The following is a 57671-nucleotide window of genomic DNA, read 5'->3' as shown; positions in this document are numbered from 1 at the left end:
CCGGCTCCGCCGCCCCACGGGCGGCGGGCACCCCGGCCCCATCTCGGACCGCCCTAACGCAGCCAACCGCGGCATGACGAGGTAGATGTGCGAAAGTTCAGCTTGCCCAACGGTCTCCGGGTCCTGCTCGACCCGCTTCCTGGCATGCCCGTGATGGGCATCGGCGTCCACTACCACGCCGGCTTCCGCGCGGACCCGGACGGGCGCAGCGGCCTGGCGCACCTCGTCGAACACCTCATGTTCCAGGGCGGCGCCGGCCTGCCGCACGCCGGATACTTCACGCGGGTCGCGGAGGTCGGCGGCAGCGCGACCGCGTCCACCTACCAGGACTTCACCCAGTACTGCCAGGTGGTCCCGCCGGACGGCGCGGACAGGGTGCTGGCGCTCGAAGCGGAGCGGATGGGCGGGCTCGACATCACCGAGACCGCGTTCAGGACCCAGCTCGACGTGGTGCGCGACGAGATCCGCATGAAGACGAGCCGCCCGTACGGTGGATTCCCCTGGACGGTCCTCCCGCGGCTGCTGTTCCGGACCTTCCCCAACGCGCACAACGGCTACGGGACCCCCGAGGACCTGGACCGGATCACCATCGACGAGTGCGCGCGCTTCCACGAGACCTCGTACGTGCCGGCCAACGCGCTCCTGACGGTCACCGGCGGCTTCGAGCCCGACCGGATCATCGAGCTGGTCGAGCGGCACTTCGGCGCGCTCCCGGCGCGAGCCGTCCCCGCACCCGCGAGCCTCGCGGAGCCGCACCGCACGGACGAGACGCGCGGGGAGCACCGCGACCCGAACGCCCCCCTGCCCGCGGTGGCGGTCGGCTACCGGCTGCCCGATCCGCGCGCGGCCATGCAGGACTACCTCGCGCACATGGTGCTGTCCGGGCTGCTCGCCTCCGGCGCCACGCCGTGGCTGCGGCAGCCGCCCGGCCACGAGTTCGCGCCGAAGGTCAGCACGTCCTGCGGGTTCTTCGGGCCGCTGCTCGCCCGCGAGCCGGACACCGGCCTGGTGGTCGTCACGCATCCGGGCGGCCTCCGCGCGGACGACATCCTGGCGGATCTCGACGCGGCCTTACGCCTCCTCTCCGACACGGGCCCGGACGCCGCCGACGTCGAGCGCGTCGCCGCCCGTCTGGCGATGTCCCATCACCGTTCCTGCGACGCCCTCGCCACGCGCACCGCGAGGGCGGGCGGTTACGAGCTGCTCCACGGAACGGGAGAGCTCGTCGACGACCTCCCACGGTTGTTGCACTCGGTCACCCCCACGGGGGTGTCCCATGCGGCCAAGTCCGTCCTGTCCGACGCCCGTGCCGTCGTGACCCTGACCCCGGGAGAGAACGATGACGTTTCCTGAGGTGAACGAGCAGGTCCTGCCCTGCGGGCTCCGCGTGCTCTCCACGCATTCGCCGTCCGCGTCGATGGCCGAGGTCCGGCTCGCGATCCCCATGCCGTCCACCGCCGTCGACCTGGCCGCCGCGCTGGTGATGGTGGACAGCCTCCCCGGGGGCGGCGGCCGGGCCGACGAGGCCGAGAACGTGCTCGGGCCCGGCGCGCTGGTGCAGACCACGTACGACCACCGCTGGCTGCGCATCGGCGCCTCCGTGCCCGCCACGAAGCTGCCGGAGCTCATCGCCCTCGTCTTCGGGGCGCTCGCGACGCCGCGCTACAGCGCGGACACCTGCCGCGGCGCCACGCGGCGGATCATCCAGCGCAACATCATGGCGCGGTCCCACCCCCAGATCATCGCGCGCACGGCGCTGGGCAGGCACTGCTACGGCGACGACTTCCCCGCGGTGCTGCCCGAACCGTCCGCGCTGTCGGCGGTCACCCCCGAGGACGTCACGCGGCTGCACCGGGACCACCTGGTTCCGGACCGGGCCCTGCTCGTGGTGACGGGGGGAGCCGACCAGGGCAGGACCTCGAAGGCCCTCGCCGAGGCGACCTCCTCATGGTCCGCGGACCCCGGCCGCGAGGCCCCCGCGCGCGGGCCCGAACTGAAGGACGCGGGCATCACCCTGGCCGAACGGCAGTCCACCGGGCAGTCCGACATCACCCTGATCGCCCGCAGCCTGCCCAGGACGGACCCCCGCTTCCCCGCGCTCAGCATCGCCAACTGCGTGTTCGGCGGCTACCCCGCCTCGCGGCTCGTCGCCCGGCTGCGCGAGGAGAAGGGGCTCGTCTACGCCGTCGAATGCGCCCTGGACGAGCTGCTCGAGGACGAGCTCATCATGATCCACGCCGGGATGGACCCGTACGACGCCCCCGTCGTGCTCCGGGAGATCCAGTCCGAGCTGGCGAGGTTCGCGGCCGAGCCACCGACGGCCGCGGAGATCGCCACGGCCCGCGAATACATGCTCGGCATGCTCTACCAGAGCGCCGCCTCCCAGGCCGGCCTCGCCGAGCTGCTCTTCAGCGTCGCGCCGCTCGGCGTCGGCCTGGACTGGCTGCTGTCCCTGCCCCAGGTGCTGCACGACGTCACCACCGACCAGGTGGCCGAGATCGCGCGCGAGCTCTACCCGCCGGACCGCTTCTCCGGGGTCGTGGTGGGCGAGCGGGGCGTCCTCGGCGCCCAGGAGTTCGACGTGCCGCAGGGGGCGGCGCGGTGACCCGGAAAGCCAACTCCGCAGTTCATTTCAGATGTCAACACATCACCACGGGAGGATGAATGAGTACATCAAGTCAGCTGATGGCGGGTTACGCCGCCTACACGACCCCATCTGAGGTCGCCGCGTCGGCGACGACCGAAGCGCCGGCCATCTCGCCGGTTTCCGTAGCGATCTCGGCGTTCGCCACCGCCTCCTCCGTGGAGTGCGCGGTCTTCTCCGTCGGCCTCGTCGCCAGCGGTGTCTCCGGATGGACCATCGGCGCCGGCTGCTGAGCTCGAAAGGGACCGGCGGCCCCCCGCTCCACGAGCGGAGGGCCGCCGGTCCTCGCTTTTCCCCGGCGGCCCATGACGGTGGGTCCCCGGTCCTCGCGCTACCCCCGATGGCCTATGACGGTGGGTCGCCGGTGCCGGGGCGCACCTCCACGAGACCCATGAGCGCGATCCCGGCGCCCCTGGCGATCTCGCCGAGCTGGACCGAGGTCAGCCCGCTGATCTCCATCCGCCGCCCCTGCGTGCCGAGCACCTCACCACCCGCCTCGATCACGGCGGCGCACAGCGGGCGAGGCCGGTCCGACAGCACGCTGATCGTCTCCAGCCGGAAGCGGTCGACGAACGCGGTGGCCGACCCGCTCCCGACGATCCGGCCGCGCGAGATCACCACCAGGTCGTCCACCAGGTCCTCCAGCCCGGCCAGCAGGCGGCTGGTGAGCAGCACCGTGCGGCCCTGGCCGCGCAGCCGGCGCAGCAGCTCCTTCAGCCAGGCGATCTCCTGGGGGTCGAGCCCGTCCAGCGGCTCGTCGAGCAGGACGGTCTCGGGGTCGCCGGCCAGCGCGGTCGCCAGAGCGAGGCGCCGCCGCGGGGCGGCGGGCAGCCTCCGCACCCGCTGACCGGCCACCGCGCCGAGCCCGACCAGGTCGAGGACGGTCTCGGCCCGGGACCTCGGCATGCCGGCCAGCCGGGCCGCCCAGCGCACGCTGTCGATCACCCGGCGGGAGGGGTGCGCGCTCCGGACGTCCATGACGGCGCCCACCTTGCGGGCGGGAGCGGGCCACTCGTGGATGGGCCGGCCGTCGATGAGGGCGGAGCCCGACGTCGGGCGTACGAGACCCAGGAAGAGGCGGAGAGTCGTGGACTTGCCGGCACCGTCGGCCCCCAGGAGACCGGTGATGGCACCGGGCCTGACGGCGAAGCGGGCGTCGCTGAGCGCCACGACCGGGCCGAACCGTTTCGTCAGGGTCTTCGCGTCCAGCATCGGCATCATCCCGTTTCACCGCGATCATTGACCTTGCGTCGTGAAATGAGGAGCGCTCCGCCCTGGCAATGCTAGCCATCAAGGGGATGGCATTCGTCTTTTGCTCATTTAGCTACGGCTCGGATTCGGGCGCCGCCGTGAGGACGCGGCGGAGGAACTCCTCGACGGCGGCCACCGCCGTGTCGTGGTCGCCGCCCCTGGCCACCAGCAGCGCGCTCTCGTTGACCGCCGCCAGCAGCATGTGCGCGTGCAGGTCGAGGAACTCGGCCGGCACCGCCCCCGTGGCCTCCAGCGCGCCCTTGAGCATCCCGAACGAGTAGCGCTCCTCCATGGCCCGCCACCGCTCCCAGCCCATCACCGACGGCGCGTCGATGAGCACGATGCGCTTGATGACCGGGTCGCCGGCCAGCGAGATCCAGGCGAGGACCCCGGCGCGCAGGGCGGCCACCGGGTCGGAGATGCCGCGGACCGCCTCGAGGAGCTTGCCGCCGACGGCCGACTCCGTGGCCTCCAGCACCGCCTCGAACAGGGCGTCCTTGCCCGCGTAGTGGTGGTAGAGCGCCCCCCTGCTCAGCCCCGACTCCTGCAGCACCGCCTCGATCGAGGTGTCGTCGTAGCCCCGCTCGGCGAACAGCCGCGTGGCGATCGCGAGGACCCTGTCGCGGGTGGCCGCTCCGCGCTCCGCCTTGAGGTTCATGGCACCACTCTAGACATACCGACCGTCAGTCGGTAATTTCATAGACCGACAGTCGGTCTGTAAACGAGGAGCATCCATGAACGGCATCCACTACGTCGACGTCGGCGACGGGCCCGTCAGCCTGTTCGTGCACGGCGTGGGCACCAGCTCGTACCTGTGGCGGCACGTCATCGACGCCTTCCGGGGCGAGCGCCGCTGCGTGGCCATCGACCTGCCGCTGCACGGCGGCAGCGCGCCGCGCGACGACCTGTCGATCCCCGCGATGGCCGAGGCCGTAGAGGAGCTGTGCGACGGGCTCGGGCTCGCCGAGGTGGACCTCGTCGCCAACGACACCGGCGGCGCCGTGGCCCAGGTCTTCGCCGTACGCCACCGCGAACGGCTGCGCACGCTCACCCTCACCAACTGCGACGTGCACACCAACACGCCGCCCGAGGCGTTCAGGTCCACGGTGGAGCTGGCCGCCAGGGGCGAGCTGGCCGCGCTGACCGCGGCCGTGCTGGAGCGGCCGGAGCTGCTGGCGAGGACCGCGTTCGGCGAGGGCTACGAGCGGATCGGCGACCCGGCGGAGCTGGTGGACGCGTACCTGCGGCCGATCCTCGACAAGCCCGGCGGCGGCCGGGCGCTGGAGCGCATGCTGACCGCCATCGACGCCAAGCACCTGGTCGCCATCGAGCCGCAGCTGACCGTGCTGACCGTGCCGACGCTGGTGGTCTGGGGCACCGGGGACGTCTTCTTCGACGTGCGGTGGGCCCGGTGGCTGCGCGACACGATCCCCGGCGTCAAGGAGGTCGTCGAGATCGAGGGCGGCCGGCTGTTCTTCCCCGACGAGCGGGCCGGCGAGCTGGTGCCGCACCTGCGGCGCTTCTGGGGCCGCCCGTAAGGCCCCGCTCCCGTGGAACCGAAAATCCGTAGGATCGGGCGTATGCACGTGGAGACTTTGCGCCGCTATCCCGTCAAGTCGATGCTGGGGGAGGAGCTCCCCGAGAGCGACGTGAGCGAGCGCGGCCTCGCCGGAGACCGGGCGCGGGCGGTGCTGGACATCGCGACCGGGAAGATCGCCAGCGCGAAGAACCCCCGCCTCTGGCGGGGCCTGCTGGCGATCGAGGGCGCGAAGGCCCCGGACGACGAGGAGCTGTCGCGGCTGCTCGGGCGGGATGTCAGGCTGATCGACGTGCCGCCGGAGAACGCCCGTTTCGAGCGCTCGGTGCCGGAGCAGGTGCTGGCCGCGGGCATCGAGGCGGTGGTGCCCTACACCGTCGGCACGCTCGGCGGCGCCTCCCCTGAGGGCACGTTCTTCGACTTCGCGCCCATCCACCTGATCACCACCGCCACCGTCGAGCGGATCGGCTCGCTCGGCCCGCGCGGGCACGTCGAGGCGCTGCGCTACCGGCCCAACCTGGTCATCCGCACGGAGGAGGAGGGCTTCCCCGAGAACGCGTGGGTGGGCCGCGAGCTGCACGTGGGCGACGAGGTGGTGCTGGAGGTCATCGTGACCAGCCCGCGCTGCGCCGTGCCGACCCTGGCGCACGGGCCGCTGGGGCGCGACACCGACGCGCTGCGCACGGTGGCCCGGCACAACCGGGTGCCGGTGCTCGACCAGGGGCCGCAGCCGTGCGCGGGGGTGTACGCGCGGGTGGTGCGGCCCGGGCGGATCAGGAAGGGCGACGGGGTACGCCTCACGCCAGCGGCGTGAGGTACTTGTCCAGGTCGTCGAGGATCTTGCCGGCGGCCGTGACGCCGATGCCGGTCATCCAGATCTCGTCGTCCACGTTGTGGGCGTTGCCCGACTCGACCGCCTTCAGGTTCTTCCACAGCGGCCCGGCCGTCACCTCGGCCTGCGACTTGGCGGCGGCGTCGCCGTACGCGCTGTAGAAGACGGCGTCGGCGTCGGCCTTGGCGATGTTCTCCTGGCTCACCTTGCCGAAGCGCCTGTCCTGCTGGTCGGCCAGCTGCTGCGCCTCCGGCCGGGGGATGCCCGCGTCGCCCAGCACGATGCCGCTGAACGAATCGGGCCCGTACAGGCGGATCTCGGTGGGCATGAACCGCACGATGCCGACCTGCACCTTCGAGAACTTGGCGCCGACCTCCTTGGCCCGCGACTCGTACGCCGACATCAGCTGCTGCGCCTGCTCCTTCTTGCCCAGCGCCTCGGCGTCGAGCAGGAAGTTCTCCTTCCAGGTGATGCCGACCCGGTCGGTGAACACGGTGGGCGCGATCTTGCTGAGCTTGTCGTAGAGGGGCTCCTGCCGGAATTTGCTGCCCAGGATGAGGTCGGGCTTGAGCGCGATGATGGCCTCCAGGTTGGGCGCTTGGGTCGTACCGACGGCCTTGGTGGCCGACAGGGCCGAGCCCAGGTACGCGGGCCACTTCTGGCTCTGCGAGGCCTGCGCCGCGCCGACGGGCGCCATGCCGAGCGAGACCATCGAGTCGAGCTTGTCCGTGTCGAGCACCACGACCCGCTTGGGGGTCATCGGGACCTTCGTCTCGCCCATGGCGTGCTTGACGGTCCTGGTGGGGCCGGAGTCCTCGGAGGCGCCGGACGAGCCGCAGGCGGTGAGGGCGAGGAGAGGCAGCATGGCGACGGCGGCCAGGCGGAGGCGCATGGGCATTCCTTGATCGTTAGGTTAGGCAAGCCTAAGTATCGCACGTCCGATTTATCCACGCCGAAACCGAGTCAGTGAGAAACCCGAAACGTCGGCGAAACACCGGACCGGCGAGATTCACCAATGCGAAACACGGCTGGTCGAGCCACGAAACCCCAGGCGAACACGCTGTGGCCACACGTCACACGTAAGGAGGGTCGCGTCGTGAAGATCGATAGCGGCACCACAGCCTGGATGCTCGCGGCCACCGCGCTGGTGTTGCTGATGACTCCCGGCCTCGCTTTCTTCTACGGGGGCATGACCAGGGCCAAGAGCGTCCTGAACATGATGATGATGTCGTTCGGCGCCATCGTCACGGTGACCGTCGCCTGGGTGCTGTTCGGGCACTCGCTGGCCTTCACCGACAACCCCAGCTCGGCGATCAACAACGTCGTCGGCGGCTTCGACGCGCTGGGCCTGCAGAGCCTGGTCGGCACCGCCACGGAGAACGACGGCACCGGCATGCCGAGCCTGGTCTTCTCCGCCTTCCAGCTGACGTTCGCCATCATCACCGTCGCCCTGATCAGCGGCGCGATCGCGGACCGGGCGAAGTTCGGCGCGTGGATCCTCTTCAGCATCCTGTGGGCGACGATCGTCTACTTCCCCGTCGCGCACTGGGTGTGGGGCACCGGCTGGCTCAACACGATGGGCATCGAGGACTTCGCGGGCGGCACGGTGGTGCACATCAACGCGGGAGCCGCGGGCCTGGCGCTCTGTTTCGTGCTGGGCAAGCGCCACGGCTGGCGCAAGGAGCCGATGCGGCCGCACAACCTCCCCTTCGTCCTGCTCGGCGCGGGCCTGCTGTGGTTCGGCTGGTTCGGCTTCAACGCCGGCTCGGAGCTGGCCGTGGACGGCACGACCGGGCTGGCGTTCATGAACACCCAGATCGCCACCGCGGTCGCCGCGGGCGCCTGGCTGGTCGTGGAGAAGATGCGCGACGGCCACGCCACGAGCCTCGGCGTCGCCTCCGGCGCGGTCGCCGGCCTCGTCGCCATCACCCCCGCCTGCGGCTTCGTGGACCCGTGGGCCGCGATCGTCATCGGCCTGCTGGCGGGCGTCATCTGCGCCTACGCCGTCGGCCTCAAATACCGGCTCGGCTTCGACGACTCCCTCGACGTGGTGGGCGTGCACCTGGTGGGCGGCGTCATCGGCGCCGTCTCGCTCGGCTTCCTGGCCGCCTACCCCTTCCTCGACCAGCAGAGCGAGGGCCTGTTCTACGGCGGCGGCGTCGGCCAGCTGGGCCTGCAGGTGCTCGGCCCGGTCGCGGTCGGCGGCTACTCCTTCGTCGTCACCTGGGTCCTCGGTAAGATCATCGACAGGACGATGGGCTTCCGCATCTCCACCGAGGAGGAGATGACCGGCATCGACGTCACCACGCACGCCGAGACCGGCTACGACCTCGGCACCGTCTACGCCTCCGGCGTGACCTCACCCAACGGGGGCGCCGCCGCCCCGGCCGCTAAGAAGGTGGACGCATGAGGCTCATCACCGCGATCATCAAGCCCTTCAAGCTCGACGACGTGAAGGCCGCGCTGGAACAGTTCGGCATCAAGGGGATGACGGTCAGCGAGGCGAGCGGCTACGGCCGCCAGCGCGGCCACACCGAGGTCTACCGCGGCGCCGAGTACCAGGTCGACCTGGTGCCGAAGGTGCGCCTGGAGGTCCTCGCCGAGGAGGACGACGCCGAGGACGTGATCGACGTCATCGTCAAGGCCGCCCACACCGGCAAGATCGGCGACGGCAAGGTCTGGTCCGTCCCCGTCGACACCGTCATCCGGGTGCGTACGGGAGAGCGGGGTCCGGAAGCCCTGTGATGCGGGGAGAGGCCCGTTCGTACGCCGCGGCCCGCAAGGAGCGGGCCGCGGACACCGACCGCTGGCTCAAGGACCTGTTCCGTACGGCGAGCGACGGCGACCACGTCTCCCTGGTCGCCGTCGGCAGCTTGGGGAGGGGCGAGCTGGCGCCGGGCAGCGACCTCGACCTGGTCCTGCTGCACAACGGCCGGGCGGACGTCAGCATGGTCGCCGACCGGATCTGGTATCCGATCTGGGACTCCGCGGTCGGCCTCGACCACTCGGTGCGCACGGTCGAGGAGGCGGTGTCGGTCGCCCGGCAGGACCTCAAGGCCGTGCTCGGCCTCATCCAGGCCAGGCACGTGGCGGGCGACCCCGAGCTCACCAGGAGGGCCAGGGAGTCGGTGCTGGCCGAGTGGCGCACCGACTCCCGCCGCCGGCTCGCCGAGCTGCGCGAGGCGTCCGACCAGCGGGCCCAGACCAGCGGCGAGCTGGCCTTCCTGCTGGAGCCCGACCTCAAGGACGGCCGCGGCGGGCTGCGCGACGTCCAGGCCATGCAGGCGGTGGCCGCCGCCTGGGTGGCGTCCGCGCCCGGCCCCAGGGCGCGCGAGGCGTACGAGTTCATCCTCGACGTGCGGCACGCGCTGCACGTCGTCACCGCCCGCGGCACCGACCGGCTGGTGCTGCAGGAGCAGGACGCCGTGGCCGGGCTGCTCGGCCTGCTCGACGCGGAGGCGCTCATGCGCAGGCTCGCCGAGGCGGGCCGGACCATCTCCCACGCCTTCGACGGCACCTGGCGCACCGTTGACAGGCTGCTGTCAGGCCCCGCCCCCCGAGGCCGCCGCCCGCTGGCCGACGGCGTGGTCGAGCACGGCGGCGAGGTGGTGCTCGCCAGGGGCGCCAACCCGCGCAAGGACCCCGTGCTGGTGCTGCGCGCCGCCGCGGCGGCGGCTGACTCCGGGCTGCCGCTGGCTCCCGCCACGGTGTCCGTGCTCGCAGCTCAGTCGGCCCCCATGCTGGTGCCGTGGCCGGAGGAGGCCCGCGACGCGCTGGTGTCGATCCTCGGCGCGGGTCGCGCCGCCGTGCCCGTGTGGGAGGAGCTGGACCAGGCGGGCATCCTTGTCAAACTGCTTCCTGACTGGGAGCGCGTACGCCACCGGCCGCAGCGCAACCCGATCCACCGGTTCACGGTCGACCGGCACCTCATCGAGGCCGCCGCGAACGCCGCCAGCCACACCCGCGAGGTCTCCCGCCCCGACCTGCTGCTGATCGGGGCGCTCCTGCACGACATCGGCAAGGGCTGGCCGGGCGACCACTCCGCCACCGGCGAGGTCGTCGTCCGCGACATCGCGACCCGCATCGGCCTGCCCGCGCACGACGTCGAGACCCTCGCCACCGTCGTACGCCACCACCTGCTGCTGCCCGAGACCGCCACCCGCCGCGACCTCGACGACCCGGTCACCATCGAGAAGGTCGCCGCCACCGTCGGCTCCCGGGAGGTCCTCGATCTGCTGGCCGCGCTGGCGATCGCCGACGGCCACGCGACGGGCCCGGCCGCCTGGAACGGCTGGAAGGCCGGGCTGGTGGCCGACCTCGTGCGCCGCGTCAGGTCCGTGCTGGCCGGCTCGCCGCCGCCCAGGCCGCCCACGCTCTCGGCCGAGCAGGCCGCGCTGGCCCGGCACGGCGGCGGCGCGGTGCGCGTCAACGGCGGCGACGTCACGGTCGTCGCCCCCGACCGGCTGGGCCTCCTGTGGAGCGCCGCCGGCGTGCTGTCCGCGCACCGGCTCATCGTGCGCTCCGCCTCGTCCGCGTCCGCGGGCTCCACGGCGGTCATCGAGTTCTCGGTCATCCCCGAGTACGGCAGCCCGCCCGACCCCGCCATGCTGGAATCGGACCTGCGTCTGGTCCTTGCTGGCCGCCTTGACATCGAACAGAGATTGGCCCGCCGCGCCCGGTCCATGAGGCCGCCCCGCGTACCTGTGGCTCCACCCCGGGTGACGTTGGTGGACGACGCCTCCGCGACGGCCACGGTGGTGGAAGTCAGGGCCCATGACAGGCCGGGGCTTCTGTGGCGTATAGGACGGGCGTTCGGGGAGTGCGGTCTTGACGTGAGAGCCGCTCGCGTGGAGACTCTCGGCGCGGAGGCGGTGGACGTCTTCTATGTCGTGGATCGCGCTGGTCGCCCCCTCAGCGACGCCGCGCAGCGAGCTCAAGTCCGCGATCAGGTGCTTGCCGCACTGCGATAACCAACAGCACACGACAACCGGTCACCTTTGTAACAATTGTGTCCGAAATGCCGGTTAAGTCGGAGGCTGCGGATAGCTTGTGGACGGCTTGAAGGCCCGGTCGTGGACGGGACGATTGAGGGGTACGTGTAGCAGTGACGACGGGGAACTCCGAAGGCGGCCTCGCCGCGAGGCGGGACCGCGGGAAGCGGTCACTGCCACGTTTCGGCCTGCGCAACTGGCGGGTGAGATGGCGACTCACCGCACTGATCCTGGTGCCCACGATCGCCGCCGTCGTGCTCGGGGGAGCGCGCGTGGTCGGCTCGATCCAGACCATCGGCGACTACGAGCGCACCGCCACCGGGGCCGAGCAGGCGGGTCGCATCCGCGACCTGCTGCAGGCCCTCGGCGAGGAGCGTGACACCAGCGGCTGGATCGGCGCCAGCCGCACCGTCCGCAAGAAGCTCGCCCCCGACCTCGCCGAGCGCAAGGCCGCGGTCGACACGCTGGTCAAGACCGTGAAGGCGGACCTCGACACGATCGACGAATCGTTCGGCCCGCGCATGTTCAAGGCCGCGCAGCAGGCCAGGTACGACCTGGACGGGCTGTCCAAGGTCAGGGCCGAGGGCCAGGCCGAGCCGTTCCGCTACAACTTCCTCGCCGACACCCTGCTCAAGCTGCACGACGAGATGAGCCTGCTGTCGGAGGACTCGCAGATCCTCGGCCAGTTCCGCGCGCTGAACGCGCTGGCCGCGGCCAAGGAGGAGGTCTCCCGCCAGCGCATCCAGCTGCTCCAGGCGTCCTACGACGCCGCCAGCGTGGACGCCCAGGAGGTCGAGCAGTTCATCGCCTCCAACGCCCGCCAGCTGAGCGACATCTCCGACGTCGGCGCGGAGGCGGGCGCGGACGTCGGGCTCCGGCTGTCCAGGGCGCTCACCACCGAGCCCAAGTACGTCAACGTGCAGCTCACCAAGTCCCGCGCGATCACGCTGGCCAGCGGCCGGGCGCCGGGCGCGCGGATCACCGACAACCTGATCTCCGCCAACGGCAGCCGCGAGCAGTGGTACAAGGACAACGCCGCCACCATCGGCGTGCTGCACGGCATCGAGAAGCAGCTGGCCGGCGAGGTGAGCCTGCGCGGCAAGGAGCTGCGCGAGGCCGAGGTCCGCAACGCCATCGTCGCGGGCGCCCTGATCGTGGCGCTGCTGCTGCTCGTCCTGCTGCTCACCGTGGCCATCGCCCGCTCCATGGTCGGCCCGCTGCGCCGGCTGCGCACCGAGGCGCTGGAGGTGGCCGGCTTCCGCCTGCCCGACGTGGTGCACCGGCTGCGGGTCAGCGGCGACTCCACCGTCGGCGACGTGCGGCCCATCGAGGTCGAGGGCAACGACGAGATCGGCGAGGTCGCGAGGGCCTTCGACCAGGTGCACCGCCAGGCCGTGCGGCTGGCGGGCGAGGAGGCCGAGCTGCGCGGCAACATCAGCTCGATGTTCGTCAACCTCTCGCGCCGCACCCAGACGCTGGTCGAGCGGCAGATCTCGCTCATCGACGGCCTGGAGAAGGGCGAGCAGGACGGCGGCCGGCTGGCCGACCTGTTCAAGCTCGACCACCTGGCCACCCGCATGCGCCGCAACTCCGAGAACCTCCTGGTTCTCGCCGGCCACGAGGCCACCCGCCGGCGCAGCCAGCCGGCCAAGCTGGTCGACGTCGTACGCGCCGCGCTGTCCGAGGTCGAGGGCTACGAGCGCGTCCAGGTCAAGGTCCACCGGGGCACCTCCGTGGTCGGCAGCGCCGCCAACGACCTGGTCCACCTGGTCGCCGAGCTGGTCGAGAACGCCATCCAGTTCTCCCCGAGCAACTCCCAGGTCATGGTCACCAGCAGCGTCGTCGAGGGCGGCGGCGCGCTGGTGTCGGTGAGCGACTCCGGCATCAGCATGACGGAGGACGAGCTGGCCGAGGCCAACCGGCGCCTGGCCGAGCCGCCCGTCGTGGACGTGTCGGTCTCGCGGCGCATGGGCCTGTTCGTGGTCGGCCGCCTGGCGCTGCGCCACGGCATCAGGGTGCAGCTCAGGAAGGGCGAGGGCGCCGGCCTGACCGCCATGGTGCTGCTGCCGCCCACGGTGGTGGCGGACGGCACGCAGCAGCAGCCGCTGCCGCAGCGGCCCGCCTTCGGCGGCGGCACCGTGCCGGCCGCGGCGGCTCCGCCGGTGGGACCGGCCCCGCAGGCGCAGAACGGCGCGTTCAGGTCGTTCGGCAGCTTCGACTCCTTCGACAGCGGCCCCCGGCCGGGCGGTCCCGTACCCCGCCACCGCACACGGCCGCCGCAGGGCGCGCCGGGAACCCGCTCGTTCGACAGCGCCCAGGGACCGCGCTCGTACGACAGCCCGCAGGGGCCCCGCTCGTACGACAGCGCGCCTTACCACTCCGACCCCGGCAGGTCGGGGGTCAACGGCTTCACCGCCGACACCGACGGCGGCTCCTACCGCAGGCAGCCCGCCTCGTACGACTCGGGCACCTACCCGTCGTACCCCGACGCGGGTTCGGGCTCGTACCCATCTGGTAATGGCGCGTTCCAGACGCCCCCGCCCACGCGCGGGTTCCCCACGAACGACGTGCGCCGGCCCGAGCCGCCTCCCTCCGTGGAGGTGTCTCCCATGGAGCCTGAGCAGGAGGAATTCCTGCCGATCTTCGCGTCGGTGGAGTCCGCCTGGTTCCGCCGGCCGCCCGGCGAGCCGGCGCGGGACGCGGCGCAATCGACGGGGGCGAGTGGGGACAGTGCCCCGCAAGCCGTACAGTCTGGGGAGGAAGCGTGGCGAACGGCGGCCGACGCCGGTTGGCGCGCGGCGGCCGCTGCCGCCGAGCCCAGCCTTGGCGGCATCACCGCCGCCGGGCTACCGAAGCGCACCCCCAAGGCCAACCTGGTTCCCGGAACGGCGAGCCAGCCGGCGCAGCAGCCGCAGCAACAGCAGCGGCCCGCCCCGACGCCGCCGATCTCGGCGGACCGGATGCGTAGCCGGATGGCCGGTTTCCAGCAGGGTGTGCGACGGGGCCGCCAGGAACTTCGTGGACAGGAGAACAGAGTGAGTGAGCGTCCCGCCGGGGAGGATGCGTGACAACCCTTAGCCATGAGGCGAACAGGTTCGACTGGCTGATCACCGACTTCGTGCGTAACACGCCTGGAGTCGCGCACGCCGTCGTGGTATCGGCCGACGGCCTGTGCCTGGCCGCCTCCGAAGGCTTCCCGCCAGATCGGGCCGACCAGCTCGCCGCGGTGTCGGCGGGCCTGCTGAGCCTGACCGTGGGGGCCTCCAGGGTGTTCGAGGGCGGCGCGGTGACGCAGACCGTCGTCGAGATGCAGCGTGGTCTGCTCCTGGTCATGGCGATCAGTGACGGCTCGGTGCTCACGGTCCTGGCGGCACCGGACTGTGACATGGGTTTGGTGGCGTACCAGATGACGTTGCTGGTAGACAGGGCGGGACAGGCGCTCACGCCGGCCCTGCGGGCCGAGCTCCAGGCCGCCAGGACCCGGTGATGTGATGGAACTGAGGGGAGCGGGCCGTGTACGGCGTTGACGGCACCGGGGACGACGAACCCCTGTTCCGTCCTTACGCGGTGACCGGCGGCCGATCCGAGCCGCGCTACCACCTGGCGATGGAGACGCTGATCTCGTCCATGTCGATCCCGGACGACGAGATGGCACTGCTCACCCCCGAGCAGGAGGCCATCATGCAGCTGTGCAGGTCGTTCCGGTCGGTCGCCGAGATCTCGGCCCTGCTCCGTGTCCCGCTCGGCGTGGCCAGGGTGCTCGTGGCGGACATGTCCGACGAAGGGCTTGTCCGCCTGCACCAGCCACAGCTCAGCCAGGGACAACCAGACATCAACATGCTCGAAAGGGTGCTCAGTGGACTACGCAGGCTCTAGCCCCGGGCTGACGTCGACGAAGATCGTCGTCGCCGGAGGGTTCGGCGTCGGTAAGACGACGTTCGTGGGGGCGGTGTCCGAGATCCTCCCGCTGACCACAGAGGCGGTGATGACCGACGCGTCCGCGGGCATCGACGACCTCGGGCTCACGCCCCTCAAGCAGACGACGACCGTGGCCATGGACTTCGGCCGCCTGTCGCTCGACCGCGACCTGATCCTCTACCTGTTCGGCACGCCCGGGCAGCACCGGTTCTGGTTCATGTGGGATGACCTGGTGCGGGGCGCGATCGGGGCGGTCGTGCTGCTCGACACCCGGCGGCTGGCCGACAGCTTCCCCGCCATCGACTACTTCGAAGAGGCCAAGCTGCCGTTCGTGATCGGCATCAACGGCTGGGACGGGCAGTTCCCGCACTCCGACCAGGAGGTCAGGGAGGCGCTCGCGCTCTCGCCGCACGTGCCGATCGTGCGCACCGACGCCCGCAACCGCGAGTCGGTCAAGGCGACGCTGATCTCGCTGGTCGAGCACGTCGTGCGCCTACGCGCCGCGCCCGTCCGCTAGCCCACCCGCTCACGCCCAGGGGACGCTCTCCAGCGCGTTGAGCACCGGGACCAGCCGCTCCTCCTCGTGGGCGAAGTGGCTCTCCAGCTCCGCCGCGACGCGGTCGAGCGTGCCGGGATCGGCGGCCTCGCGCAGCTCGCCGGCCAGCCTGGCGATCACTACGTGCTCGGCGCGCAGCCGGTCGAGCGGCTCCTTCAACTCGGGGAAGAGCCGCTCCAGGTGCGGGAAGGCCACCCGGTCCTCGCCGTTGTGGTGGAAGGCCAGCGCGTCGCAGAACGCCAGGCAGTGCGTACGCAGATCGCCGGCCGGCCCGCCCTCACGCGCCTTGGCCAGCTCGCCCCGCAGGTACGCGTGGATCCTGACCAGCTCGTCCCCGAACGCCCGCAGCCGCTCCGCCTCGGGGTGAAGTGCGATGACCGGGATGACCCGGTCCGTCTTCTCCTGGTACGCGGCGAAGGCCGGATCGATCGCGGCCTGCCTGGCGTACAGCCGGTCGCGCTCCTCGCCCTCCAGGGGCACCGCCCTGGCCGCGAACCGCTCCTCGCCCAGCTCGACGAGGACCCTGGGGTCGGCCAGCACGTTGTGGTACCAGGCCGGATGGTGGGCGGCGCCCGCGTTGGAGGCGAACACCAGCACCCGCTCGCCGTCACGCAGGTAGACCGCCGGATTGGTGTGCCGCCGGCCCGTCCGCGCGCCGGTGGTGGTGAGCAGGAGGAGCGGCGCGCCCTCGAACATGCCGCCCACCTTGCCGCCGTTCGCCCGGAACTCCTCGATGACCCGCTCGTTGAAGTCAGCCACGCTCACTATCCTTTGGATGAGACTCGTATTTGCTTTGCAAGCAAAGCTAATTTAGACAGCAAGGTATTGGGGATGTCAACTGACGGCTTGAGCGTGGACGACGGGATCAGGACGCTGCTGCTGCTGATGCCTCGCATGGTGGGGCGCGCCAAGCGCCTCGGAGTGCCGCCGGAGCTGCGGTCGCTGTCGCTGGCGCCCCGGCACCTGTCGCTGCTGGCGTACCTGCTGTTCGACGGGCCGATGACGGTCAACGAGCTGGCGGGGCGGCTGGAGGTGGCGCCCGCGACGGTGAGCCTGATGGTGGGCGACCTCAGCAGGAAGGGCGTGCTGGAGCGGCGCGAGGACGACGCGGACCGGCGCCGCACGATCGTGAGCATCGCCGAGCGGCACGCCGGGCCGATCAACGAGTGGCTCGGTTACGGCGCCAAGGCGTGGCGCGAGGCCCTGTCGCCGCTCACGCCCGAGCAGCGCCGGATGTTCGTGGACACCCTCCTGGCCTACGAGCGCGCACTCTCAGGCTGAGCGGCCGCCGCCGGACCAGCGCCCACGTCGCACGGCCGCGGGCGCGAGCGGGGGCGCGCGTCTAAGCCGTGCGGCTGTCCACGAGGGCCTCGATGCCGTCGAGGACGCGCTGGAGGCCGAACTCGAAGGCGTGCTCGGGGCTGTAGGCCGCGTTCAGCGCCTCCCCGGCCGCCTGACCCACGCGCGAGGCCGTCGGGAAGCGGTCGGCGTCGGCGATCCGGCTGAAGAAGGGCGCGTGCGCGGCCCACCACTGCTCGTCGGTCATGCCCGTCTGGCTCTCGGCCAGCGCCGCCTCCACCGCGCCCCGCGCCGCCCCGTGCACGAATCCGCTGACCAGCGTGATCACGGAGTCCATCTCCAGGTCGGTCAGCCCGATGCCGTCCACGGCACGCAGCTCGTAGTCGTACTTGGCCGTGACGTTGGGCCCGAGCACCGGCCGGCTGGCCGCCACCTGCAGCAGCCACGGGTGGCGCAGGTAGAGCGCCCAGTTCTCCCGGGCGATCTGCTCCAGCCGGCCGCGCCAGCCGCCGGGCACGTCCTCCGGCCTGGCCGTCTCCCCGTAGACGGTGTCGAGCATGACGTCGAACAGCTCCGGCTTGCCCGGCACGTACGTGTAGAGCGACATCGTGCCGACGCCCAGCCGCTCGGCGACGCGCCGCATGGACAGGGCCTGCAGCCCTTCGGCGTCGGCCACCTCGATGGCGGCGCGCACGATGCGCTCGACGCTCAGCTCCGGCCGGCCCTTGCGGCTGGCGCGCTCGCTGGTGCGCCAGAGCAGCGCCAGGCTGCGCGCCGGGTCGCCCTTTCCCGAGTACTCAACGGTCACCTGCGTACGGTACACCGTACGGTTGTCGCCATGGAAGCGTATGCGGTACGGTACGCCGTACGGCAACGGGAAGGGGGCCACGTATGACGGCGGTGCTCGTGCGCGACCTGCGCAAGACGTACGGCGGGAAGGTGGCGCTGGACGGGATCGATCTCGACGTGGGCCGGGGCACGGTGTGCGGCCTGCTCGGCCCCAACGGCGCGGGCAAGACCACGGTCGTGCGCATCCTCACCACGCTGCTGCGCGCCTCCGGCGGGCGGGCCGAGGTGGCGGGGTTCGACGTGGCGACCCGGCCGCGCCAGGTGCGCCGCAGCATCGGACTGGTGGGCCAGCACGCGGCGGTGGACGAGGTCCTGACCGGCCGGCAGAACCTCGAACTGTTCGGCCGCCTGTGCCACCTCGGCGCGGCGAAGGCCCGCGCCAGGGCCGACGAACTGCTCGAACGGTTCGGGCTGGACCACGAGGGGCCGGCCAGAGAGTACTCGGGCGGCATGCGGCGCAGGCTCGACCTGGCGGCCGGGATGATCCTCGCGCCGCCCGTGCTGTTCCTCGACGAGCCGACGACGGGGCTGGACCCGCGCAGCCGGGCGCACATCTGGCGGGCGGTGCGCGACCTGGTCGCGGGCGGCACGACCGTGCTGCTGACCACCCAGTACCTGGAGGAGGCCGACCAGCTCGCCGACCGCATCTCGGTGATCGACTCCGGCCGGGTGGTGGCCGAGGGCACCCCGGACGAGCTCAAGTCGACGCTCGGCGGCGACCGGCTCGACGTGGTGATCCGCGACCCCGCCCGGCTCGACGAGGCCGCCGCGCTCATCTCGCGGGTGACGTCGGGGGCGGCCGAGACGGACCGGGACACCCGGCACGTGAGCGCGCCCGTGAGCGGGCGCGTGCGGGCCCTCACGGACGTGCTCGCGGCGCTGGCGACCGCGGGGATCGAGGCCGAGGACGTCGCACTGCGCCGCCCCACCCTCGACGAGGTCTTCCTGAGCCTCACCGGCGAGGGAGGCGAGGCGCGATGAGATGGGCCCTGGCCGACGGCTGGACCGTCGCCCGCCGCGACCTGATCCACTGGGCGAACCAGCCCATGACGGTCGTCTTCGGGATCGCCTTCCCCGTGGTGATCACGCTGGCCTTCGGCTACCTGTTCGGGGGCGCGGTGCAGGTGCCCTCCGGGGCCGGCTACTTCACCTTCCTCATGCCCGGCATGTACGGCATGACGATGCTCTTCGGCCTGAGCGCCACCATGATCTCCGTCACCACCGACGTCTCCAGAGGCGTCACCGACCGCTTCCGCTCGATGCCCATGGCGCCGTCGGCCGTCCTGGTCGGGCGGGCCGTCGCGGACCTGCTCCACTCGGTCCTGATCCTGGCCGGGCTGCTGGCCTGCGGCCTGGCGGTGGGCTGGCGCCCGGAGTCGCCGTCCGGTGCGCTGGCCGCGGTGGGCCTGCTCCTGCTGCTGCGCTTCTCGCTGCTGTGGGCCGGCATGTACCTGGGGCTGCTCACCCGGGACCCGGGCGCGGTGGTGGCGGTGCAGACGCTGGAGTTCCCGGTCGGCTTCCTGTCGAACGCCTTCGTCGCCCCTGACACGATGCCCGGCTGGCTGGGCGCGATCTCGGAGTGGAACCCGCTGTCGTCCACGGTCGCGGCGGCCAGGGAGCTGTTCGGCAACCCGGGGTGGGGCGGGGACTCGTGGGTGGCCGGGCACGCGGTCCCGATGGCCGTGATCTGGCCGGTGATGATCACGGCCGTCTTCTTCGTCCTGTCCGTCCGCCGCTACCAGCGCCTCGACCGGTAGGCGCCTGTCACCGGTGGCGGTAGAACTCCACGGGCTCCGGCGACAGGGGGGTGTTGCCCTGGATGAGGTCGGCGGACTTCTCGGCGAGCATCATGACCGGCGCGTAGATGTTGCCGTTCGTGACGTACGGCATCGCCGAGGCGTCCACGACGCGCAGGCCGTCGAGGCCGTGCACGCGCATGGTGGCGGGGTCCACGACGGACATGTCGTCGGTGCCCATCCTGCAGGTGCAGGAGGGGTGGAGGGCGGTCTCGCCGTCCCTGGCCACCCAGGCGAGGATCTCCTCGTCCGTCTGGACCTCCGGTCCTGGGGAGAGCTCGCCGCCGTCCAGGTCGGCCCAGGCGGGCTGGGAGAGGATCTTCCTGGCGTGCCTGATGGCCTCCACCCACTCGCGGCGGTCCTGCTCGGTGGACAGGTAGTTGAAGCGCAGGGCGGGCTTCGCGCGCGGGTCGGGTGAGGTGATGCGGACGGAGCCCCGCGCGTCCGAGTACATCGGCCCGATGTGCACCTGGTAGCCGTGGCCGCCGGCCGGGGCCGAGCCGTCGTAGCGGACGGCGATCGGCAGGAAGTGGAACATCAGGTTCGGGTACGCCACGTCGTCGTTCGAGCGGATGAAGCCGCCCGCCTCGAAGTGGTTGGTGGCCCCTGGGCCGCCGCGCAGGAAGAGCCACTGGGCGCCGATGAACGGCCGGCGCCACAGGGCCAGCGACGGCTGCTGGGAGACCGGCTGCCGGCAGGCGTGCTGGACGTACACCTCCAGGTGGTCCTGCAGGTTCTCCCCGACGCCCGGCAGGTCGTGCACCACCTTCACGCCCACCTGCTCCAGCAGCGCGCGCGGGCCCACGCCGGAGAGCTGCAGGAGCTGCGGGGTGTTGACGGCGCCGCCGCACAGGATGACCTCGCCGGCCTCGATCCGCCTGCCGCCACAGAGCACGCCGACGGCGCGGGTGCCCTCGAAGAGCACCTTCTCGACGTGGGCGCGGGTCCTGACCGTGAGGTTGCGCCGGCCGCGCACCGGGTGGAGGTACGCGCGGGCGGCGCTGAGCCGGCGGCCGCGGTGGATGTTGCGGTCGAAGGCGGCGAAGCCCTCCTGCCGGTAGCCGTTGACGTCGTCGGTCAGCGGGTGGCCGGCCTGCTGCACCGCCTCGAAGAAGGCGTCGAACAGCGGCCCGCGCGCCGGCCCCCGTTCGAGCATGAGCGGGCCGTCGCCGCCGCGGAAGTCCGTGCCGGGGTCGGCCAGGCAGTGCTCCATCTTCTTGAAGTACGGCAGGCAGTGCGCGTAGTCCCAGTCACCCATGCCGGGATCGGCCGCCCAGCGCTCGTAGTCGAGCGGGTTGCCGCGCTGGAAGATCATGCCGTTGATGCTGCTGGAGCCGCCCAGGACCTTGCCCCGGGCGTGGTAGATCCGCCGGCCGCCCATGTGCGGCTCGGGCTCCGACTCGTAACGCCAGTCGTAGAAGCGGCTGCCGATGGGGAACATCAGCGCCGCCGGCATGTGGATGAACACGTCCCACAGGGGATCGGGCCGTCCGGCCTCCAGCACCAGGACCGACACCGAGGGGTCGGCGCTCAGCCGGTTGGCCAGGGCGCACCCCGCGCTGCCGCCGCCGACGATGACGTAGTCGAACCTCAACGCGGAATCCAGTCCTTCCACACGATCTTGTTGTCCTCGACCCACCGCCGCGCCGCCTCCTCGGCGCTCATCCTGCCGTTGATCATGTCGCTGGCCACGCTGTTCTGGTCGTCGTTGGTCCAGCTGAAGTTGCGGACCAGCTCGTACGCCCTGCCGCCGGTCTCCGCGAACCGCCTGCTGACGATCTTGTCGAGCAGGTACGGCGGATAGTCGCAGGCGACCTTCTTCGGGTCGGTGTCGCAGCCCACGGCATAGGGCGGCAGCGAGACCTTCACCAGCTTGACCTTGGTGAACAGCCATTGCGGCTCGTAGAAATACATGAGCAGCGGCGTGCGGTTCTTGGTCGCGGACTCGGCGGCCTTGATCAACGCGTCCTCGCTGCCTGAGTAGACGACCTTGTAATCGAGCCGGAGATTCCGGACGAGCGCCTCGTCATTGGTCACGAACGACGGATCGCCGTCCAGGATCTGGCCGAGGTTTCCGGTCTTTTCGGTCCGGAAGAGATGGGCGTATTTATTGAGATTTCGGTAGTCCGTAATGTCGGGATATTTCTTGACCATCCACTCGGGAACGTACCATCCGATCACGCCCTTGTTCCCGGTGAGCCCGGCCGACAGAGCGACCTTCTCCTGCTCGATGTACTTCTTTTTCAGGTCGTTGTGACCCCAGCTTTCCACGATCACGTCGACCTTCCCGGACTCGAATTCGGCCCAGGAGTCGGCCTCCGCCATGTCCTTCCGCGTCCGCACCGTGTACCCCAGCTCGTGTTCGAGCAGGTACGCCAGCACGGCTGCCTGGGCCTCGTACCCGACCCAGCCGTGGATGTCGATGTTGACGGTGCCCTTGGAGCCGGAGACCGACGCGGGATCCTCGCCCGAGCAGGCGGCTACCAGGAGCAGGGCCGCGACCAGCGGCGCGGCGAGCTTCTTCGTTCGCAACATGAGAGGTCTCCCGGCGACCGCGCCCCCGCGCGGAGGCGCGGTCAAGAGGGCGTCACTTGGGGATCCAGGCCTGCCACTTGGCGGTGTTGGCCTCGACCCACTTCTTCGCGGCCTCCTCGCCGGTCATGCCGTTGTTGGTCATGTCGTTGGAGACCGAGTTCTGGTCCTCGTTGGTCCAGTTGAAGTTCTTGACCAGCTCGTACGCCTTGCCGCCGGTGTCGGCGAACTTCTTGCTGACGATCTTGTCGAGGTCCATCTCCGGGTAGTCGCAGGCGACCTTCTTCGGGTCGGCGTCGCAGCCCTCGGTGTACGCGGGCAGCTTCACCCGGACCAGCTCGGTCTTGCTGAACAGCCAGTGCGGGTCCCAGAAGTAGAACAGCAGCGGCTTCTTCTGCTCCTGCGCCTGCTGGGCGCTCTTGATCAGGGCCGCCTCGCTGCCGCCCACGACGACCTTGAAGTTCAGCTTGAGGTTCTTGATCAGGGCTTCCTCGTTGCTGACGTACGACGGGTCGCCGAACAGCAGCTGTCCCTTGTCGCCCGACTCCGAGGTCTTGAACATGTCGGCGTACTTGTTGAGGTTCTTGTAGTCGGTGATGTCGGGGTGCTCGTCGGCCATCCACTTGGGGATGTACCAGCCGATGACGCCCTTGTTGCCGGTGGAGCCGGCCTCGACCGCGACCTTCTTCTCCTCGATGTACTGCTTCTTCAGGTCCGGGTGACCCCAGTTCTCGATGATGACGTCGACGTCGCCCGTCTCGAAGCCCTCCCAGGCGAGCTGTTCCTTGATCTCGGGCATCTCGACGTCGTAGTGCAGCTCGTTCTTCAGCAGGTACGCGACGACGTTCGCGCTGGCCTCGTACCCCACCCACGGGTTGATGGCGATCTTCACGGTCCCCGCGGAGGCGGCGCTGGAGCCGGCCGCGGCGGGGGCCGAGCTGGGGGAGTCCCCGACCGTCGCGCCGCCGCACGCGGCGGTGCCGAGCCCCAGAGCGAGCAGGCCTGCGAGCAGGCGAATCTTCATGATGTGAGCCTTCTTCTTCGGGGGGAAGGACGCCTGTCGGCGCCCTGCGTGATGCGGTCGAGCATGACGCCGAGCAGCACGGTCGCGATGCCGGCGATGAAGCCCATGCCGAAGTCGGCCCGCTGGGAGAACCCGACGACCACGTCGTAGCCGAGGGCCCCCGCCCCGACCAGACCGCCGACGACCACCATGGCCAGCGTCATGACGATGCCCTGGTTGGCCGCGAGCAGGATCGCCCGCCTGGCCATGGGTAGCTGCACCTTCCACAGCAGCTGGCCGGAGGTCGAGCCCGCCGAGGCGGCCGCCTCCACGACCGTGGGCGGCACGCCCTTGATGCCGTCCTCGACCAGGCGCACCACCGGCGGGACCGCGTAGATGACGGAGGCGAAGATGGCGGTGAACCTGGTGGTGCCGAACAGCGCCAGCGCCGGCAGCAGGTAGACGAACGCCGGCATGGTCTGTGCGGCGTCGAGGATGGGCCGCTGCACGGCCGAGTAGCGCGGCGAGCGGGCCGCGGCCACCCCGAGCAGCAGCCCGATGACCAGCGTGACCAGCACCGCGATGACGACCGTGGTCAGCGTCTGCATGGTGTGGTGCCAGATGCCGAGCAGCAGGATGGCCAGCAGGCAGCCGAGCGCCGTCAGCGCCGGGCGGACGCCGCTGACCCGCCAGGCGAGCAGCAGCACCGCGAGCGCGACCAGCCACCAAGGGGCCGAGGTGAACAGCGTCTGCAGCGGGTTGAGCAGGCCCTCGGTGGTCACGTCCTTGACGAACGTGGTGACCGCGTACCAGTTGTTCTCGGCCCACCGGACGGCGTCGTTGATCTCGGAGACGACGTTGACCGTGAGGTTCTCCGGCCACGTCTTCGGGAGCACGGGGATGAGCGCGAGCCCGGCCACCGCCAGCACGCCGGCCGCGGCCCAGTCGAACCTGCCGGGCCTGGCGTGCGGGCCGCGCTTCGAGACCGCCATCGTCATCCGGTCGAGCAGCACCGCCATGATGACGACGGCCACCCCGGCCGGGAGCATGATGCCGACCTGCGCCCTCGACAGGCCGCGGATGATGTCGCCGCCCAGGCCGGGGGCCGAGATGAGGTTCGCGATGACGACCATGGACAGCGCCATCATGATCGTCTGGTTGACGGCCAGTGCCATCGTCGGCCTGGCCAGCGGCAGGTAGACCTTGAACAGCGTCTGCGCGCGCGTGGCGCCCAGCGAGGTGGACGCCTCGACCGCTGTGGGGGAGACCTGCGAGACGGCGAGCGCGGTGATGCGGATCGCGGGCGGGATCGAGTAGATCATCGTCGCGATGGCCCCGGCCGGCGCGCCGATGTGGAAGAAGAGCGCGAGCGGCGCCAGGTAGGCGAACGTCGGCATGATCTGCATGACGTCCAGCACCGGCGTGATCACGCGCCGCGCCCTGGGCGAGAGCCCGGCCCAGACGCCCAGCGGGATCCCGATCGCCAGCGACAGCAGCACCGCGACCGCGACCAGGGCGAGCGTGTCGACGCTCGGCTCCCAGAGCCCGAGGACGCCGAACGCGCTGACGCTCGCCACGGCGAGCAGCGCGAGCCGCCGCCCGCCGGCCAGCCAGCCCAGCGCCCCGAGGACGCCGGTGATGCCGGGCCAGCCCAGCGCGTAAAGGACGACCTCGAACAGGTCGTACAGCTGCCCCACGAACAGGCGGATGTAGTTGAGGAAGTACAGGAAGATCGGGTTGTCGTTGCGGTGGTCGTCGATCCACTCGCGCAGTCCGGTGACGGCCAGGAACTGCGGAGCCTCCTTGTCGTGCGGCAGCGTCGCCGTGCCGCGGAAGACGAGGTACGCCACCACGAACAGGACCGCGATCCCGGCCGGGGCCGCCCACCTCGGCAACCGGAGCCGGGAGGGCGTGCTGACGGCCGTGGTGCTCATGCGGCCGCTTCCCGCTCCGACAGGAAGCCCAGCAGATCCACCCGGTCCACGACGCCGACGAGCTCCTCGCCGTCCATGACCCTGAGCGGGCTGGCGGAGGACGCGCAGGCGCCGACGGCCTCCTTGATCAGCGTGGTCACGGGTAACGCCGGCCCGTCCAGCGGCTCGTCCGGCTCGGGGGCGCGGCAGATCCAGCGCAGCGACAGCACGTGGCTCCTCGGCACGTCGCGCACGAAGTCGGCCACGTAGTCGTCGGCGGGTGCGCCCACCAGCTCCTCGGCGGTGCCGAGCTGCACGATCGAGCCCGCCCGCATGATGGCGATCCGCTCGCCCAGCTTCAGCGCCTCGGACAGGTCGTGCGTGATGAACACCATGGTCTTGCCGACCTCGCGGTGCAGGCGGATCACCTCGGCCTGCATGTCGCGCCTGATCAGCGGGTCGAGCGCGCTGAACGGCTCGTCGAACAGCATCACCCGGGGGTCCACGGCCAGCGCGCGGGCCAGGCCGACGCGCTGCTGCATGCCTCCGGAGAGCTGGTCGGGGTAGGCGTCGGCGTGGCCGTCGAGGCCGACGAGGGAGAGGATCTCCGCGGCCCGCTCGTGCCTGGCCGCCCTGGCGGTGCCCTGGACCTCCAGCCCGTACGCCACGTTGTCGATCACCTTGCGGTGCGGCAGCAGGCCGAAGTGCTGGAAGACCATGCTGACGTGGTGGCGACGGATCTCGCGCAGGCGGGCGGGGGAGGCGGCGCCGATGTCCTCGCCGTCGATGCTGATCCGGCCCTCGCTGGGCTCGATCAGCCGGGTGAGGCAGCGTACGAGGGTGGACTTGCCGCTTCCTGACAGGCCCATAACCACGAAGACCTCGCCGGGGCGCACCTCGAAGCTCACGTCCCTCACGGCGGCGGTGCAGCCGGTCTTATCTCTCAGCGTGGCCTGGTCGAGGTGCCTGTCCTCGCTGTCCAGCACTTTCCGTGCCCGGGAGCCGAAGACCTTCCAGAGGCCCTCGACGGTGATGGCAGCGCTGTCGGGAGAATCTCCCACCCTCGCCTCCTTCTTGACTCGGCACAACATATGCGGCGAATAACCGGAATCTCAACGTCGTGACCGTCCAGAGATCGGGGCGCTCCTCGCATGTTATGGAGTTGGAGCGTGCGAATGCCTCATAGATGGACATAACGGTTGATGAAGGTTTATTTCCCGCCCTCTGATCATTTATGGTGGGACCCCAGCTTTTGGCGCAGGAGTCACAGGACTTGTTTTTTGTCGCGTTATGTTCGTGTGGGCTACCCTTCCGTGGGATGTGTTGTAATTACCGGCACTTGCTTTCCCCTGGAGGGCAAACCCCTCAAATACGCCGATTCGGGCGAGGTGCGTTCGGTGAGTACAGAGCTGGACGAAAGGCAGGCCAGTAGCAGCAGCTGGCGGCTGAGCAACTGGCGCGTCCGCGCACGTCTCGTCGCTCTGATCCTGATCCCGACGGCCGCCGCCGTGCTGCTCGGTGGCATCCAGGTGCTCGCCAGGACGTCCGCCGCCGCGGACTACGCCCGTACCAACCAGCTCGCCCAGCTCTCCACTCAGCTCGGGGCGCTCACCCACCAGGTGGCCGGCGAGCGGGCCAGGACCTCCTGGTACATCGCGCGCGGCCGCCCCGCGAGCTCGCTGCCCGCCGTGCGGAGCCAGATGGAGCAGGTGGACAAGGTCGCCGCGCAGGTACGCGGCACCGTACGGCAACTGCTGGACGACGCGGGCGGCCGCACCGCCGACCAGCTCGAGAACCTGATCAGCCGGCTCGACGACCTGAAGGGACTGCGCGAGCAGGCGCTCGACGCCACCCTGCTGCCCGGCCCGGCCGTCGAGCTCTACACCACCGTGATCGGCGACCTGCTCTCCGTCCACAACGAGCTGGTCAAGGACAACGCCGACGACGAGCTGTTCCGCCGGACCCGCATGCTCAACGCCCTGGCCAGGGCGAAGGAGAGCGTGTCGTACCAGCAGGCGCTCGTCACCGTGGTGCTGACCGAGGGCGCGTTCGACCCCGACCAGCTCGAACGGTTCCTTGGCGAGCAGTCCAAGGAGACGAACGAGCGCAGGGCCTACGCGGCGGAGGCCACCGCCGACGAGCGCCGCCTCTTCGACGAGACCGTCAACGGGCGCTCCGCCGACCGCATGCTGTTCCTGCGCGAGCTGGTGCTGATCAGGGCCACGGAGGGGCTGCGGCTGCGCGGCCTCGACCTGAGCAAGCGCGACGACGCCAAGGAGTGGTTCGACGCGACCGACATCGTCGTCGACGCGATGCGCAAGGTCGAGGAGCGCCAGACCCAGGACATCGTGGCGCGCAGCCAGGCACTCAGCGACGACGAGCGCCGGCAGGCTCTCGTGACCGCCGGCGCCGTGCTGGCCCTGCTCGTGGCCGTCCTGCTGGTCACCACCGGCGTCGCGCGATCGCTCGTCCGCCCCCTCCGCCGCCTGCGCGGCGAGGCGCTGGAGATCGCCGGCCGGCGGCTGCCCGACTTCGTCCAGCACCTGCGCGAGTCGCGCGACGGCGCGGTCGAGGCCGAGGTCCCGCCCATCGGCATCTTCTCCAAGGACGAGGTGGGCGAGGTCGCCCGCGCCTTCGACGAGGTGCACCGCGAGGCGGTCCGGCTGGCCGGCGACGAGGCCAAGCTGCGCGCCAACGTCAACGCCATGTTCGTCAACCTGTCCAGGCGCAGCCAGACGCTGGTCGAGCGGCAGCTCACGCTGATCGAGAAGCTGGAGCGCGGCGAGCGCGACGACACCAGGCTCGGCGACCTGTTCAGGCTCGACCACCTGGCCACCCGCATGCGCCGCAACAGCGAGAACCTCCTGGTCCTCGCCGGACAGGAGGCGGCGCGCAAGTGGAGCGAGCCGGTCGAGCTGATGGACATCGTGCGCGCCGCGCTCGGCGAGGTCGAGAGCTACGACCGGGTCAGCATCCAGGTCCAGTCGGACGTCGCCATCGCCGGCCAGGCCGTCACCGACGTGGTGCACCTGCTCGCCGAGCTGATCGAGAACGCCGTCTCGTTCTCCTCCAGAGACACCAAGGTCATCATCTCCAGCAGCCGCATCGACGGCGGCTCGCTCATGCTCTCGGCCACCGACCACGGGATCGGGATGAGCCCCGAGGAGCTGTCCGAGGCCAACTGGCGGCTGGCGAACCCGCCCGTCGTGGACGTGTCGGTGTCGCGGCGCATGGGCCTGTTCGTGGTCGGCCGGCTGGCCCTGCGGCACGGCATCCGCGTGCAGCTGCGCAGGCAGGACACCGGTGGGCTGACCGCCATGGTGCTCGTCCCGCCCGCGCTGCTCACCGAGGTGCCGGGCACCGCGCCCGCGCCGCAGCGCGCGCAGGTCCCGCCGCAGGCGAACGGCCGGATGAACCCGCAGGCCAACGGCCGCCTGAACCACCAGGCACACCCGCTGGAGAGCTCCGCGCCCTTCCCGGGGCAGTACTCCGAGTCGTTTCCCGCGCCGTTCCCCGAGCCGTTCCCGGAGCCGTTCCCCGGGCCTTCCTCGGAGCCGTACCCCGGACCCGGCGCGGATCCGTTCTCCGAGCAGGTGCCCGGGCCGTTCGCCGAGCCCTATCCGGGACACGTTTCCGCCGAGCATCCGTCCGCCGGGCATCCCTCCTCAGGGCATCCGTCCTTCGCCACCCTGCCGCCCGCCGCGTCCATGCCCGGGCACCCGTCGCTGGACGGCCCGCCCTCCGCGCCGGAGCCGTCGTCCTGGTTCACCTCCTCCCGCACCCACCCGGCCGAGCCGTCGCCGCCGCCGCAGGACAGCGGCCTGCCGGGCGACGCCTATCCCTCCTTCGCCACCCCCTCTCCGGCCGGCGGCAGGGACGACCACTATCCCTCCTTCGCCACCCCGTCCCCGGCCGCCGGCAAGGACGACTTCCTGCCGATCTACGCGGCCGTCGAGGAGAGCGGCTGGTTCACCAAGGCCGCGCCCACCGCGGACCACCGCGACACGGCCTGGACCACGCCCGCCGACCAGGGCTGGCAGGCCGCCGGCGCCGCCGCGGAACCCGTGCAGAACGGCACCACCGGCTCCGGCCTGCCCAAGCGGACGCCGAGGGCGAACCTGGTGCCGGGCACCGCGAACCCCAAACCGCCGCCCGCTCCCGTTCCTGCGATCTCGCCCGACCAGCTGCGCAGCAGGCTCGCCAGCTACCAGCAGGGCGTGCGCAAGGGCCGCGCCGAGTTGGAGGAGGACCAATGAGGGAGCTGAGCCAGGGCGCCCGCGACGTCAACTGGCTGGTCAGCGGCTTCGTCGACGAGGTGCCCGGCGTGGCGCACGCCGTCGTCGTGTCGGCCGACGGGCTGCCGATGGCCTACTCCAGAGGCTTCCCCAAGGACCGTGCCGACCAGCTCGCCGCCATCGCCGCCGGCCTGGTCAGCCTCACGCAGGGGTCGGCGCGCGTGTTCGAGGGCGGAGGGGTCACCCAGACCCTCGTCGAGATGCAGTACGGCCTGCTGCTCGTGATGTCGATCAGCGACGGGTCCTGCCTGGCCGTGCTGGCGGCGCCCGACTGCGACATGGGGCTGGTGGCGTACCAGATGACGATCCTGGTCGAGCGCGCCGGGCAGGTGCTCACGCCCGCCGTCCGCGCGGAACTGTCCGCAGGGCGGCCATGGTGACGGCGCGGTGACGGAGCGGTGAGGGGAGTGGACGTTGGCATCGTGGCATGACGATGAGCCGGAGCCGGAGCGCAGCTCGCTGGTCCGGATGTACGCGGTCACGGGCGGCAGGACCGCTCCTCGTACGCAGCTCGCCATGGAGGCCCTGGTATCGTCGGCCACCTCGGCACAACTCGGTACGAACTACACCCGCGAGTACCGCGCGATCAGCGAGCTGTGCCGGCAGGTGCGATCCGTGGCGGAGATCTCGGCGCTGCTCGGGGTGCCGCTCGGTGTGGCGAGGGTGCTGGTGGCCGACATGGAGGCGGACGGGCTGGTCAGGGTGTACCAGCCGCAGCTGGACGCGGGCCTGCCCGACAGGGGCCTGCTCGAAAGGGTGTTGAGTGGACTTCGCAGGCTCTAGCGGGCTCACCTCCACGAAGATCGTCGTGGCAGGCGGGTTCGGCGTCGGGAAGACCACGTTCGTGGGCTCCGTCTCCGAGATCATGCCGCTGACCACGGAGGCGGTGATGACGGACGCGTCCGCCGGGGTCGACGACCTCGGGCACACGCCGGGCAAGACCACCACCACCGTGGCCATGGACTTCGGCCGGCTCTCGCTGGACCGCGACCTGATCCTCTACCTGTTCGGCACGCCGGGCCAGCGGCGGTTCTGGTTCATGTGGGACGACATCGTGAAGGGGGCCATCGGCGCCGTCGTGCTGGTCGACTCGCGGCGGCTGGCCGACAGCTTCCCCGCCGTCGACTACTTCGAGGAGTCGGAGATCCCGTTCGTCGTCGGGCTGAACGGCTGGCACGGCGAGTTCCCGCACGTCGAGAGCGAGGTGCGGGAGGCGCTGACGCTCTCGCCGCACGTGCCGATCGTGCGCACCGACGCGCGGGCGCGGGAGGCGGTCAAGCACACGCTCATCACGCTCGTCGAGCACGCGCTGGCCGCCCGCCACTAACCGCTCTGGCCGCCCGCCACTAACCGCTCTGGACGGCCGACCACCAGTACGCGGCCACCAGCTCGGCGACCAGCGTCTCGGTGAGCAGGGCGACGTCCGGGTCGGCGTCGTGCGCGTACCTGACGGCGGCCGTGGCGTCCTTGACCTCGCCGCCCACGGTCACCACGGTCGAGCCGCGCTCGCGCACCCACTCCATGGCCTGGCCGTCGTACCGGGAGCCGGGGAAGAGCAGCGCGCGGTAGTCGAGGGTCTTGGTGAGGTAGACGTCCACGTGCGACCAGTCGCCGCTCTCGCAGGCGTCGGCCGGGCGGCGCGGCCCCTCGCGGAACATCAGCGCCGACTGCTCGGCCGACGACAGCCGCTCGGCCGGCGCGATCGTGTAGACGCCGCGCTCGCCGTCCAGCAGCTCCATGGTGAGGGGCAGCCACTCGTCCCTGCGTTCCAGCAGGTCCTCGCTCGCCTCCGCCGCCCGCTCCAGCAGCGCGGGCATGTCGCGGCCGGTCCCGGTGAGGTGCGACTCCAGGGCCAGGAGCAGGGCCAGCGTGTGCTGGAACGTACGGCAGGCGACGCCGCCCCGCTCCTCGCCCGCCCGCAGGTCCGCCACCAGGCCGGCGGCCTGAGCGAGCGGCGAGCCGGGGGCGTTGGTGAGCGCGGCGATGAAGCTCGGGCCGCCCGCGTACCGCTCGACGGCGTCGAGGGTCTCCCTGCTCGTGCCGGTGGCCGAGATCGGGACGACCAGGGTGCCCGCGCCCGCCGGGTACGTGGCGGCGGCCGAGGCGTAGTCGGCGTAGGCGTCGATGCCCGCGGCCCGCAGGCGCAGGGCGGCCACTCCCGCGGCGTACCTGGAGCTGCCCATGCCGAGGAAGAGCACCCTGGTCAGGCCGCGCGGCAGCCGCGCGAAGGGGTGCTCCTCGCGGAGGGCGCCGGCCAGGCTCCGCAGGGCCGCCGGCTTGGCCTCCAGGTCGGACAGGTAGAGCTCGGAATTCACGTGATGTTCTCCTTCTGGTACCAGGTGCGCAGCACGCCCATCGGCGCGTAGCGCCAGCGGGGCAGGTGGCGGGCGGCGTAGATGAGCTCGCGGCACTCCTGCTCCACCTCGAACGGGCGGATCAGCCGCTCGTCGAGGAGGTCGGGCCGGTGCCGCTCGGCCAGCCGGGCCCGGTAGGCGGCCAGCAGCCCGGCGCGGGCCGCGGCCGCCCACCCGGCCGCGCGGCCGGGGTCGGTGCCGCGCCGCCTGATCGCGACCTGCGCCACGTGCTCCAGGCTCGTGGTGAGCTGGGCGACGTCCCTGGCGGCCGGCTGGCACGGGTCGGCGTCGCTGACCGTGGGGTTGCCGTCGAAGTCGATCACGGCGTGGCCGTCGCGCCACCGGAGGATCTGGCCGACGTGCAGGTCGCCGTGGATGCGGATGCGGGGCGCCGCCGGCTCGTCTGTACCGCCCGCCCGCAGCGGCGCCAGCTCAGCCCGCATGCGTGCCGCCGCGCCGGCCAGCCACGCGCCGTCCTCGCCGTCCGTCAGCTCCAGCGCCTGCGCGAGCGCGGCCTCCGCCCGTTCCGGCAGGGGGACGCCGGCCGTACCGGTGACGGGGAGGGTGGCGAGGGCGAGGTGCAGGTCGGCGGCCAGGCGGCCGAGCTCGGAGGCGAAGCTGGCATCGCCGGACTCGGCCTCGTCGACGCACCACTCCCAGCCGTCGCGCGCCTCCGGCAGGTAGCCCGTGACCACGGCGAGGAGCTCCTCGCGGCCGTCCACCGCGCGAGTCAGGGCGGCGTAAGGAGGCGCCGTGTCGTTGAAGCCCGCCTCAACGAGGTGGGCGAGCACTTCCGGGGTGGGATGGGGCAGCGGGACGGGAGGGGTGAGCCACTTGACCACGACCTGCTCGTCGACCACCACCGAGTAGTTCGTCTGGTCCACGTGCGGGCCGAAGTCCCGCTCACCTGGGACCCCAGTGTGGAGATCTCCATGCCGGTACGAGAGGGTGGGCAGCGGCAGGAACCGGCGCACCGCGAAGGGCGCCGGCACCTCACCCGACAGCAGGGGCAGCAGCGCGGCCGTGAAACCGCGATCTCGGGCCGTGAGCGGTGCCTCACCGAGCGAGAGCAGCCGGGCGGCTATTGAATCCCAATTCAACTGGCTGATCAAACTTCCTGGTAGCAATGTCATCAAAAGTCTTGCTCATGTTGATTTCTGCTGCAACACTCCTGCTCTGGTCGGCTGTGTCCGGTAAGGTCGCGCGACCCCTCAAACACGCAAATTTCAGAAGGAGTAGCGGCCGTGTCCCGTATCCGGTTCACCCGTCGTCTCCCGGCCGCCGTCGCGGTGGCCGGCCTCGCGCTCGCCGTTTCGGCGTGCGGCGGTGAGTCGTCGACCAGCTCAGCAGGCACGGCTCCGGCGGCGGCAGACCAGCTCAAGCCGAACGCGGACCTGTCGCAGCAGACCCTTCAGATCACGGTCTGGGACGGCTACACGCCCGAGGAGCTTCCCGCGAAGGTCAAGGAGAAGCTCAAGGTCAAGGACATGAAGGTCGCGCTGCACGACACCAACGAGATCGCGATGACCAAGCTCACCGCACCCGGTGACAGCGGCATCGACGTGGCGTTCGTGTCGGGCCAGTACGCCCAGGCGCTCAACGAGCAGGGCCTGCTGGAGCCGATCCACCCCGAGCTGATCCCCAACCTGGCCAACCTCTACCCGGAGGCCACCCAGCTCTCCTACGACAAGGGCAACAAGTACTCCGTGCCCTACACCTGGGGCACGACCGGCATCTGCTACCGGTCCGACCTGGTGAAGACGCCGCCCACGAGTTGGAACGATCTCCTGAAGCCGCCGGCCTGGGCCGACAAGAAGGTCACCATGATGACCACCGAGCGCTGGCTGGCCCTGCCCGCGCTCAAGGCCCTCGGCTACTCGGTCAACACCGACAAGGACGAGGAGATCGCCAAGGCCAAGGAGCTGCTGCTCGCGCAGAAGCCCCACCTGCTCGGCTACGACGACGTCACGTTCGGCGACAAGCTGGTCTCCGGCGAGTCCATGATGGCCGAGGCGTGGGACGGCTGGTGCCCGACCACGGACGCGAAGGGCAACATCAAGTTCGCGGTGCCGAAGGAGGGCAGCGACCTCTGGGTGGACACTATGGTGATCATGAAGTCCTCCAAGAACAAGGAGGCCGCGCACGCCCTGATCAACTACATCCTCTCCCCCGAGATCCACAGCTGGGCCGCCGAGAACATCAACTACAAGGTGCCCAACAAGGCCGCCATGGAGCAGGTGAAGATCGCCAAGGGCTCGCTGCTCGGCATCAAGCCCGCCGAGCTGCTCAACGGCGAGTCGATCGTCGACCTGGGCGAGGCCTCGGTCAAGTACACGCGCCTGTCGACCGAAGTCACGGCCCAGTCGTAGACAGCGGTGAAGTCTGAGGTCAAGGCCCGGCCGGTGTCCCGCTCGCGCGGACGCCGGCTGGGCGCGTTCGTCTTCCTTTCACCCGGCGTGGTCTATCTGACCGTGCTGCTGCTGGTGCCGCTGGCGCTGGTGCTCAGCAACACGGTCTTCCGCCGGGGGCGCTTCGGCGGCGTGGTCTACGAGTTCACCGTCGAGAACTTCGAGCGCCTGGCCGACCCGCTCTACCTGGGCGTGGTCGCCAACTCGGTGAAGATCGCCGCGATCACCACGCTGATCGCGCTGCTGATCGGCTATCCCACGGCGTACCTGATCGCGCAGCTGCCGGGGAAGTGGAAGACGGTGGCGCTGGTCGCCATCGTGCTGCCGTTCTGGACGAACTTCATCATCCGCGTGTACGCGTGGATCATCCTGCTCAGCGGCCCCGGCCTGATCAACTCGGTGCTGGGCACGAAGCTGGAGCTGCTCTACAACCAGGGCACGATCGTCACCGGGCTGCTCTACTCGTACCTGCCGCTGATGGTGCTGCCGCTGTACGCCGCGATCGAGCGGCTCGACCCGCAGCTCAGAGAGGCCTCGGCCAACCTGGGCGCCTCGGCGTTCACCACCTTCAGGAAGGTCACGCTGCCGCTGACCGTGCCCGGCGTGATGACCGGGTGCCTGTTCGTGTTCGTGCCGAGCTTCGGGAACTTCGTCATCCCCGAGATCCTCGGCGGCAGCAAGTCGATCATGGTGGGCAACCTGATCCGCGACCAGTTCCTCAAGGCGCGCGACTGGCCGTTCGGCTCGACGCTGGCGCTCGCCATCATCGCGGTGCTGGTCCTGCTGCTGCTCGTGCAGGCCTGGGTGACGCGCCGTGCGTAGAGCCAGACTCCTGTACGTCCCGTTCTGGGGCACGTACGTCTTCCTCTACCTGCCGATCGCCGTGCTGGTCGTCATGTCGTTCAACTCCGGCGAGTCGGCGTACACGTACGAGGGGTTCAGCCTCAAGTGGTACGGCGAGCTGGCCCGGGACGAGCGGGTCCTGGACGGCCTGGTCAACACGCTGATCGTGGCCGCGGGCTCCACGGTGATCGCCACCGTGCTCGGCACCCTGCTGGCGGTCGGGCTGGCCAGGCACACCAGGTCCAGGACGCTGGACGCCATCGCGCTCATGCCGGCCGTGCTGCCCGACCTGGTGCTCGCGATCGGCCTGCTGCTGTTCTACGGCGTGATCCAGCTGACGCTCGGCCTGTACTCGGTGGTGCTGGCGCACGGCCTGTTCTCAATGGCGTTCGTGGCCGCGGTGGTGCGCACCAGGCTCACCGGCTCCGACACCTCGCTGGAGGAGGCCTCGCGCGACCTCGGCGCCGGGCCGGTGCAGACGTTCCTGCGGATCACGCTGCCGCAGCTCATGCCGGGCATCGTCGCGGGCGCGCTGCTGGCGTTCACGCTGTCGCTGGACGAGTTCGTGATCGCGTTCTTCACGATCGGCAACACCGAGCAGACGCTGCCGATCGTCATCTACTCGATGATCCGTTTCGGGGTGACCCCGGAGATCAACGCGCTGGCCGCGATCCTGCTCCTCGTGAGCTTCACGGCGGTGATCGCGGGCCAGCGTCTGACCAAGATCGGGGAGAGGGAGTCGAACCGGACACCTGGAGCGCCACGTGAGGCGATCAAGGTGCAAGGTGAGGCGGACTCGACCGATGTGGGGGAGAAACGTGCTGAGAATTGACGGGATCACCCGCAGATTCGGGGAGGTCACCGCGCTCGACGACGTGTCGCTGGAGATCGGGCAGGGCGAGTTCTTCGCGCTGCTCGGCCCGTCCGGCTGCGGCAAGACCACGTTGCTGCGCATCATCGCCGGGTTCGAGACGCCCGACCGGGGCACGGTGACGCTCGACGGCGACGACCTGCTGGCCAAGCCGCCGAACCGGCGGCCGATCAGCCTCATGTTCCAGTCGTACGCGCTCTTCCCCCACATGACGGTGGCCAAGAACGTGGCCTACGGCCTGGAGCGCGAGAAGCTGCCCCGCCAGGAGGTCAAGCAGCGCGTCGGCGAGGTGCTGGAGACCGTCGGGCTGTCGGCGCACGCCGGCCGCAGGCCCGCCCAGCTCTCCGGCGGCCAGCGGCAGCGGGTGGCGCTGGCCCGTTCCATCGTCAAGCGGCCCCGGCTGCTGCTGCTCGACGAGCCGCTGTCGGCCCTGGACAAGAAGGTCCGCGCCGACATGCAGCTGGAGCTCAAGCGGCTGCAGCACGAGGTCGGCATCACGTTCGTGGTCGTCACGCACGACCAGGAGGAGGCCATGTCGCTGGCCGACCGCATCGCGGTCTTCGACAACGGCCGGGTGCGCCAGGTGGACGAGCCGGTCGCGCTCTACGAGCGGCCCCGCTCGCCGTTCGTGGCCGACTTCGTCGGCGCCAACAACCTCTTCCACGGCACGGCCGGCGGGCTCGACGGGATCAAGTCCGACGAGTTCGGCATGCTGGCGGGCACTCCGCTGGAGGACCTCGAGGCAGGCGCCCCGGCGCTGCTCGCGGTCCGGCCGGAGAAGATCGAGCTGGCCGGCGAGAGCGCGAACCGCGGGCTCAAGGGCAGCGTCCTCGACGTCAGCTTCTACGGGGGCGTCTCGCACATCTCCGTGGAGGTGCCGGGACGGGACAAGCCGGTGCTGGTCGCCGTGCAGGGCGCCGGCTCGGTGGAGGCCGGCGCCAAGGTCAGGGTGCGCTGGAAGGCCGAGGACGCGGTGATCATGGCGGTCGACGCATGACCTCAGCAGTCCAGGTCGTTGCCCGTGGCGACGCGGGCGTACGACAGGATCAGCTCGGCCGCCTCGGCCGGGCCGATGACGGGGTGGCGGGCGGTGATGCGGTAGCCGTACGCGTCCTCCAGCGCCACGAGGTTGCGCGCGACCGACAGCGAGTCGCCGCTCAGCCTGAAGACCCCGAGCGCCGCCCCCGTGTCCAGGATCGCCTGGTACATCGAGACCTGGCGGTCGTAGAGGGAGGTGAGCAGCACGCCGTAGACCCGGGTGCGGCCCGCGGCCCCGCCCAGCTCGTTGAGCAGGCGCACGTCGGGGTCGAGCGGCCCTGTCGGCAGGCCGGACCTGATCGTGACGACCAGCTTCTCGACCGGGTCGGTGAGCGTGCCCAGGCGCCGTACGCGCTGCTCGTAGAAGCGCTCCATGCCCGCGTGCTGCGCCTCGACCAGCAGCTCGTCGAGGTCGGGGTAGTGGTAGAGCACCGCGCCGGAGGTGAGCCCGGCCTCCTCGGCGACGTGCGAGAGCTGTACGCCGTCTATGCCGTGACGGATGATGGCCCTGCGCGCGGCTTCTATCAAGTCGATGCGCCGGTCACTACGGCTCTTACGCTGAGCCACCCCCACCGCCTTCACTCGTTTGGCTGCTATTCAGTTAGCCGTGACCATAGTGCACTCAACTTGCCCCGCACGCTAGATGAGTTCTTGAATTCCTCTTCAAATTGATGAGTTTCCCCGGAGCTTCGATGTCTCTCACCATCCTGTTCATGCCGGAAAGCGCCTACGGTCCCACCAACAACTGCGTCGGCATCGGCGACATTCTTCGCCGCCGCGGCCACCGCGTCGTCTTCGCCGCCGAGTCGTCGTGGAAGGGCAAGCTCGAAGCGCTCGGCTTCGAGGAGGACCTGGTCGATCTGGCCCCGCCGCCGGAGAACGCCGAGGAGCAGGACGCGGGCCAGTTCTGGAAGGACTTCATCCGCGAGACCGCGCCCGAGTACCGCAAGAGCACGCGGGAGCAGCTGGAGACCGTCACCAAGCCCATCTGGGTCGAGCTGATCGACGGCGCCAAGTACTGCGAGCCGCAGCTCAAGGCCATCATCGAGCGGGTGAACCCCGACGTGATCGTCGAGGACAACGTGCTCACGTTCCCGGCGCTGCTCACCGCGGGCAAGAAGTTCGTCCGGATCGTCTCCTGCAACCCGCTGGAGGTGCGCGGCGAGAACGTCGCGCCCGTCTTCTCCGGCCTGCCCGCCGCCGACCGCTCCGCGTGGGACGACTTCCGCGCCGAGTACGACCGCACCCACCGCGAGGTCTGGAGCGCCTTCAACGAGTGGTGTGTCGAGCAGGGCACCGCGCCGCTGCCCGACCTCGACTTCATCCACGAGGGCGACCTGAACCTCTACGTCTACCCCGAGCCGCTCGACTACGTCGCCGACCGCCCGCTGAGCGAGTCGTGGCACCGGCTGGACTCGTCGGTTCGCGAGACGGACGAGGAGTTCACGCTGCCCTTCGAGCGCAACAACGGCTCGCTGGTGTACTTCTCGCTCGGCTCGCTCGGCTCCGCCGACGTGGAGCTGATGCAGCGGGTGATCGACGTGCTGGCCACCACCCCGCACCAGTACATCGTCTCCAAGGGCGCCCTGCACGAGGAGATCAAGCTCGCGGACAACATGTGGGGCGCGGAGTTCCTTCCGCAGACTAAGATCATCCCTCAGTGTGATCTCGTCATCACCCATGGCGGCAACAACACGACCACGGAAGCCATGCACTTCGGCAAGCCGATGATCGTGCTGCCGCTCTTCTGGGACCAGTACGACAACGCCCAGAGGGTCGACGAACTGGGCTATGGTGTCAGGCTCTCCACCTACACCTTCACGGACGAGGAGCTGAAGGGGGCGGTCGAGCGGCTGCTCGGTGACACCGAGCTGCGTGCCCGGCTCGCCGCCGCGGGCGAGGAGATCCGGCGTCGCGACGGCCTGCGCAAGGCCGCTGATCTGATCGAGCAACTTGGCGAGTGACATGCGTGAACTGATCAACCCCGCCACCGGGCTGGTGTGCGCCGAGGTCCCCGACACCTCTCCGGACGGCGTGGCGGCGGCCGTGCGCTCGGCGCGCGCCGCGTTCGAGGAGTGGTCGTCGGCCACTCCTGCCGAGCGCGCGCGGCTGCTGCTGCGGGTGGCCGACCTGGTGGAGGCCGACGCCGAGGAGCTGACCCGGCTGGAGGTGGAGGAGACGGGCAAGCCGGCGGCCGTGTTCAGGGACGGCGAGCTGCCGTTCGCCGTCGACAACCTGCGCTTCTTCGCCGGCGCCGCCCGCTCGCTGGAGGGCTCGGGGGCCGGGGTGTTCAGCCCCGGCTACACCTCGGTGCTGCTGCGCCGCCCCGTCGGGGTGGTGGGGTCGATCGCCCCGTGGAACTTCCCGTTCGTCATGGCCGTCTGGAAGGTCGGGCCGGCCGTGGCGGCGGGCAACGCCGTGGTGATCAAGCCGGCCCCGCAGACGCCGCGCACGACGCTGCGGCTGGCCGAGCTGTTCGCCAAGGCGGGCGCGCCCGAGGGGCTCGTCCAGGCGGTCACCGGGGACGCGGAGGCGGGCCAGGCGCTCGTCACCGACCAGGGGGTCGACATGGTCAGCGTCACCGGCTCCACGGAGACGGGCCGCGCGGTGATGACCGGCGCCGCGGCCACGCTCAAGCGGGTGCACCTGGAGCTCGGCGGCAAGGCACCCGCGCTCGTGTTCGAGGACGCCGACCTGGCCGAGATGGCCCGCGGCGTGGCCATGGGGGCGACGTACAACACCGGGCAGGACTGCACGGCCGCCACCCGCGTGTACGTCGCCCGCGAGGTCTACGCGGACGCCGTGGAGGCGTTGCGGGCGACACTTGCCGAAATAACCGTCGGTGACCCCTGGGACCCGGCGACGGACGTCGGCCCGCTGATCTCCGCCGCGCACCGCGAGCGGGTGCACGGGTTCGTCTCCAGGGCGGCCGGGCGGGTGCTGCACGGCGGCGCCCCGATCGGGGGCTCCGGCTTTTTCTACCCGCCGACTCTCGTGGCCGACGTGGCACAGGACAGCGAGATCGTGCAAGGTGAACTTTTCGGACCGGTGCTCGTGGCGCTACCGTTCGACGGCGAGGACGAGGCCGTCAGACTGGCCAACGACACCAGGTACGGCCTCGCCTCGTCGGTGTGGTCGCGTGACGTCGCCAGGGCCATGCGCGTGTCGCATCGCCTCGACGTGGGCGTGACGTGGGTGAACGACCATCTGCCCATCGCCAGTGAGGCGCCGCACGGCGGGGTGAAGGGCAGCGGCTTCGGTAAGGACATGAGCCAGGAGGCGGTGCAGGAATACTCGGTCACCCGCCACCTGATGGTGAAGCACGCGGCTCCGGCCGAGCGGGACTCATTTCGGCCCGCCTGAAAACGTGTACGGCGATATGTCGTCCAAAGTGACTCTTTGGGCGCATGTGATGGGATATGTTCGGTTGGCCGATCTGGTACGGGTTGTGTTCCAATTACCCAGCCGGACAGAATCCCATGCGCCACACGCGTGTCTGATTTTTCGAGCACGTACCGGCGAGAGGTAGCGAGAGTCAGTGAGGACGAAAGACCCCAGGCACACGAGGTCAGGGGAGTACACAGGCGGACGTTTCCGGCTGGGGAACTGGCGTGTGCGCTCGAGGCTGGTCGCGCTGATCCTCATTCCCACCGTGGTGGGCGTGCTGCTCGCCGGTGTGCAGCTGGCCAACGCCATCGGCACCAGCGCCGAGTACCGCCGGCTCACCGAGGTCGCCGAGCTGGTGCAGCGCATCGGAGCGCTCAACCACGAGCTCGGCAAGGAACGCACGCTCACCGCGTGGTACGTCGCCGACCACCGGGGCCAGCGCCTCGTCCAGCTCAACACCCAGCGGCAGGCCACCGACAAGGCCAAGAAGCAGGTGCTCAGCGCGGCCACCGCCATCGACGCCGACTACCAGGCCCGCATCCGCGAGGGCGTCGAGAACATGCGCCGCTGGCTCGACGGCCTCGACAGCCTCCGCAAGTCGATGGTCTCCAACGTGCCGGCCCGCGCTTCCATCAGCACGTACACCACGATGATCGGGGTCTTCTCCGCGATCGAGGCCGACCTGGGCGCCGGCGTCAACGACGACACCCTGCAGGGCCAGGTGGCCGCGCTCGGCTCGCTCCAGCAGGTCAAGGAGGAGGTCTCGCGCCAGCAGATCCTCCTGATCGTGACGCTGCTGCAGCCCCGGCTGGACTCCGACGACTGGGCCGAGTTCCAGGGCTCCTGGACCAAGCAGCAGGCCGAGCTGGCCGCCTTCGAGCAGGAGGCCGACCCGGCGGTGCTGGAGACGTACCAGAAGCTCGTGCGGGGCACCGAGATCGACCTCGCCGACGCCATGCGCCAGCGCGCGCTGGCCCAGGTGCGCGAGTACAACCGGATCAGGGACCTCGACGTCACCACCGCCACCCGCCGCGACCTCAACCCCTGGTACGACAGCACCACGCTGACCGGCAACGCCATGCGCAAGGTCGAGGACGGCCTGGCCACCAAGATCGTGACCAGGACCCGGGACCTGAGCGACGCCGAGCAGCGCAACGCCATCATCTCCGGCGCGATGATCCTCGTCCTGCTGCTTCTCGTCCTGATCTTCACCACCCGCGTGGCCGGCTCGCTGGTCCGCCCGCTGCGCCGGCTGCGTGCCGAGGCGCTCCAGGTCGCCACGACCCGGCTGCCCGAGACCGTCCGCGTGCTGCGCGAGTCCGGCGAGGGCGCGCAGGTGCCCGAGGTGCCGTCCGTCGGCGTCAACACCCGCGACGAGATCGGTGAAGTGGCGCGGGCGTTCGACGAGGTCCACCGCGAGGCGATCCGGCTGGCCGGCGACGAGGCCAAGCTGCGCGCGAACGTCAACTCGATGTTCGTCAACCTCTCCCGCCGCAGCCAGACGCTGGTCGAGCGGCAGCTGCAGCTCATCGAGGGCCTGGAGCAGGGCGAGGAGGACGAGCAGCGGCTCGCGAACCTGTTCAGGCTCGACCACCTCGCCACCCGCATGCGCCGCAACAGCGAGAACCTCCTGGTCCTCGCCGGGCAGGAGGCGGCGCGCAAGTGGAGCGAGCCGGTGCCGCTGGTCGACATCGCCCGCGCCTCGCTGTCCGAGGTCGAGGGCTACGAGCGGGTCCAGATCCAGATCCCGTCCGGCACGCTGATCGTCGGCCCGGCCGTCACCGACGCCGTCCACCTGCTCGCCGAGCTGATCGAGAACGCGATCTCGTTCTCCCCGCGCGAGAGCAAGGTCCAGGTCACCAGCACGGTCGCCGAGGGCGGCGTGCTCGTGTCGATCAACGACCTGGGCATCGGGATGAGCCCCGAGGAGCTGTCCGAGGCCAACTGGCGGCTGGCGAACCCGCCCGTCGTGGACGTGTCGGTGTCGCGGCGCATGGGCCTGTTCGTGGTCGGCCGGCTGGCGCTGCGGCACGGCGTGCGCGTGCAGCTCAGCCAGCGGGAGACCGGCGGGCTCAGCGCGCTGGTCTTCCTGCCCGACATGCTGATCAGCAACGGGCAGGGGGGCTCGCAGCAGCCGGGCGGGCAGTACGAGGCGTTCACCGACTTCGACCCGAGCATGTTCGGGCAGCCCTCTCAGAACGGGAACCACCCGTCGGGGCCCTCCACCGACGGGCCCGAGCGCGTGGTGGACACCCAGTGGCCCGGCTCGCTGCCGGCGCCGGGGAGCGGCGGCTGGGCGTTCGACGAGCGGCCCGCGGGCGATCGCCCGTCCGAGTCCGACCGTCCCTTCGAGCCCGGCCGCTCGTTCGAGCAGCCCTTCGCGGAGAAGCAGCCGTTCGGGGAGCAGCCGTTCGGAGAGCAGCCCTTCGGCGACAAGTCCTTCGGCGAGCAGCCGGAGCGGCCGGCGCCGTTCGCCGGGCAGCAGCAGGGCGCGCAGTCGGGGCTGGACGACGACCAGGTGCGCTGGCCGTCCTTCGCCGACGAGACGCCGCCGCCCGCCCAGCCCGACCAGCAGCAGTTCGGGGAGCCGCGCTGGCCGTCGTTCTCCGATGACCCGCAGAAGCCCGTGGAGCAGCCGTTCGCCGAGAACCGGTGGCCGTCCTTCGCCGAGCAGCCGCCGCCCCTCCAGGAGGAGGAGCCGCGCTGGCCGTCGTTCGCCACCGAGCCGCCCCAGCAGCAGCCGCAGGAGGAGTCGCGCTGGTCGTCGTTCGCCGACCCGCTGCCCCGCAGGTCACTGTTCGAGGCGGAGGAGCGGTCGCGGCCCCAGTTCGGCGACCAGTACCGCTCGCCGTTCGCCGAGGAGCCCAAGCCGGCCGACTCGTTCCAGCAGAACGGGCACCAGGAGTTCGACAGGTTCGGGCCCGGCGCCTACACCTCGCAGGACATGACCGGGCCGCTGCCCGTGGTGCGCAACTCGCCCATGGAGGACCAGGGCGACGAGTTCCTGCCGATCTTCTCGTCGGTCGGATCCGACTGGTTCCGCCGGCCCGACCCCGAGGCGCTGCGCGCGCCCGCGCATGCCGCGCAGGAGGAGGAGCCGGAGATCACGGCCGTGCACCCGGCCGTGCCCGCCGACCCGTCCGCGCCCATGCCGCCCGCGCCGCCGTCCGCTCCCGCGCCTTCCGGGCCACCGTCGCCGGGCGGCCTGCCCCGGCGCACGCCAGGCGCGTCCGGGGCCGGAGGGTCGTGGTCGTCGCCGGCCGACTCCGGGTTCCAGGCCGCGCAGGCCGCGGCGCAGCCCGCGCAGGGCGGCACGACTCCCTCGGGCCTGCCGCGCCGCGTCCCCAAGGCCAACCTGGTGCCGGGTACGGCCAGCCTGGCCGAGCCCCAGCCGCAGTCCCCGGCGCCGCAGATCTCACCCGAGCGGCTGCGCAGCAGGCTCTCAAGCTTCCAGCAGGGTGTCCGGCAGGGCAGGGCGTTCACCCGCGGAGAAGAGAATGAGGAGGACAAATGAGAGAAATGAGCCAGGGAGCGCGGGGCATCAGCTGGTTGATCACGGACTTCGTGAACAACGTGCCGGGCGTCGCCCACACGGTCGTGGTGTCGTCCGACGGCTTGCCACTGGCCTTCTCCGAGGGTTTTCCCAAGGACCGGGCCGACCAGCTCGCCGCGGTGGCCTCGGGTGTGATCAGTTTGACCCAGGGCGCCGCGCGGGTCTTCGAGGGCGGTATGGTGACGCAGACCGTTATCGAAATGCAGCGCGGGCTCTTGATGATCATGTCTATCAGCGATGGGTCCTGCTTGGCTGTCCTGGCCGCTCCCGACTGCGACATGGGGCTGGTGGCGTACCAGATGACCTTGCTGGTCGAGCGGGCGGGCCAGGTGCTGACTCCCGCCGTACGCGCCGAACTGCAAGCGGCCCGCCCCCGCTAGCGGGGCGGTGACAGGAGATCATGGTGTCAGGTCAGGGTTGGGCTGGTGATAGCACTCCGCCGCATCCGGCGGTTCCCCGTCCGCAGAAGCCGAGCTCCCTGGTACGGCCCTATGCCGTGACCGGGGGGCGCACTGCGCCGCGGATGAAGTTCGCCATGGAGGCACTGGTGTCCTCCGTGACATCGGAATACCAAGACATTTCCCTTCTTAGTCCGGAGTATCAGGCGATCATTCAGCTGACCCGGAACGTCCGGTCGGTTGCCGAGATCTCCGCCCTGTTACGCCAGCCCCTTGGTGTGGTCCGGGTGCTGATCGCCGACATGGCGTCGGAAGGCCTGATCCGCGTGCACCAGCCTGCGCTGGACGCGGGAAAGCCGGACCTCAACTTGCTCGAAAGGGTGCTCAGTGGACTTCGCAGGCTCTAGCCCCGGCCTAACCTCGACGAAGATCGTCGTGGCCGGGGGCTTCGGCGTGGGCAAGACGACCTTCGTGGGTGCGGTGTCGGAGATCCTGCCGCTCACCACCGAGGCGGTCATGACGGACGCGTCCGCCCACGTCGACGACGTCTCCCTCACGCCGAACAAGACCACCACGACCGTGGCCATGGACTTCGGCCGGGTCTCCCTGGACCGTGACCTGATCCTGTACCTGTTCGGCACGCCCGGGCAGCACCGGTTCTGGTTCATGTGGGACGACCTGGTGCGCGGCGCCATTGGAGCGGTCGTGCTGGTCGACACCCGGCGGCTGGCCGACAGCTTCCCGGCCATCGACTACTTCGAGGAGGCGAAGCTGCCGTTCGTCATCGGCATCAACGGCTGGGACGGGCAGTTCGCGCACGCGGAGGAGGAGATCCGGGAGGCGCTGTCGATCGGCGGCCACATCCCGATCGTGCGCCTGGACGCCAGGCAGCGGGAGTCGGTGAAGTCCACCCTGATCACGCTGGTGGAGCACGCGCTGACCCGCCACATGAGCACCCCCGTCTAGGCAACCCGTCCTGGGTCACCCGTGCCCCCCGCCGGAGTCCCGGCGGGGGGCCGAAATGGTCGTGCGGCTTTTTACAGAGTCTTCACGGTGCCGCCGTCGATGATGTGGTCGGCGCCCGTGATGTTGCCCGCGACATCCGAGAGCAGGAACGCGATCAGCGCGGCCACCTCGCGCGGCTCGGTGATCCGCCCGGAGGTGATGCCGAACGCCCCCGGGATCGCCTCCAGGAAGGCCGCGTGCTCGGCCCCCGCCGCGGCGGCCACCTTGCCGCCGAATCCGTCCGGGTCCTCCCAGATGGCCGTACGCACGACGCCCGGCGAGACGGTGTTGACCCGCACGCCGCGCGGCCCGAACTCCTCGGCGAGCGACTTGCCGAGCGCGGTCAGGGCCGCCTTGGCGGCGCTGTAGGCGACGGGGCCGGCGGCCGGCAGCCTGGAGTTGATGGACGACACGTTCACCACCGACCCGCGCCGCTCGATCAGGCTCGGCAGGGCGGCCCTGGTGGCGCGGACGGCGCTGAGCAGGTTGACGTCGAAGATGGCGGCCCACGCCGCGTCGCCGGTGTCGAGGAACCCGACGGGCTCGACGGCGTCCCCGCCACCGACGTTGTTCACCAGCAGGTCGATGCCGCCCAGCTCGGCGAGCGCGGTGTCGATGAGGGTGGCGACCCCTTCGGCGGTGCCCAGGTCGGCCGCCACCGCGATGGCCCCTGACTTGTCCAGTTCGGCGGTGATGGTGCGGGCCGCGCCGACCACCCGTACCCCCTCGCTGATCAGGGTCTCGACGGTGGCCAGCCCGATGCCCCGGCTCGCGCCGGTGACGACGGCGGTCTTGGAGGCGAGGTTGAGTTCCATGGGAATGCTCCAATTCTTTAACTGCAGGTACAAAATAAGGGCGCAGTGGGCTGAGGGAAGGGACAGTGAATGGGTCAGAGGGAGTCGACGACCCCGTCGATCACCCGGTAGAGGCGGTCCGGGCCGTCGGCGACGCGCGCCAGCAGGCGCATGCCGACCACGGTGTTCGCCAGCAGGCTCCCGATCGCCCGGGCGTCGCGGCCGGCGTCGATCTCACCGGCGCGCTGGCCCTCCTCGACGAGCGCGCGGAAGGCGTCCTCCGAGCGGTCGAGCATGCGCCGTACGAGCTCGGCCGCGCTCTCGTCGGCCCGCCCCAGCTCGGCCGCCGTGTTCACGGCCATGCAGCCGCGCTGGTCGGGATCGGACAGGTCCATCTCGCAGAGGAGGCGCAGCACGTTGCGCAACCGCTCCTTGACGGGCCCCGGCCGCTCCAGCATCTCGACGAGCGCCGTCGCCTGGCTGTCGCGGTAGCGCTTCAGCGCCGCCTCGAACAGGGCGTGCTTGCTGCCGAAGGTGTTGTAGAGGCTGCCCTTGCCGATGCCGAGCGCGTCCACCAGGTCCTGCGGCGTGGTGCCGCCGTATCCCTTGCGCCAGAACACGTCCATGGCGCGATCGACGGCCACGTCCGGATCGAACTTTTTCGGCCTCCCCATGGCACTGACGCTAGCACCTTTTGGACCTGCGGGTCAAAATCGCGGATGCTCAGGAGTCGCCGCGCGGCGCGTACCGGTCGAGGACGGCGCGGGCGGTGGCGGCCATGGCCTCGTCCACCATGTCGCCCTCGAACGTCACCGCCCCCGCCCCGCCGGCCTGGGCCGCCTCCACGGCCGCGACCAGCCGGGCGTAACGGGCCAGCTCCTCGGGCGACGGCGAGAAGACCTCGTTGATGACCGGCACGTGGGAGGGGTGGATCGCCATCATGCCCTCGTAGCCGAGCGCGCGGTTCTGCTCGGCGAAGGCCCGCAGCCCGTCCAGGTCGCCGATGCCCGTCCACAGGCCCGCGACCGGGTTGGGCGTCTCGGCCGCGCGCGCGTCCAGGAGCACCCGGGAGCGCAGGCCGAGCGTGCTGTCCAGGCTCCACCGGTAGCCGACGGCCCGCGCCACGTCGCCGCCCGGCGCCGTCACCGCCCCCAGGTAGGCGACGCGGCCCGCGGCCCCCGCCACCTCGTACGCGCCGCGCAGCGCGGAGGCGGTCTCCAGCAGCGGCACCAGGGCGACGTGCCCGTACGGCAGGCCGCGCTCGCGTTCGCACCAGCCGAGCAGCCGGTCGGCGAGTCGCACGTCGTCGGGGCCCGCCACCTTGGGCAGCACCACTCCGGCGAGCCGCTCGTGCGTGACGGCCCGCAGCTCGCCGGCCGCCGCCCAGCCGTCCAGGGGATTGACCCGGACGAACAGCGCCATCCGCCCGGAGAAGCCGGCGACGGCCTCGGCCACCAGGCGGCGCGCCTCCTCCTTGCCGCTGTCCGGGACCGCGTCCTCCAGGTCGAGGATCGCCGCGTCGGCCCCGGCCGCCTCCGCCTTGGCCAGCCAGTCCGTCCGCGTGCCCGGCACGAACAGCAGGGAGCGGAGGGGCGGCCGCCGCTCAGATGACACCGTGCCGCTCCAGGTCCGCCAGCTCGTCCTCGCCCAGCCCGAGCCAGTCGTGGTAGACGAGGTGGTTGTCCTGCCCGAGCGCCGGGCCGGTCCGCCAGACCTTCCCCGGGCTGCGGTGGAAGTGCGGGATCACGCCCTGCATGCGTACCGGGCCGAGGTCGGCGTCGTCGACCGTGATGACGTCGCCGCGCTCGGCGTAGACCGGGTCGGCGACGATGTCGGCGGCGGTGAACACCCGGGAGGCCACCACCTCCGCGCGGGCGAACTCCTCCAGGCACTCGCCGGTGGTCCGCGCGGCCACCCATTCGCGCAGGCCCTTGTCCAGCCGCTCGCGTCCCGCGTACTGCTGCGCCGACGTGGCGAACTCCTCCTCGGGCAGGCCGAGCAGCCGCGCCACGTTCCGCACCGAGCGGAGCGTCGCGGACGTCACCGTGATCCACTCGCCGTCGCCCGACCGGTAGGTGTTGATCACCGCGGCGGGCGCGACGGCGAGCTGGTTCCCCGCCCGCTCCGGCACCTCGCCGAGCTGGTCGTACGTGATGATCTGCCACTCCACCAGCCGGTACAGCGGCTCGAAGAGGGCCAGGTCGATCCACTCGCCGTCGAAGGCGGGATCGTTGGCGCGGCGGTGCAGCGCGGCCAGCACGGCGTACGCGCCCATCAGCCCCGTCACCGCGTCCCCGTGCGAGAACCCCGTGTGCACGGGCGGCCCGCCCGGGAACCCCGTCAGGTGCACGACCCCGCTCCTCGCCTCGCCCATCTTGCCGAAGCCTGGCTCGTTCGCGCGGGAGGAGGTCGCCCCGAACCCGGAGATCTGCAACAGGATCGCCGCCGGGTTGATCCGGTGCACGGACTCCCAGTCCAGCCCCCAGTCGCGCAACCGACCGGCCCGCAGGGTCACGATCACGACGTCCGCCCAGGCGACGAGCCGGTGGGCGACCTCCCGCCCGGCCTCGTGATGCAGGTCCAGTGTGACCGAACGCTTGTTGCGCCCGGCGACCTTGAACCACAGGGGCACGCCGTCCCGTACCGGACCCATCGCGCGGGCCGCGTCCCCGGCGCCGGGTGCTTCCACGTGCACCACGTCCGCACCCTGGTCGGCCAGCATGGACCCGGCCATCGGCCCGGCCACCACGTGCGCGAACTCCACCACCTTCAGCCCGCGCAGCTGCCCCTGGCCGTCCCCGCCCGTGCCCTGCCCTGTGCCTGCCACCCGCGCGCTCCTTCGCCTCCCGATCGCGATTGCGGTCGTTTCATCCTGCCGAGGGGGTGAAATGCGTGTCCAGCACAAGAAAACCATCATTCAATGCGGTTTACGCATGAATCCTTGGGTTGGGGGAGGGGCTCCATCAGTCGCGGTTCCAGGAGACGCCGGGCGGCAGGTCGCGCAGCTCGCGGCGGAACGTGTCCAGGAGGTCCAGGAACGCCCGAGTCGCCACCGGCAATGTGCGATGGGCGCGTACGACGACGTCCAGGCGGCGGTCCACCACCGGATCGGCGAGCGGCCGGTACACCAGCGGCCCCGCGCTCATCAGTGGCAGCACCAGGGCGGGCATCGCCGACACCCCCAGCCCCGCCGTGACGAGCCCGCCCACCGTGGCGACGCTCCCCGCCTCCGCCGCGAGCGTCACGGAGGCGCCCGCCTGGGCGAAGGCCGCGTCCGTGAGCCGCCGCACGCTCGACTCGGGTCCGACCGCGAGGAACGGCTCCCGCGCCAGGTCCTCCCACGTGACGTGCTCCCGCGCGGCGAGCGGGTGCCCCTCGGGCAGCACGGCGTGGAAGCGATCACGAATGAGGGGACGGTGTTCGAGCTGCTCGGACGCGGCACGACGGTGCTCGAACTGGTCGGACGCCGAGCCCACCGTGGAGATGGCGAAGTCGGCGTCCCCCGACAGCACCCGCCCGAGCACCACCTGCTCCAGCCCGTCCATGATCCGCAACGTCACCGTCGGCCGCCGCAGCCGGAAATCGGAGATCACCCGGGGCAGCAGCACCGCCGCCACCGACGGCAGCGTGGCCACCGCCACCACCCCGGACTCGCCCAGCAGGTAACGTTCCAGCTCCTTCATGCCGGACCGGTGGGCGGAGACGATCTGCTCGGCCACCCGCAGCGTCTCCACCCCCGCCGCCGTCAGCTGCACGTTGCGGGTGTCGCGCTCCAGCAGTTGCGCGCCGAGCAGCCGTTCCAGCTCCGCCACCGCGCGGCTGAGCGACGACTGCGACACGTGCATCTCGGCCGCCGCCCCGGTGAAGCTCGCCGCCCTGGCCACGGCGACGTACGCGGCCAGCAGCCGCAGGTTCGCCTCCATGGCGGTGAGCATAGACCCAACTGTTGCGCAGAATGCATGGATAAATGTTGCTTTGATGCTGGACCTGCGATTTGCTCGCTCGGAAACTCTTCCGTAACACTCCGGCACGTGCCCCCAGCGAGCCGGGCGAGGAAGAAGGCGAACATCGATGCTGGCAGCCCTGGGATTCACCACGATCGTTCTGTTCCTGCTGCTCACCATGACCAAGCGCGTGTCGGTCCTGATCGCCCTGGTCCTGATCCCGGTCCTGGCCGCGCTGGCCGGCGGTTTCGGCGGCGAGCTGGGCGAGATGATCCTCGACGGGCTCGGCAAGGTGGCGCCGACCGGCATCATGATCGCGTTCGCGGTCCTGTACTTCAGCCTGATGATCGACGCCGGGCTCTTCGATCCGCTCATCCGCGGCATCCTGCGCCTGGCCAAGGGCGACCCGCTACGCATCGCGGTGGGCACCGCCGTCCTCACCATGTGCGTGGCGCTCGACGGGGACGGGGCGTCCACGTTCCTCATCACGATCTCGGCGCTGCTGCCCGTCTACCGGCGGCTCGGCATGAGCCCGCTGGTGCTGTCGGGTGTGGTCTGCCTGGGCGCCGGCGTCATGAACCTCATCCCCTGGGGCGGCCCGACCGCCCGCGCCATGGCGGCGCTGAAGCTGGACAGCTCACAGGTGTTCACGCCCATCCTGCCGGCGATGGCGGCGGGCATGGCGTGGGTGCTGGTGGCCTCGTACCTCATCGGGCTCAGGGAGCGCCGCCGTCTCGGCACGCTGCCGTCCGGCGAGGTGCCCGCGGACGGGGCGGGGGAGCGGCCGCTCGGCGAGCCGCTCGGGGGCCGGGCGACCGGCGACGGGCCCGGGACCCTGCGCGCACCCGTCCGCCCCGCCGTAACCGTCTTCAACCTGATCCTCACCCTCGCCCTGCTGGCCGGCCTCCTCCTCCAGGTGATGCCGCTGCCGGTGCTGTTCGTGGTCGGGTTCGCGATCGCCCTGCTGGTCAACCACCCGTCCTGGGACCGCCAGCAGGAGCTCCTGGAGCGGCACGCCAAGAGCGTCGTCCTGGTCACCACGATGATCTTCGCGGCCGGGGTGTTCACCGGCATCCTCACCGGCACCAAGATGATCGGCGAGATGGCCTCCGCGTTCGTCGGCGTCATCCCCGACTCGCTGGGCGGCCACCTGCCGGTGCTCGTGGCCGTCACGGGCATGCCGCTCAGCCTGGTCTTCACCCCCGACGCCTACTACTTCGGCGTCCTGCCGGTTCTCGCCGAGACCGTCAGCGGCTTCGGCGGCGCGCCCGCCGAGGTCGCCAGGGCGGCCATCCTCGGCCAGATGACCACCGGGTTCCCACTCAGCCCGCTCACCGCGTCGACGTTCATCCTGGTCGGGATGAGCGGCGTGCAGCTGGGCGAGCACCAGCGCTTCATCTTCAAGTGGGCCTTCGCCACCACCCTCGTCATGACGGCGATCGCCCTGCTCACCGGCGCCTTCTCCCTCTGATCCCGTTCACCCCTCGCAGAGGATGCTCATGAGACCCGTCACGTTGGTCACCGCGCTCTCAGCCGCCCTCACCCTGACCGGCACCCCCATCCCCGCCGTGGCCTCCGTACCCGCGAACCCGGCCGCCGTCGAAACAGGGCCGGAGCTCCCACCCGACCCCTTCTTCTCCTACGACCGCCCCGCCGAGTACGACGTACACCAGGAACGCGTCAGCGTCCCGCTGCGCGACGGCAGCCACCTGGCCTGCGACCTGCACCGCCCCGCCGCGGAGGGCCGCTTCCCGGTGATCGTCTACGACTACAACGCCTACGACCAGCTGGAGGCCCAGGGCCGGGCCGCCGCGTACTTCGTGACCAGGGGCTACGTCGCCGCCGTCTGCAACGCCCGCGGCTCCGGCGACTCGCCCGGCCACCTGGACCCGTTCAGCCCTCAGGAGCAGCGCGACAACTACGACCTCATCGAATGGCTGGCCGACCAGCCCTGGTCCACCGGCCGGGTCGGCCAGACCGGCGTCAGCTACGGCGGCCACTCCTCCCTCCTCGTCGCCGTCAACAAGCCGCCCCACCTCGAGGCCATCATCCCCGTGGACGGCATCAGCGACTGGTACGAGAACACGATCTACCGAGGCGGCATCTACTCGGCCCGGATCCGCGACTGGCAGCGCTCCACCGCCCCCGAAACCCTCGTGACGTACGCCCAGCACCCGCTCTACGACGACTTCTGGCGCGGGCGCAGCGTCAAGTCCCGCTGGAAGGACCTCGACGTACCCGTCCTGGAGATCGCCGGCTGGTACGACCGCTACCGCCAGGGCATGGTCGACAACTTCCGGGCGCGCAAGCGCAACGTCTGGCTGGTGTCCGGCCCCTGGGTGCACGGCTGGCCGGCCGGACAGCCCGCCGACATCGGCAACGGCGCCTACCTGGCCTGGTGGGACCACTGGCTCGCCCGCCGCCCGGGCGCGCCGCTGCCCGCCGCCAAGGTGACGTCGTACGAGGTGCCGGGCACAGGCTGGCGCCAGTTCGACCACTGGCCGCCCACCGGCACGCACCACGCCCGCCTGAACCTCTCCTCCGACGGCACCCTGTCACCCACCCCTGGAACCTCGGGCACCGGTACGTTCGAGGTCAACACCGAGCCCGCCCCGGGCACCCCCGACGAACGCCTGGAGTTCACCACCGAACCGCTCCCGCGCGACGTCGTCCTGGCGGGCGAGATCCAGGCCCGGATCCGCGCCGCGTTCACGGCCACGGACGGCAACATCGCGGTCGTGGTGCAGGACGTCGCCCCGGACGGGACGGCGACCCGCATCACCCAGGGCTGGCTCAAGGCCAGCCACCGCTTCGGCCACGAGCGCGCGGTCCCGGTACGCCCAGGCAAGCCGTACGGCCTGGACATCCGCACCTGGCCCACCCACTACCGGGTGGCGGCCGGCCACACCGTCCGCGTCACGGTCTCCAGCGACGACTACCCGGAAATCGACTCCGACGCACCGGCAGGCCAGGTCTCGGTGAGGCTGGGCAGCGGCGGCTCGACCATCCGCCTGACCACACTCTGATTCCACCCCCAACGCCGGGTGGCCGGAGGGTGAGATTCCCTCCGGCCACCCGACGCTTGTGTGCGCGGGCAGCATCGGGTGGCCGTGCCTCGTCCTACGCGTGGTGGAAGTTGGCGGCGCCGTAATGGAGCCAGAGCCGGATGCCTTTCGAGCCGACTCTGATCAGCTGGCTTCCCAGGTGCCCCGCCGGCTTTCTCGGGGTGTTCGGATCCTCGGGGCAACCGCGCGCTCAGACGGGAACGTCTCGCTCGGACATTCGGCGCGTCGGAATTCCACGCTTGTCCATCGACGAGCAGCCGGCGGCTCTGGGAAGCGTTCGGCGACCTCGAGCTTTTTGAGAGAGCGGTCCGGATCGCTTCCGAGGCCGGTGCTCCGGGGTAAAGGATCGCTGACGTTGCCGCGCGATGTCAGCTGGATGGGGGAGCGCCCAGCTTGCACGTGAACATCTCGGCGAACCGTCGCTGGGCGATTCTCATGAGCTGGGTGAGGTCGTGGTCCTGGTCTCGGGCCGGGTTCTTCTTCACGTAGATGGTGATGAGCGAGTTCTCGTCACCGCAACGGAACAATGCGCCGGCTGAGCGAAATGGATAGCCGCGGACCTCGTAGTCGTCCATCGATCCCATGCCGAGTTCCCGCGGTAGTTTGACTCGGCCGTTCCCCTTCCCGTTTCGCATCCACTTCTCGACGACGCTCCGCTCGACTGAGCGCTCGTAACCTGTGAGGACGATGCTCTGCACGTCGTTCATGACCGCGCAACTGTCAGCGGTGGCACGCTTGGTGGGGCCGGCCGTGTACCTGCCGGTGTAACCGGTCAGATCGGCCACGGCGGCTTCTGGGATGAAATTACATAGGTAAGGCGGACGGTCCGCGATGTCACGCCGCTCTGGCGAAGGTGTAGGAGTCGGTCCGACTGATCCGCTCGCGGTGCATGAAACAGCCGCCATGGCTGTGAGGGCCAGACAGAACCACGCTGTCTGCCGCCTAGTCATCCTCGCCTGCCTTCGTTCCAGGGCCGCCGATGTCGGCCGTGAACTCGTTCGCCCCCACATTGGCTTTCGTCTGGGCGCTCCCGAAGTCGTCGGGCACCCTGGAATGACGGTCCAGCCAGCTCACGAAGTTGTCGTACTCATATCGAGTCATCCGGTGCGGGGCTTTGACCCGTGGCGGATCGCCCTCCACGAAGGGCTGCTCCTTCAGACCGTCGCGATCGTAGTAATCGTGGGCGACAGAGGACGACTCGAGCATCTGCTTCACCATCTGTTCGGCGGCCTTCTGATCGGACGCGGCCGTACCGAAACCCTTGGCCGTCTTCCCGCCGGCGTGCCCGGCCTTTTCCACCAGCCAGTTCCCGGCCTTCGCGTAGCCGTCCTTGACGAAGTTCTCATAGATGGTGTCCGCCACCTTGAGCCCTACCTTGCCCACCTGCCCGGCGAACGGAACGGGAACGAGCCCGATGCCGTTCTCCACCATTTTCTTGAAGGCCGAGTCCGCGGCGTCGGCCTCCTTGCCCCGGCCGACCAGTGCCAGCTTGCGGGCCTCCAGCAAATGTCCCAGGGCCTTGGAATCATTCGTGATGACGTTCTGCAGGAAGGTGTTGTCGTGCGCCGCGATCGCCTGGTCGATCCGGCCCCGCATGTGTGCGATCTGCCCGAAGAGCAGGGCCTGATATCCCTTTTCGTCGGCGGCCACGTCGAGCAGGACGAGATCGATATCGGGCGGGCTGAACTCCGCGATCGGCCGCCCGTTGACGATGCCCGTGAGCTCCCCGTCCTTGGCCCGCGCGTAGTTCTTGTAGTACGAGCTGACGATGTCGTCCGTGTGCTCGGCGAGGATGCGGCCCATGTTGTCGCGGATGCCGGAGAGCCGATCGAGCTCCGACGGATCCTTGATCTCGAGTTCTCCGGCGTCGTTGAACGACACGTGTGGCTTGACCACGTCGGCGAGGATCTGGCCGGCCGTGACGGCCAGTCGCTTGGAGTCGGCGTCGGCGCCCTTCATCGCGGCCTCCATCGCCGCCCCCAGCGATTCGCCGCGATCGCCCATCTCCCACTGCGGCCGCCGGTCGCTCAGCAGATATTTCAGCAGGTCCCTGCTGTCGAGCAGCGCCTGCGCGCGCTCTCTCGACGTGCCGGCGATCGTCATCAGCGCGGCGATCGGATCGGCGGCGCCGATGGCGTCGGAGCCTTGGAACGGGCGCGTGTCGATGGGCGCCGGCAGGTTGTAGACGTCGGTGTCCTTGGGCAGGAAACGCTCGCGATGCTCCTTCAGGTAGTCGCGGTCCCAGCGGATCATGTCCTGGCCGATGGTCTTCATGAACCACTCGCTGTACGCCTGCTTCGGCGCAGCGGCGAGGATCTGGCCGAGCGACCAGTAGCCGGCATTCGTCAGCCCGCCCATGTCCGGGGCCGGGATCTCCGTGCGCCCCTGCCGTTTCAGTTCCTTCATGAACCTCCGGCCGAGATGTGTGTCCTTGGTCGCGTCGGTGGCGGCGGCGAGCGCCGTGCTCAGCATGGACAGGACGTCGCGGTTCTGCCGCCGGATGGGCTCGGCCGTATCGCGATCGGCGTCGAGCGCCTTGCGGACCCGTGTCCCCATGGCGGCGGGGATCGTGAGGAGGGCCTGCGGGCCGATCTGTTCGAGGAGGGCGGTGGCGAAGGCCGGGTCGGAGAGTCGCTCCTTGTAGGCGGCGAGCTTGTGGAGCGCGCCGGCGTCCCCGCGGGCGGCGGCCGCGAACAGCGGGGCCGCCTGCGCCGCCTCGGCACGCACCTTGGCCGGGATCATTCGGGACTCGTCGATCCGCGTCAACCCGGGAGGGACGAGCGCGCCGGGCATGGGGTTGCCGAACACGTCCACGTCGACCTTTTCGGCCTCGTACGCGAGATCGCGCCGCCGGTAGAGGTCGGGAGCCTGGTCCGTCAGCCACTGCCCTATCCGGCCGATCGCCGCCGCTCCCGGGTGCGTGAGTCCGACCTCGTTCAGAATCGCCCGGAGTTGTGCCGCGCATTCGGTCAGGCCTTTTCCTGCGTTTTGTACGCCGTACCCGAGTTGGTGCATTTCCCCGGCGTCGATCGAGGAGAAGGTCATTCGTCTCTCGGCCCCATCACGGTCAGGTCGGAAATCGATTCGTGCAGGTGGTCGATGACCCCGCGTAGCCCGCGCCACAGTTCGGCACGGTGATGCGCCAGGTCGTCGGCGAACCTGTCGGCGACCGGCCCCGTCCACGTGCGCCCGTTCGACATCTGCAGCAGCGGCCGGTCCAGGGAATGCCAATGCTGGTCGGACAATTCCTGCGCGCGCCGCAGCGCGCTCATCAGCTCAGCACGAGTCGCCATGAGGACCTCCCACCGAAGTGGTACGCAAGACGTGCCCCCCAAGTCTCACATCGGTTCCGGTTCACTTTGTCACGCTGTCATTCCGGCGTCATGCTGCCGGAGGAAAACGGTATTCCCTCCCGGCGCAGTTCGCGCCTTCGAGGAAAGGCGTTGGCGGCCCGGACGGCAGGAGGGATATCGGCCGATCCACCCGCTACGGACGAAAACGAGTTGTGCGGCTGACCAGGATGGATGCCATGGACCGGCAACTGATCAGCGCCATCGCACATCGTGACCATCCCATCGCCGCCCCCGTCTCGGAGGCCAATCTCGACCGGTTGCTCCGCCGGGCGTCGCTGCCGGAGCAGGCACGCGTCCTCGACCTGGGCTGCGGCGAGGCCGAGTGGTCGCTGCGCGCGCTCGAACTCCTGCCGTCCGCCGTCGCCGACGGAGTGGACATCTCCGAGCGGGCCCTGGCATCGGCGGCCGAGTCGGCCACCGCCCGCGGCCTCGCCGACCGGCTGTCACTGCACCGGATGCCCGCCGCCGACTTCGTGGCCGCGCAACCGTACGACCTGGCGCTCTGCGTGGGCTCGACCCACGCGTTCGAAGGGTTGAAGGGCACGATGGCCGCCGCTGCTCGGTTCGTCCGGCCTGGCGGGCTCGTGCTGGTCGGTGAGGGTTTCTGGGAACGCGAACCCGCCCCGGAGGTCGTGGCGGAGATCGGCGCGTACCCCGATCTGGCCGGTACGGTGGCGGCCGCCGAGTCAGGCGGCTGGCTGACCGTCTACGCCCACGTGAGCACCCGAGAGGAGTGGGACGAGTACGAATGGTCGTGGACCGGCACTCTGGCCCGCTGGGCCGCCACCCACCCCGGCCCGGACGGCGACCAGGCTCTCGCCGTCATGCTTGAGCACCGCGAGATGTGGCTCAACGGCTACCGCGACCTCCTCGGCTTCGCCACCCTCCTGCTCCAGCGCGTGTGAGCCCAGCCACCGGATCACCACGGAGTCGGTCAAGAGTGCGGCGTTGCGGCGGCCGGCCACGTGCGGGTCAGAGGGCGTCTTCCTGGAGGTCCTGAGCACGTGCGGTGGGTGGCGGCCCACTCGGCCCCGCCGTACCTCATGATGATCTTTGCACCGTGGCCGCCAGCCAAAGGACGGCTGACGGCATCGCCCGGATCGATGCGGACGAACTGCCGGTCGGCCGCGGGACCGGGCGACAGGGCCGGCCGCACACTCTGGCGTCGACCAGGGTGTGCGGCCGTCGAAGGCGAACGCCTCGCCGGCCCAGCGCCGTGAACGACCGGTCCGGTTCCGCGCG

The 57671-nt window shown here is 70.6% G+C and carries 53 protein-coding genes; 32 read left to right on the top strand and 21 right to left on the bottom strand.

Going from position 1 to position 57671, the window contains the following annotated elements; all coding sequences use genetic code 11:
* Positions 1–87: 87 nt before the first annotated feature.
* The 3 genes from FH608_RS00780 to FH608_RS00770 are packed head-to-tail and all read left to right on the top strand — an operon-like array spanning position 88 to position 2877.
* On the top strand, positions 88–1353 hold the full coding sequence (locus tag FH608_RS00780; RefSeq protein ID WP_226898839.1) for a M16 family metallopeptidase: 1266 nt from the start codon (positions 88–90) through the stop codon (positions 1351–1353).
* Complete coding sequence (locus tag FH608_RS00775) at positions 1340–2605, top strand: M16 family metallopeptidase (protein ID WP_139627770.1); 1266 nt, start codon at positions 1340–1342, stop codon at positions 2603–2605. The genes FH608_RS00780 and FH608_RS00775 overlap by 14 nt, the downstream gene beginning before the upstream one ends.
* A gap of 59 nt (positions 2606–2664) precedes the next feature.
* Entirely contained in the window at positions 2665–2877 is a 213-nt protein-coding gene (locus FH608_RS00770) for an LxmA leader domain family RiPP (RefSeq protein WP_139627769.1), read from the top strand.
* A gap of 112 nt (positions 2878–2989) precedes the next feature.
* On the opposite strand, the gene FH608_RS00765 is transcribed toward FH608_RS00770, so the two are convergent.
* Positions 2990–3856 carry an ABC transporter ATP-binding protein gene (locus tag FH608_RS00765; protein WP_193318171.1) on the bottom strand — a complete coding sequence of 289 codons (867 nt, stop codon included), beginning with the start codon at positions 3854–3856 and terminating at the stop codon, positions 2990–2992.
* 112 nt (positions 3857–3968) lie between these two features.
* Entirely contained in the window at positions 3969–4553 is a 585-nt protein-coding gene (locus tag FH608_RS00760; RefSeq protein WP_139627767.1) for a TetR/AcrR family transcriptional regulator, read from the bottom strand.
* A gap of 76 nt (positions 4554–4629) precedes the next feature.
* On the opposite strand from FH608_RS00760, the gene FH608_RS00755 reads away from it, so the two are divergent.
* Positions 4630–5433: an alpha/beta fold hydrolase gene (locus FH608_RS00755; protein WP_139627766.1), complete on the top strand. Its 804-nt coding sequence runs from the start codon at positions 4630–4632 to the stop codon at positions 5431–5433.
* A gap of 42 nt (positions 5434–5475) precedes the next feature.
* Complete coding sequence (locus tag FH608_RS00750) at positions 5476–6246, top strand: MOSC domain-containing protein (protein WP_193318170.1); 771 nt, start codon at positions 5476–5478, stop codon at positions 6244–6246.
* On the opposite strand, the gene FH608_RS00745 is transcribed toward FH608_RS00750, so the two are convergent.
* Positions 6230–7156 carry an ABC transporter substrate-binding protein gene (locus tag FH608_RS00745; protein WP_226898838.1) on the bottom strand — a complete coding sequence of 309 codons (927 nt, stop codon included), beginning with the start codon at positions 7154–7156 and terminating at the stop codon, positions 6230–6232. The two genes, FH608_RS00750 and FH608_RS00745, sit on opposite strands and share 17 nt — an antisense overlap.
* A 204-nt stretch (positions 7157–7360) precedes the next feature.
* Between FH608_RS00745 and FH608_RS00740 the strand changes: the two genes are divergently transcribed.
* From FH608_RS00740 to FH608_RS00710, 7 genes are all read left to right on the top strand, one after another.
* Positions 7361–8674 carry an ammonium transporter gene (locus FH608_RS00740; protein WP_226898837.1) on the top strand — a complete coding sequence of 438 codons (1314 nt, stop codon included), beginning with the start codon at positions 7361–7363 and terminating at the stop codon, positions 8672–8674.
* Positions 8671–9009, top strand: coding sequence for a P-II family nitrogen regulator (locus tag FH608_RS00735; protein ID WP_043616024.1), 339 nt, complete (start codon positions 8671–8673; stop codon positions 9007–9009). The genes FH608_RS00740 and FH608_RS00735 overlap by 4 nt, the downstream gene beginning before the upstream one ends.
* Positions 9009–11234: a [protein-PII] uridylyltransferase gene (locus tag FH608_RS00730; RefSeq protein WP_139627763.1), complete on the top strand. Its 2226-nt coding sequence runs from the start codon at positions 9009–9011 to the stop codon at positions 11232–11234. Before FH608_RS00735 ends, FH608_RS00730 begins: the two co-directional genes overlap by 1 nt.
* Before the next feature lie 224 nt (positions 11235–11458).
* Entirely contained in the window at positions 11459–14323 is a 2865-nt protein-coding gene (locus tag FH608_RS00725) for a sensor histidine kinase (protein ID WP_193318169.1), read from the top strand.
* Positions 14320–14742 (top strand): roadblock/LC7 domain-containing protein, encoded by a 423-nt coding sequence (locus FH608_RS00720; RefSeq protein ID WP_139627761.1) that lies wholly within the window; start codon positions 14320–14322, stop codon positions 14740–14742. Before FH608_RS00725 ends, FH608_RS00720 begins: the two co-directional genes overlap by 4 nt.
* Positions 14743–14768: 26 nt before the next feature.
* Positions 14769–15131 (top strand): DUF742 domain-containing protein, encoded by a 363-nt coding sequence (locus FH608_RS00715; RefSeq protein ID WP_139627760.1) that lies wholly within the window; start codon positions 14769–14771, stop codon positions 15129–15131.
* A complete protein-coding gene (locus FH608_RS00710; RefSeq protein WP_226898836.1) occupies positions 15112–15690 on the top strand; it encodes a GTP-binding protein in 579 nt (192 codons plus the stop codon). Before FH608_RS00715 ends, FH608_RS00710 begins: the two co-directional genes overlap by 20 nt.
* A gap of 9 nt (positions 15691–15699) precedes the next feature.
* Here the strand turns inward: FH608_RS00710 and FH608_RS00705 are convergent, their stop codons facing one another.
* Entirely contained in the window at positions 15700–16488 is a 789-nt protein-coding gene (locus FH608_RS00705) for a nitroreductase/quinone reductase family protein (protein WP_139627759.1), read from the bottom strand.
* A 72-nt stretch (positions 16489–16560) separates the two neighbouring features.
* Between FH608_RS00705 and FH608_RS00700 the strand changes: the two genes are divergently transcribed.
* Complete coding sequence (locus FH608_RS00700; RefSeq protein WP_139627758.1) at positions 16561–17010, top strand: MarR family winged helix-turn-helix transcriptional regulator; 450 nt, start codon at positions 16561–16563, stop codon at positions 17008–17010.
* Between the two features lie 61 nt (positions 17011–17071).
* On the opposite strand, the gene FH608_RS00695 is transcribed toward FH608_RS00700, so the two are convergent.
* Positions 17072–17836, bottom strand: a complete 765-nt coding sequence (locus tag FH608_RS00695) for a TetR/AcrR family transcriptional regulator (protein WP_139627757.1) — start codon at positions 17834–17836, stop codon at positions 17072–17074.
* A gap of 83 nt (positions 17837–17919) precedes the next feature.
* Between FH608_RS00695 and FH608_RS00690 the strand changes: the two genes are divergently transcribed.
* Positions 17920–18858 carry an ATP-binding cassette domain-containing protein gene (locus FH608_RS00690; RefSeq protein WP_139627756.1) on the top strand — a complete coding sequence of 313 codons (939 nt, stop codon included), beginning with the start codon at positions 17920–17922 and terminating at the stop codon, positions 18856–18858.
* The gene (locus tag FH608_RS00685) at positions 18855–19634 is read left to right on the top strand and encodes an ABC transporter permease (RefSeq protein ID WP_139627755.1); all 780 of its coding nucleotides are present in this window, start codon (positions 18855–18857) and stop codon (positions 19632–19634) included. Before FH608_RS00690 ends, FH608_RS00685 begins: the two co-directional genes overlap by 4 nt.
* A gap of 7 nt (positions 19635–19641) precedes the next feature.
* On the opposite strand, the gene betA is transcribed toward FH608_RS00685, so the two are convergent.
* The 5 genes from betA to FH608_RS00660 are packed head-to-tail and all read right to left on the bottom strand — an operon-like array spanning position 19642 to position 26182.
* Positions 19642–21288 (bottom strand): choline dehydrogenase, encoded by a 1647-nt coding sequence (betA, locus tag FH608_RS00680; protein ID WP_226898835.1) that lies wholly within the window; start codon positions 21286–21288, stop codon positions 19642–19644.
* The gene (locus FH608_RS00675) at positions 21264–22208 is read right to left on the bottom strand and encodes an ABC transporter substrate-binding protein (RefSeq protein ID WP_139627754.1); all 945 of its coding nucleotides are present in this window, start codon (positions 22206–22208) and stop codon (positions 21264–21266) included. Before FH608_RS00675 ends, betA begins: the two co-directional genes overlap by 25 nt.
* Before the next feature lie 52 nt (positions 22209–22260).
* Positions 22261–23229 (bottom strand): ABC transporter substrate-binding protein, encoded by a 969-nt coding sequence (locus FH608_RS00670; protein ID WP_139627753.1) that lies wholly within the window; start codon positions 23227–23229, stop codon positions 22261–22263.
* A complete protein-coding gene (locus FH608_RS00665) occupies positions 23226–25142 on the bottom strand; it encodes an ABC transporter permease (RefSeq protein ID WP_139627752.1) in 1917 nt (638 codons plus the stop codon). The genes FH608_RS00670 and FH608_RS00665 overlap by 4 nt, the downstream gene beginning before the upstream one ends.
* On the bottom strand, positions 25139–26182 hold the full coding sequence (locus FH608_RS00660) for a quaternary amine ABC transporter ATP-binding protein (RefSeq protein ID WP_317135539.1): 1044 nt from the start codon (positions 26180–26182) through the stop codon (positions 25139–25141). Before FH608_RS00660 ends, FH608_RS00665 begins: the two co-directional genes overlap by 4 nt.
* Positions 26183–26518: 336 nt before the next feature.
* On the opposite strand from FH608_RS00660, the gene FH608_RS00655 reads away from it, so the two are divergent.
* From FH608_RS00655 to FH608_RS00640, 4 genes are all read left to right on the top strand, one after another.
* Positions 26519–29377, top strand: coding sequence for a sensor histidine kinase (locus FH608_RS00655; RefSeq protein WP_139627750.1), 2859 nt, complete (start codon positions 26519–26521; stop codon positions 29375–29377).
* Entirely contained in the window at positions 29374–29796 is a 423-nt protein-coding gene (locus FH608_RS00650) for a roadblock/LC7 domain-containing protein (RefSeq protein ID WP_139627749.1), read from the top strand. Before FH608_RS00655 ends, FH608_RS00650 begins: the two co-directional genes overlap by 4 nt.
* An 88-nt stretch (positions 29797–29884) precedes the next feature.
* On the top strand, positions 29885–30199 hold the full coding sequence (locus tag FH608_RS00645) for a DUF742 domain-containing protein (RefSeq protein WP_263008771.1): 315 nt from the start codon (positions 29885–29887) through the stop codon (positions 30197–30199).
* A complete protein-coding gene (locus tag FH608_RS00640; RefSeq protein ID WP_139627747.1) occupies positions 30180–30743 on the top strand; it encodes a GTP-binding protein in 564 nt (187 codons plus the stop codon). The genes FH608_RS00645 and FH608_RS00640 overlap by 20 nt, the downstream gene beginning before the upstream one ends.
* A gap of 19 nt (positions 30744–30762) precedes the next feature.
* Here the strand turns inward: FH608_RS00640 and FH608_RS00635 are convergent, their stop codons facing one another.
* Both FH608_RS00635 and FH608_RS00630 read right to left on the bottom strand, forming a co-directional pair.
* Complete coding sequence (locus tag FH608_RS00635) at positions 30763–31731, bottom strand: SIS domain-containing protein (RefSeq protein ID WP_139627746.1); 969 nt, start codon at positions 31729–31731, stop codon at positions 30763–30765.
* On the bottom strand, positions 31728–32870 hold the full coding sequence (locus tag FH608_RS00630; protein WP_139627745.1) for an aminoglycoside phosphotransferase: 1143 nt from the start codon (positions 32868–32870) through the stop codon (positions 31728–31730). The genes FH608_RS00635 and FH608_RS00630 overlap by 4 nt, the downstream gene beginning before the upstream one ends.
* Positions 32871–33014: 144 nt before the next feature.
* Here FH608_RS00630 and FH608_RS00625 point away from each other — a divergent pair, with 144 nt between their 5' ends.
* The 4 genes from FH608_RS00625 to FH608_RS00610 are packed head-to-tail and all read left to right on the top strand — an operon-like array spanning position 33015 to position 36889.
* Positions 33015–34139, top strand: a complete 1125-nt coding sequence (locus FH608_RS00625) for a polyamine ABC transporter substrate-binding protein (RefSeq protein ID WP_139627744.1) — start codon at positions 33015–33017, stop codon at positions 34137–34139.
* 6 nt (positions 34140–34145) lie between these two features.
* Positions 34146–35000: an ABC transporter permease gene (locus tag FH608_RS00620; RefSeq protein WP_226898834.1), complete on the top strand. Its 855-nt coding sequence runs from the start codon at positions 34146–34148 to the stop codon at positions 34998–35000.
* Positions 34993–35853 (top strand): ABC transporter permease, encoded by an 861-nt coding sequence (locus FH608_RS00615; RefSeq protein ID WP_139627743.1) that lies wholly within the window; start codon positions 34993–34995, stop codon positions 35851–35853. Before FH608_RS00620 ends, FH608_RS00615 begins: the two co-directional genes overlap by 8 nt.
* Positions 35840–36889: an ABC transporter ATP-binding protein gene (locus FH608_RS00610; protein ID WP_139627742.1), complete on the top strand. Its 1050-nt coding sequence runs from the start codon at positions 35840–35842 to the stop codon at positions 36887–36889. The genes FH608_RS00615 and FH608_RS00610 overlap by 14 nt, the downstream gene beginning before the upstream one ends.
* A 2-nt stretch (positions 36890–36891) precedes the next feature.
* Here the strand turns inward: FH608_RS00610 and FH608_RS00605 are convergent, their stop codons facing one another.
* Positions 36892–37497: a TetR/AcrR family transcriptional regulator gene (locus FH608_RS00605; RefSeq protein ID WP_226898833.1), complete on the bottom strand. Its 606-nt coding sequence runs from the start codon at positions 37495–37497 to the stop codon at positions 36892–36894.
* A gap of 125 nt (positions 37498–37622) precedes the next feature.
* Between FH608_RS00605 and FH608_RS00600 the strand changes: the two genes are divergently transcribed.
* The 6 genes from FH608_RS00600 to FH608_RS00575 all read left to right on the top strand — a co-directional run bounded on the left by FH608_RS00600 (position 37623) and on the right by FH608_RS00575 (position 45234).
* Entirely contained in the window at positions 37623–38894 is a 1272-nt protein-coding gene (locus FH608_RS00600; RefSeq protein WP_139627741.1) for a glycosyltransferase, read from the top strand.
* Between the two features lies 1 nt (position 38895).
* On the top strand, positions 38896–40293 hold the full coding sequence (locus tag FH608_RS00595) for an aminobutyraldehyde dehydrogenase (protein ID WP_139627740.1): 1398 nt from the start codon (positions 38896–38898) through the stop codon (positions 40291–40293).
* Between the two features lie 250 nt (positions 40294–40543).
* On the top strand, positions 40544–43831 hold the full coding sequence (locus FH608_RS00590) for a sensor histidine kinase (protein ID WP_193318168.1): 3288 nt from the start codon (positions 40544–40546) through the stop codon (positions 43829–43831).
* Complete coding sequence (locus FH608_RS00585) at positions 43828–44250, top strand: roadblock/LC7 domain-containing protein (RefSeq protein ID WP_090935862.1); 423 nt, start codon at positions 43828–43830, stop codon at positions 44248–44250. The genes FH608_RS00590 and FH608_RS00585 overlap by 4 nt, the downstream gene beginning before the upstream one ends.
* Before the next feature lie 20 nt (positions 44251–44270).
* The gene (locus FH608_RS00580; RefSeq protein WP_226898832.1) at positions 44271–44675 is read left to right on the top strand and encodes a DUF742 domain-containing protein; all 405 of its coding nucleotides are present in this window, start codon (positions 44271–44273) and stop codon (positions 44673–44675) included.
* On the top strand, positions 44656–45234 hold the full coding sequence (locus FH608_RS00575) for a GTP-binding protein (RefSeq protein ID WP_139627738.1): 579 nt from the start codon (positions 44656–44658) through the stop codon (positions 45232–45234). The genes FH608_RS00580 and FH608_RS00575 overlap by 20 nt, the downstream gene beginning before the upstream one ends.
* Before the next feature lie 71 nt (positions 45235–45305).
* Here the strand turns inward: FH608_RS00575 and FH608_RS00570 are convergent, their stop codons facing one another.
* From FH608_RS00570 to FH608_RS00550, 5 genes are all read right to left on the bottom strand, one after another.
* Positions 45306–46088: an oxidoreductase gene (locus FH608_RS00570; protein WP_139627737.1), complete on the bottom strand. Its 783-nt coding sequence runs from the start codon at positions 46086–46088 to the stop codon at positions 45306–45308.
* Between the two features lie 74 nt (positions 46089–46162).
* The gene (locus tag FH608_RS00565) at positions 46163–46741 is read right to left on the bottom strand and encodes a TetR/AcrR family transcriptional regulator (protein WP_139627736.1); all 579 of its coding nucleotides are present in this window, start codon (positions 46739–46741) and stop codon (positions 46163–46165) included.
* 49 nt (positions 46742–46790) lie between these two features.
* On the bottom strand, positions 46791–47681 hold the full coding sequence (locus FH608_RS00560; RefSeq protein ID WP_139627735.1) for an HpcH/HpaI aldolase/citrate lyase family protein: 891 nt from the start codon (positions 47679–47681) through the stop codon (positions 46791–46793).
* On the bottom strand, positions 47671–48894 hold the full coding sequence (locus FH608_RS00555; protein ID WP_226898831.1) for a CaiB/BaiF CoA transferase family protein: 1224 nt from the start codon (positions 48892–48894) through the stop codon (positions 47671–47673). The genes FH608_RS00560 and FH608_RS00555 overlap by 11 nt, the downstream gene beginning before the upstream one ends.
* A 136-nt stretch (positions 48895–49030) precedes the next feature.
* Positions 49031–49990, bottom strand: a complete 960-nt coding sequence (locus FH608_RS00550) for a LysR family transcriptional regulator (protein ID WP_139627734.1) — start codon at positions 49988–49990, stop codon at positions 49031–49033.
* Positions 49991–50138: 148 nt separating this feature from the next.
* Here FH608_RS00550 and FH608_RS00545 point away from each other — a divergent pair, with 148 nt between their 5' ends.
* Both FH608_RS00545 and FH608_RS00540 read left to right on the top strand, forming a co-directional pair.
* Positions 50139–51482: a CitMHS family transporter gene (locus FH608_RS00545; RefSeq protein ID WP_139627733.1), complete on the top strand. Its 1344-nt coding sequence runs from the start codon at positions 50139–50141 to the stop codon at positions 51480–51482.
* A gap of 28 nt (positions 51483–51510) precedes the next feature.
* Entirely contained in the window at positions 51511–53037 is a 1527-nt protein-coding gene (locus FH608_RS00540; RefSeq protein WP_139627732.1) for a CocE/NonD family hydrolase, read from the top strand.
* 407 nt (positions 53038–53444) lie between these two features.
* Here the strand turns inward: FH608_RS00540 and FH608_RS00535 are convergent, their stop codons facing one another.
* The 3 genes from FH608_RS00535 to FH608_RS00525 all read right to left on the bottom strand — a co-directional run bounded on the left by FH608_RS00535 (position 53445) and on the right by FH608_RS00525 (position 56369).
* Positions 53445–53861, bottom strand: a complete 417-nt coding sequence (locus tag FH608_RS00535; RefSeq protein WP_139627731.1) for a hypothetical protein — start codon at positions 53859–53861, stop codon at positions 53445–53447.
* Between the two features lie 157 nt (positions 53862–54018).
* A complete protein-coding gene (locus tag FH608_RS00530) occupies positions 54019–56121 on the bottom strand; it encodes a DUF6571 family protein (RefSeq protein WP_139627730.1) in 2103 nt (700 codons plus the stop codon).
* Positions 56118–56369, bottom strand: a complete 252-nt coding sequence (locus FH608_RS00525; protein WP_139627729.1) for a hypothetical protein — start codon at positions 56367–56369, stop codon at positions 56118–56120. The genes FH608_RS00530 and FH608_RS00525 overlap by 4 nt, the downstream gene beginning before the upstream one ends.
* Before the next feature lie 236 nt (positions 56370–56605).
* Here FH608_RS00525 and FH608_RS00520 point away from each other — a divergent pair, with 236 nt between their 5' ends.
* A complete protein-coding gene (locus FH608_RS00520; RefSeq protein WP_139627728.1) occupies positions 56606–57334 on the top strand; it encodes an SAM-dependent methyltransferase in 729 nt (242 codons plus the stop codon).
* Positions 57335–57671 lie beyond the last annotated feature (337 nt).

This window comes from Nonomuraea phyllanthi, from assembly GCF_006334985.2.
GTDB classification, from domain to species: Bacteria; Actinomycetota; Actinomycetes; order Streptosporangiales; family Streptosporangiaceae; genus Nonomuraea; species Nonomuraea phyllanthi.
The sequence above is the reverse complement of the archived record's forward strand: the minus strand, read 5'-3'. Positions and strand labels throughout refer to the sequence as shown.

Bases quoted from the DNA above. Each gene is read 5' to 3' on its own strand.
- FH608_RS00775 (WP_139627770.1), top strand. From the start codon at position 1,340: ATGACGTTTCCTGAGGTGAACGAGCAGGTCCTGCCCTGCGGGCTCCGC.
- FH608_RS00770 (WP_139627769.1), top strand. From the start codon at position 2,665: ATGAGTACATCAAGTCAGCTGATGGCGGGTTACGCCGCCTACACGACC.
- FH608_RS00765 (WP_193318171.1), bottom strand. From the start codon at position 3,856: ATGCTGGACGCGAAGACCCTGACGAAACGGTTCGGCCCGGTCGTGGCG.
- FH608_RS00760 (WP_139627767.1), bottom strand. From the start codon at position 4,553: ATGAACCTCAAGGCGGAGCGCGGAGCGGCCACCCGCGACAGGGTCCTC.
- FH608_RS00755 (WP_139627766.1), top strand. From the start codon at position 4,630: ATGAACGGCATCCACTACGTCGACGTCGGCGACGGGCCCGTCAGCCTG.
- FH608_RS00750 (WP_193318170.1), top strand. From the start codon at position 5,476: ATGCACGTGGAGACTTTGCGCCGCTATCCCGTCAAGTCGATGCTGGGG.
- FH608_RS00745 (WP_226898838.1), bottom strand. From the start codon at position 7,156: ATGCGCCTCCGCCTGGCCGCCGTCGCCATGCTGCCTCTCCTCGCCCTC.
- FH608_RS00735 (WP_043616024.1), top strand. From the start codon at position 8,671: ATGAGGCTCATCACCGCGATCATCAAGCCCTTCAAGCTCGACGACGTG.
- FH608_RS00730 (WP_139627763.1), top strand. From the start codon at position 9,009: ATGCGGGGAGAGGCCCGTTCGTACGCCGCGGCCCGCAAGGAGCGGGCC.
- FH608_RS00700 (WP_139627758.1), top strand. From the start codon at position 16,561: ATGTCAACTGACGGCTTGAGCGTGGACGACGGGATCAGGACGCTGCTG.
- FH608_RS00690 (WP_139627756.1), top strand. From the start codon at position 17,920: ATGACGGCGGTGCTCGTGCGCGACCTGCGCAAGACGTACGGCGGGAAG.
- FH608_RS00685 (WP_139627755.1), top strand. From the start codon at position 18,855: ATGAGATGGGCCCTGGCCGACGGCTGGACCGTCGCCCGCCGCGACCTG.
- FH608_RS00675 (WP_139627754.1), bottom strand. From the start codon at position 22,208: ATGTTGCGAACGAAGAAGCTCGCCGCGCCGCTGGTCGCGGCCCTGCTC.
- FH608_RS00670 (WP_139627753.1), bottom strand. From the start codon at position 23,229: ATGAAGATTCGCCTGCTCGCAGGCCTGCTCGCTCTGGGGCTCGGCACC.
- FH608_RS00665 (WP_139627752.1), bottom strand. From the start codon at position 25,142: ATGAGCACCACGGCCGTCAGCACGCCCTCCCGGCTCCGGTTGCCGAGG.
- FH608_RS00650 (WP_139627749.1), top strand. From the start codon at position 29,374: ATGAGGGAGCTGAGCCAGGGCGCCCGCGACGTCAACTGGCTGGTCAGC.
- FH608_RS00645 (WP_263008771.1), top strand. From the start codon at position 29,885: ATGTACGCGGTCACGGGCGGCAGGACCGCTCCTCGTACGCAGCTCGCC.
- FH608_RS00600 (WP_139627741.1), top strand. From the start codon at position 37,623: ATGTCTCTCACCATCCTGTTCATGCCGGAAAGCGCCTACGGTCCCACC.
- FH608_RS00595 (WP_139627740.1), top strand. From the start codon at position 38,896: ATGCGTGAACTGATCAACCCCGCCACCGGGCTGGTGTGCGCCGAGGTC.
- FH608_RS00585 (WP_090935862.1), top strand. From the start codon at position 43,828: ATGAGAGAAATGAGCCAGGGAGCGCGGGGCATCAGCTGGTTGATCACG.
- FH608_RS00580 (WP_226898832.1), top strand. From the start codon at position 44,271: ATGGTGTCAGGTCAGGGTTGGGCTGGTGATAGCACTCCGCCGCATCCG.
- FH608_RS00570 (WP_139627737.1), bottom strand. From the start codon at position 46,088: ATGGAACTCAACCTCGCCTCCAAGACCGCCGTCGTCACCGGCGCGAGC.
- FH608_RS00565 (WP_139627736.1), bottom strand. From the start codon at position 46,741: ATGGGGAGGCCGAAAAAGTTCGATCCGGACGTGGCCGTCGATCGCGCC.
- FH608_RS00550 (WP_139627734.1), bottom strand. From the start codon at position 49,990: ATGGAGGCGAACCTGCGGCTGCTGGCCGCGTACGTCGCCGTGGCCAGG.
- FH608_RS00545 (WP_139627733.1), top strand. From the start codon at position 50,139: ATGCTGGCAGCCCTGGGATTCACCACGATCGTTCTGTTCCTGCTGCTC.
- FH608_RS00540 (WP_139627732.1), top strand. From the start codon at position 51,511: ATGAGACCCGTCACGTTGGTCACCGCGCTCTCAGCCGCCCTCACCCTG.
- FH608_RS00530 (WP_139627730.1), bottom strand. From the start codon at position 56,121: ATGACCTTCTCCTCGATCGACGCCGGGGAAATGCACCAACTCGGGTAC.
- FH608_RS00525 (WP_139627729.1), bottom strand. From the start codon at position 56,369: ATGGCGACTCGTGCTGAGCTGATGAGCGCGCTGCGGCGCGCGCAGGAA.
- FH608_RS00520 (WP_139627728.1), top strand. From the start codon at position 56,606: ATGGACCGGCAACTGATCAGCGCCATCGCACATCGTGACCATCCCATC.